We start from the raw sequence: 43898 nt of genomic DNA on the forward strand, positions 1-43898 counted from the left end.
GGCATCATGAAAACCTACGGCCGGTACATTGCCTGCCATTACTACTCCTATTTTTTTGGAAGAAGCGGGCTCGGGATACCTTTCGGCCCACTTCTGCAGCTCGTCTTCGGTCAGATATTGCTCCCCGATAGCCTTCAGCGAATTGAGTACATTTTCAGGAGTAAACCAGTTGTTGGTCAGGTGTGCCCGGAAAGCCCAATCTTCTAATAATAGTTCATTGGCAGGATCCCGGAGGTATTCTCCCAATTGCGCAAACGATTTATATCGTATTGTTCTGGATATCATACTAAATGTTCTTTAAATAATTACAAGGCAAAGCTTTTGCCTATTTTTCTGATTGTTGTGAAACTATAAATAGTTATATTTGTTGATTGAAAATAGTGAATACAGAACAAATATAACCAATCCGACGACCATGGCTATAATGATAACCGATGAATGCATCAACTGTGGTGCTTGTGAGCCAGAATGCCCCAATACCGCAATCTATGAGGGAGGGGTTGAGTGGACCTGGGGAGATGGTACCAGTCTTGATGAAGTAGACTTTGGAGATGGTACTGTGGTAAGTGGTAAAGAAAAGCAATCTCCTATATCCAACGAATTTTATTATATAGTATCAGATAAATGTACAGAGTGCGTAGGTTTCCACGAAGAGCCTCAATGCGCCGCTGTATGTCCGGTTGACTGCTGTGTACCTGATCCGGATCACGAAGAAGAGCAAGAAACCCTTTTAGCTAAGAAAGCCTGGCTGCACGCCGAATAGATATACTTTTACTCCTCCAAAAGCCCGCTTTTCAGCGGGCTTTTTTTTGTGCCTTCCCACAAGCAATCTGCTGTACAAATCTTCTATAAAATGTACTATATACGTTAAGTGATGATTATGGAAAATTCTGTGTAGATGCTGTTGTGCAGAATAAACTAGTTTTTATGAAATTTAGGCAAAACAGCTGAAAAATGGTCTTAAAACATCAAGCTTTTTCACTTTTTTATGAAATTTAGCCAAAAACAACTATTTATTAATGGTACCTATTTGATGATATTCATAAATAGTTAATATTTGTCATCACAAAAGGTACTACCTGAGTTTACCCACCTAACAAAATAAAATTATGAAGAAGATCTATTTTACCGCATTATCTATTATGGTACCTCTTTTGGGTTTTGCTAAGGAGGTCGACAAAAAGGCTGATAAGACCGAAGAGGTAAAAAAAGCCGAAGACACAAAGGCTGACGAAGAGAAAAAAGGTGTTTTTGCTTTCTCTGGCTATCTGGACTCCTACTACGTGGCTAACCTGAACCGTCCTGCTTCACGCTCAAACATGGGAGCGTCCAATGCACGTGTATTCGATCAGAAATCGGGGCAGTTCCAGATCGGTCTGGTGCAGACCAAGATGATGTATACCAATGATAAATCAGAAGCGGTAGTAGATCTTACATTCGGACCCAACGCTGACCTGGGCAACTACGGTAACGCTATTGGTCCACTTGGCAGTACCGGTATGGCACTGGCTATCAAGCAGGCGTATTTTACGTATAACTTCACCGACAAGTTCTCGATGACCGCGGGTCAGTTTGGTACCCATATCGGTTATGAGGTTATTGATGCTCCCGTCAACTTCAACTACTCACTGTCTAACCTGTTCAACAACGGACCTTTCTATCACACCGGACTCAAAGCCACCTACGCTTTCTCTGATAAGGCGTCCCTGATGATGGGCTTTGTCAATAACGTAGACGGACTGGGCGACAACAACCGGAAGAAAGGCTTTATCAGCCAGTTGTTCCTGGCACCCGTTGAAAACTGGAACGTATACCTGAACTACATCGGTAGTAACGAAGCTGCCGAAGATCCGGCTACCGGCAAGACACCTGATGCTTTTTACCGCGTCATTGACCTGACTACCAGCTACCAGATTACTGAGAAGTTTCTGATGGGCCTAAATGCAGCCTACGGTGCTCAGAAAGGCGACTTCCAGGGAGCAGGCGGACCTTCGGCAGTGAAGACCTGGGGAGGAGCGGCTGTATACGCTAACCTGGCTCTGACGGATGTATTTGCCATCGGTGGTCGCTACGAAAACTTCAACAATAAGAGTGGTGTACGGGCCATGGTGGACAGCCAGGGCAATGGTACCTCGGTTAACTCCTTTACCCTGACCGGCAACTTTACCCTGGCCGACGGACATGTGTTGCTGAAACCGGAGGTGCGTCTGGATAGCTACCCCAAAATAGCGGGCCGTAACGAAGTACAGCAGTTTGAGGATGCCGATGGCAAGTTTACCAACAGCAGCCAGACTACCGTCGGGATGGCCTTCATCTACAAGTTCTAGTGAATAACCTATTCTAAAATACAAAGTAAGTACAACCAAAACCATCAAGATTATGCAAAAGCCAAATTACATCCCTCTGATTATTCTGCTGGCAGTGAGCCTGCTGGGAGTATTTCTGCCCTCTGTGCCCGCTCAGATCGTAACCGAAGGACTTGATTCCGGCGATACAGCCTGGATGCTCGTAGCCTCTGCCATGGTACTACTGATGACGCCTGGTCTGGCGTATTTCTACGGCGGTATGGTGAATAACAAAAACGTAATCTCCACCATGCTCCAGAGCTTTATAGCCATGGGAGTCATCAGTGTCCTGTGGGTAGTAGTAGGATTTAGCATGGCTTTCGGTGACTCTATCGGAGGTATGATCGGAAACCCAACCTCGTACTTCATGTTCAACGGAGTACTGGAAGGCAAGCCGTGGTCACTGGCTCCTACCATTCCTCTGGCCTTGTTTGCTTTCTTCCAGTTGAAGTTCGCGGTGATTGCTCCCGCTCTGGTGACTGGCTCAATGGCCGAGCGTATCAACTTCCGCTCGTATGTACTGTTCATGATCCTGTTTAGCCTGTTCGTATACGCTCCGTTGGCCCACTGGACCTGGCATCCCGAAGGTCTGCTTTTCAAGATGGGTGTGCTTGACTTTGCCGGTGGTACTGTAGTACATATGTCAGCGGGCTGGGCTGCTCTGGCGGGTGCCCTGTACCTGAAGCGTCGTAAGTCACACATCGAAGCCAGTGTACTTCCTCCTGCTAACATTCCTTTTGTACTGTTGGGTACCGGTCTGCTGTGGTTTGGCTGGTTTGGATTCAACGCCGGTTCGGCAGTAGGTGCTTCTGCATTGGCGGTATCCGCTTTCGCAACTACCAATACCGCTGCGGGTGCGGCTGGTCTGGCCTGGGTACTTTTTGATGCCGCCAAGGGTAAGAAAGTTTCAGCACTTGGTTTCTGTATCGGTGCCGTAGTAGGTCTGGTGGCCATTACTCCCGCTGCCGGTTTCGTCACTATTCCCGTAGCTATCTTTATCGGTACTATCTCTTCGATCATCAGCAACTACATCGCTCACCTGCGTACCAAGTCGGCCCTTGATGATACACTGGACGTATTCCCCTGCCACGGTGTAGGTGGTATGGTAGGTATGATCATGACGGGCGTATTCGCTACCAGTGGTGTTAACAGCGGCGTAGTAGATCAGGGTCTTGCTTACGGTGAAACTACCCTTTTCATGAACCACATGATTGCTCTGGTACTGGTATCGGCCTTTGCCTTCGCCATGTCATTCGTACTGCTCAAAGTAACGGATATGATCCTGCCGCTTCGCGTAACCGAAGAGGATGAGAAGGTGGGTCTGGATATCAGCCAGCACGATGAGTTCCTGGTTGAAGCCTAACCTAATCGTATGATATAACCAACCTATAAAACGAACAAAACCACAGTGCATCTGTGGTTTTGTTGTACTTCGGGAAGTTGTCTGTCTTTGATGGGCAACTTCTTTTTTATGTTGTAAGCGCAGCGGTTAGTTGTGCGATAGTATCTCGGTTTCTGCTTCTTCCACCTCTACCAGGCTGTTTTCGTTGATACTGGTCAGGATGACCTTCTTGGTTTCGTTGATCAGGAGTGGGTCGTACTTAGCGGTTACGCGTACGTAATTCTCGGTAAAGCCCTGCATCATCCCCCCCTGTACATCATCTTCGAACAGTACGGTAAAGGTACCTCCCAGCTGTTGTTCGTAGAAGCTGCGCTTCTTCTTATCCGACAGGATGTGCAGCATCTTCGAACGATCGGCCCGCTCCCGGTTGGGTACGATCGGGCGTATCGTGAGCGCCGTGGTATTGGGACGCTCAGAGTACGTAAATACGTGCAGGTACGAAATGTCCAGCTCATTCAGGAACTGGTACGTATCCAGGAAGTCGGCGTGTGTTTCGCCGGGATGACCTACTATGACATCTACGCCGATACAGCAGTGCGGCATCAGCGACTTGATCTTATTGACCCGATCCACGTACAACTCACGGCGGTACCGGCGGCGCATGAGTCCCAGCATCTTATTGGAGCCCGATTGGAGGGGGATATGGAAGTGCGGTACGAATCGCTTCGACTGGGCTACAAAGGCGATGATCTCATCCGTGAGCAGGTTGGGCTCAATGGATGAAATCCGGAACCGGTCAATCCCTTCCACTTCATCCAGTGCCTTCACCAGATCCAGAAATGATTCATTGCGCTGGCCGTTCTGAATGCCAAAATCACCAATGTTCACCCCCGTCAGTACGATCTCCTTCACCCCCTTCTGGGCTATTTCGCGGGCTGCCTTCACGACGTTCTCAACGGAGTCGGAGCGGCTCTTGCCACGGGCGAGGGGAATGGTACAGTAGGAGCAGGGGTAGTCACAGCCGTCTTGTACTTTCAGGAACGTACGGGTACGGTCATTGAGTGAGTAGGAAGTATGGTAGTCGATCGCCTCTTCGATGGGCGAAGCCAGTACCTGTCCCGGCTGTCCAGCGGGTACCTTCTCAAACGTATCCAATAGGTCGACGAGCCGGAATTTCTCGGCGGCGCCCAATACTGCATCTACGCCAGGTATCTCGGATATTTCTTTTGGTTTCAGCTGAGCGTAACAACCTATGATGGCCACATAGCCATCCGGGTTGATCTGCTGAGCCTCACGGACTATCTTCCGGCACTTCTTGTCGGCATTGTCCGTAACTGAGCAGGTATTGATGATAAATATATCCGGCTGTTCATTAAACTCTACTTTGTGGTATCCCTTCTGCTCAAACATCCGGGAGATGGATGAGGTCTCGGAGTAGTTGAGTTTACAGCCTAAGGTATAGAAAGCTACTTTCTTCATTTTTACGTTAATATCTCACAAAAGTACAAAAAATAGAACTAACAAACAGCCATTGCCCTATCTGTACATATCCCACTGCATCAGGTGTCTGAACCAGGAGTTATGAATGTCAACGTCGGGTACTACTTCTAAGTTCTTCCTCTTCCGCTCCCAATTCTGTATTTTGTTATATTTGGAAAAAAATATTCATGAGCATATTAGTAGTATTTGAACTAGATTTTGCCAAAATTGCATAGTCATAGTTAAAAATGACTATGTTTTTGAACCTGGAATTAGCAAATTGATAATTTTAAACCTTAAAAGACTATTAAATGACTTTTCGTGCCAAAGCCATTGAGACCTCCCTCGGGCGTAGTCCATTGCCAACCAACCAGCCCAACGAAAAAGTAACCGAACTTTACGCAGTCAATACCTTTAATGAGGATGTCATGCGGGCGCTGCTTTCACCTGAGGCTTATATCAAAATTTCAAATGCTATCAAGTCCGGTTCACATATCGATCGTGAAGTAGCAGAGGAAGTAGCAACCGCCATGAAATCATGGGCTATTTCACGGGGAGCCACCCATTATACCCACTGGTTTCAGCCTCTGACCGGTACTACTGCCGAGAAGCACGATTCTTTCTTTGATCTATCAGGCAATGGCAAGGCCGTTGAGAAATTTAAAGGTAGCGCCCTGGTACAGCAGGAGCCGGATGCTTCATCGTTCCCCAGCGGAGGTTTGCGGGCTACCTTCGAGGCACGTGGGTATACCGGTTGGGACCCCAGTTCACCCGCCTTCCTGATGGACAACGGTGCCGGCGGAAAAACGCTCTGTATCCCTTCAGTATTTATTTCTTATACCGGCGAAGCACTGGATTACAAAGCTCCTTTGCTGCGTGCCATCAATATGCTGGATAAAGCGGCTACGGCCGTATGCCAGTACTTCAACCGTGATGTAACAAAGGTGACTGCTACTTTGGGAGCCGAGCAGGAGTACTTCCTGGTTGATAAAGCCCTGTACTATGCCCGCCCTGACCTGGTGATGGCCGGCCGTACCGTATTTGGTCACAGTCCAGCCCGTGGTCAGCAGCTGGAAGATCACTACTTTGGCTCAATCTCGCCCCGTATCAATGCCTTTATGGTGGACTTCGAATTTGAAGCCCTTAAACTCGGTATTCCGGTTCGTACCCGTCACAATGAGGTAGCACCCGGCCAGTATGAGTGTGCGCCTACCTTTGAAGAGATGAACCTGGCCATCGATCACAATGCCCTGCTGATGGACCTGATGCAGAAGATAGCCGAGAAGCACAACTTCAAGGTACTCTTCCACGAGAAGCCATTTGCCGGTATCAACGGTAGCGGTAAGCACAACAACTGGTCCATGTCAACTGACACGGGTATCAACCTCTTGGCGCCTACTACCAAGCCTAAGGAGAACCTTCGCTTCCTGACCTTCCTGGTCAACGTGATCAAGGCAGTACATGACAATGCGGACCTGCTGCGTGCTTCTATTGCTTCGGCGGGTAACGAGCACCGTCTGGGAGCTAATGAAGCTCCTCCGGCTATTGTATCTATCTTCCTGGGTACAGAGCTGACCAAAATGCTGGAAGATCTGGTAAGCCGTGGTGAGCTCACTATCGAAAAAGGAGAGAACTTTTACTATAAGTTAGGGATCAACCGTATGCCTAACCTGCTCCGCGACAATACGGACCGTAACCGTACTTCGCCTTTTGCCTTTACTGGTAACAAGTTTGAGTATCGTGCCGTAGGTAGTAGCGCCAACAGTGCCTCGGCTATGATTGTACTCAATACTATTGTGGCCCGTCAGTTGATGGAGTTCAAGCGTGAACTGGATGAGCGCCTGAACTCAGGAGAAGAGAAGAAGATAGCCGTTGTAAGTATTCTGAAGAAGTACTATACGGATTCGAAGCGTATTTTATTCGAAGGAAACGGATACTCACAGGAGTGGGTGGAAGAAGCCGAACGTCGTGGTCTTTCGAATGTAGGTTCAACGTATGATGCACTTAAAGAGTACATCAGCGAAAAAACCATTAGCGTGTTTGAGCAGATGGAAGTACTCTCGCACCGTGAGCTGCACGCCCGCTACGAGATCGAGCTTGAAAACTATGTTAAGAAAATCCAGATCGAATCACGTGTGATTGGCGACCTGGCGCTTAACCACGTAGTATCTACCGCAGTGAAGTACCAGTTCAAGCTGGCACAAACGGCTCGGTCTCTGACTGAAATCGATATGCCAGGTGAGGCGGAGCCTATCAAAGAGATCATCAAAGAAATATCTGACCGTGTGAAAGTCATCAAAGGCCTGGTACACGATATGACTGAGAGTCGTAAACGCGCCAATGCGATTGAGGACACCGTAGAGAAAGCACGCTTGTACGGTTCAGAAATCAAAGGTTATTTTGATGAGATCAGATACCATGTTGATAAGCTGGAAGTACTTATCGACGATGAAGACTGGCCACTCGTGAAATACCGCGAAATGCTGTTCATTAAATAAATTAACGATGACAAAAAAGCCCGAAAACTCTCGGGCTTTTTTGTTGTTGTATAGCATACCCACAGGCAAAAAGAATATTCTTATAATTAAGTATTCCGGAAGAGTCCTGGTGTTTTATATGGTACTAGTCATTACCAGATGCGCACCGGATGTTGATTGGAAGGGACATTGCTCAGGGGCAACTTGGACCGGTGGATTTTGCTATTACTTTTGCAAAGAATTAAATTCAACTTGTATAACTAACTATCTATTGTGAAACTATGAATCCCGGATTCGATCCAGAAGAAATTGCCCAGCTAAAACGCGAATGCCGTGCTGAGGGGATGAACTTCGTGTATGTGGAAGATGAGTTTGAAGATGATGAAGAAAATGATGAGCATGCTCACATACAGTTTGTAGGGCAATACCAGGGGCAGGAGTGTATCTATGACGCCCTGATCTACACACTACGACTACATCATTCTACACTCGTATACGATTTGGCCTTGCAGCGGGTACAGAAGCAGATACCCGGCTATATATCACCCGATGAACGCACTATCAATGATAAGGTAGATCCTGAAGTTGATGAGGAAGCTGAACTACTATTGACAGAGTACATTGAGGAGATAGAAGAAAACGAGGAGATAAAAGTAAGCGAACACGTAGAGGTAGATACAAAGTTTGAGTACGGCATTGGTCTTGAAGTTGGATTGAACCGATCGGAGATTTCCGAGAAAGTAATCAATGACTTCATAGCCCAGTATAATGCCGGTCGTCTGCAGCTGGATAGCGCGGTATATTCTTTTTCGAGCGAAGACGAGGAGTAATCACATAGTAAACAGGCTCTTCTACCCGGAAGTGCCTTTAAAAAAAGAAAGCCTCCGACAAGTGTCGGAGGCTTTTCTGTATCAGTATTCCAAATTACACTTTTGCTGTTTTGACAGTCTTGATGATACGAGCTGCTACTTTGTAAGGATCAGCAGCCGAGTTTGGACGACGGTCTTCCAACCAGCCTTTCCAGCCTCTGTCTACGGTAGCGATAGGGATGCGGATTGATGCACCACGATCAGATACTCCGTAGCTGAATTTATCAATTGACTGAGTTTCGTGCTTACCTGTCAGGCGCAGGTGGTTATCAGCACCGTATACTGCGATGTGCTCAGCAACATAAGGAGCGAAGGCCTGGCAGATAGTATCGTATGTTTCTTTGTTGCCGGCAGTTCTCAACGTAGTGTTAGAGAAGTTAGCGTGCATACCTGAACCGTTCCAGTCAGTAGCACCCAGTGGCTTACAGTGCCAGTTGATAGCAACACCGTATTTCTCACCGATTCTTTCGAGCAGGTAGCGAGCAACCCAGATTTGGTCACCGGCCTCAGCGGCACCTTTGGCGAAGATCTGGAATTCCCACTGACCAGCAGCTACCTCAGCGTTGATACCTTCTACATTCAGACCAGCGTCCAGACAGGCATCCAGGTGCTCTTCAACGATCTCACGACCGAAGGCATTCTTTGCACCTACTGAGCAGTAATAAGGTCCCTGGGGAGCGGGGTAGCCGTTAGCAGGGAAGCCAAGCGGACGGTTGGTCTCAGGATCCCACAGGAAGTACTCCTGCTCGAAACCAAACCAGAAGTCATTGTCATCATCTTCGATCGTAGCACGACCATTAGACTCGTGAGGTGTTCCGTCTGAGTTGAGAACCTCACACATAACTAGGTACCCATTCTTGCGCTGTGGATCAGTACAGATGAATACTGGCTTCAATATCAGGTCAGAAGATCCACCCGGAGCTTGCTCGGTAGATGAACCGTCAAATGACCAGTTTTCGCAGTCTTCCAGCTTACCACTGAAATTGTTTTCAATCTTCGTTTTGCTGCGAAGGCTCTGAGTTGGCTTATATCCATCCAGCCAAATGTACTCAAGTTTAGCTTTTGCCATAGTGGTACTAAAAAAGAAGGGATGATAGATGACTTTTAATAACTACATGACAAAAATAGGGGATATAGTTAGTTTTATAAAATATTATTGAAGAAAAAATTAAAAATACTTGCAGAAAGTTGTGTACGTTGTAATATTCAATGTTTTTTATGTGATTTTTCTATTAAAAAGGCCAAGTTTTAGATTGGTCGGTTTGTTTCATAAAAAGTGAGCTTCTTTGAAAATGTAGTATAAATATCATATGCTCCTGGGTGAAAAATAGTAAAAACCACGAAAAATGGTGTAAAAGTGCAAAAGTGAAAATTTTAGGTATTGTGCAGGGTATAACTTAGAAGTGAAGTACCCGTTGCTTTTGATGGGATAGGCCAGAATTAGATAGGATAATCAGAAGAAGTTGACTCTGATTCAACTTATTCCTATATATACTATAGAAGAATCCGGGTTTCCTTTGGTAAAGCACCGCTATTGATAGTAATTTACAGCATTAGCAAATATGTATTGATCTTAAAGTACCGCGTAGAGTAGCATGCATCTATTTTATCAACCCAATGTCCGGCAGCGGCAGCTGGAAGGAGAGGAAGCCCGTCATTGTGCCAAGGTTCTGCGCCTGGGGCCAGCCGATATTATATGGGTAACCGATGGCAAAGGAAAGCTATATAAAGCAAGCCTGACCCAGGTAAAGGAAAAGCTGGTACAGTATACTATTCTGGAAACGTTACCGGTATCGACACGGCCTTATAAGGTAAGCATGGTGATAGCACCTACCCGTAAAGCCGAACGTAATGAGTGGATGGTGGAGAAAATGGTGGAACTGGGTGTGGATGAAATACACTTCGTACTGACCGAGCATACGCACCACGAGAGCGTCAGAAGAGTAGTAAATCAGGAGAGGCTGGAACGCATAGCCGTAGCCGCGATGAAGCAGTCGCAGCAGGTAATGGTGCCTGATATACAGGTATATAATGATTTTGGCAAGTACCTTTCTGCCTGTCAGCAGACTAACCGCTTCATCGCTTACGTTACGGATACGGATATTCCGCCGCATTTGTTAAAACAAATTGATCCCGGAAGAGATATTGTAGTACTGATAGGTCCGGAAGGAGACTTCAGCCAGGAGGAAATAGAGCAGGCTATGGCGGCGGGATTCAGGCCGGTGTCGCTGGGGGAGACCCGCTTACGAACCGAAACAGCCGCGGTGATGGCTTGTCACTCTGCTCACCTGGCTCAGTTGATTTATTAATTGAACAATTGTAGTATAATAGTAGTAATAGCAGTATGAGAAAAACATTTAAATGGCTTAGTGTCAGTTTACTGCTTCTGTTGCTCGTGAGTGTGAGCTACGGACAGTCTTCTTATAAAATTGCCAAACTCAAATACGGTGGCGGTGGCGACTGGTATGCCAACAAGACGGCACTACCCAACCTGATCCGCTTCTGCAACACTCAGCTCAAGATGAATATCTACCCGGAGGAGGATATCGTAGAGGTAGGTAGTCCTGATTTGTACTCTTACCCGTTTGTGTACCTGACGGGACACGGTAATGTGGTGTTTACGGATGCCGAAGCGCGTAACCTCCGCAACTACCTTATGGCGGGAGGTTTTCTGCATATTGATGATAACTACGGCCTGGATAAATTTATCCGCCGCGAGATGAAGAAGGTGTTCCCGGAGCTGTCGTTTGTAGAGTTACCTTACAACCATCCTATCTACAATCTCAAATTTAAGTTTCCGAACGGACTACCTAAGGTACATGAGCACGAAGGCAATTCACCGCAGGGATTTGGATTAATCTATCAGGGACGGCTTGTGTGCTTTTATAGCTATGAGTGTGATCTGGGCAATGGCTGGGAAGACCAGAGTGTCTATAATAATCCGGAAGAGGTTCGTCTGCAAGCACTTCGGATGGGTGCCAACCTGCTCGACTACGCTACTACAGCTTTTTAAGATTAAAGTTGTTTAATAACGCTTTACTGTTAAATTTGTAGGATAAAAGAAAGATTACAAAAACAACTCATTCATGTACGCAGTCATTGCCGCATTTGTAGGACATTGGTATCTGTCTCTATTTTGCCAAACTTTTTTCCTTCATCGCTACTCAGCCCATAAGATGTTCAAGATGAGCAAGTTTTGGGAGCGATTCTTTTACTTGCTGACATACGTTTCGCAGGGATCATCGTACCTGAGCCCCAGGGCCTATGCGATCCTGCACCGGATGCACCACGCGTTTAGCGATACCGACAAAGATCCCCATTCACCCCACCATACCAAGAACGTATTCACGATGATGTGGGAGACTAAGGATATCTATAATGCGGTACTTAATCGTAAAAGAGCAATTGAGTCGCAGTTTGAGCGTAACTACCCCGAGTGGAACCTGATCGAAAAGCTGGGCGACTCCTGGGCATCACGTATCGGCTGGGGCATAGTATATATCTCATTCTATGTACTGGCATATCTGTATCTGGATATGCACTGGGCGTTCTTCTTCCTGTTGCCTATTCACTTCCTAATGGGACCTATCCACGGTGCTATCGTGAACTGGAGCGGACACAAGTACGGTTACCAGAACTTTGACAACAACGACCAGTCAAAGAACTCACTGATCGTAGATTTTCTGATGATGGGCGAGTTGTTCCAGAATAACCACCACAAGCGTCCCAACTCACTGAACTTTGGATCGAAGTGGTATGAGGTGGACCCGACTTATCCGGTTATTAAGATGTTGGATAAATTGAAGATCATCGAAGTACGGAAAAAAGAGAGATAGTAAGCACTTACTACTAAATAACGAAGGCCGAATCCTGTGGATCCGGCCTTCTGCTTTATTGGGGTAGGTACATAAAAACTTTGGCAGGTATGCTCTATACCTGCCAAGTTTGCTTATTAACACCACAAAAAATGAAATACAAAATGGGAAACTTGCCCGATACCGTTAACATGAGCATCCACTTCCTTTATCGGACAATACAAATTAAATCCCGACTCCTTAAAATGGAGTTAAAATGGGCTTAGAATTTCCTTAATGTCTTAAAAAAGTTAGTATGAAGGTGGTACCCACCGGCTCGTTAGGCTGCATACTTATGGTACCATTGTGCAGCTTCATGATGCGGTCTACCAGCGAGAGCCCTATACCGTACCCCTTGACGCTGGCCGTATTGTCCCCGCGGAAGAAAGGCTGGAATATGAGGTTCTGGTCCTGCTCGGGAATACCCTTACCGTGGTCCGAGAATGAGACCTCAATCGCCTCCTCCGTCGCTGCTAAGCTTACAGACACATTGTTGTCGTCCGAAAACTTGCAGGCGTTATCAATCAGGTTCAGGAAGACCGTTTTGAGCAGGGTAGGGTTCCCCGTAACTTCCAGCCAGGTATCGTCTTCGGGAAGTTCGCCGAGGTTAAGCTGGATCCGGTACTGCCGGTTCGTATGGCCAATGCTGGTACGCGCATCCCAGAGGAGCTCATCCACCCGTACCGTTTCGGTGAGTATATCCCGACGGTCTTCACTTACCTTGGCCAGTTCAAGCAGGGTATTCGAGAGCTGTGAAAGCTGCTGAATATCTTCCAGTACAGAATGAATGGTATTCTTGTACTCATCAGCCGAGCGCTCTTTGAGCAGACTTACTTCCAGCTGGGAGCTAATCTTGGTCAGTGGGTTCTTGAGCTCGTGGGATACATTGGCCACAAAGGTCTTCTGCATCCTGAAAGCGGTTTCAATCCGATCAAGGAGCTTGTTGAAGGTAGTAGTCAGGCGACCTATTTCATCCTGCTGGTTAGGTACGTCGAGTCGTGTACTTAGCTTCTGCGGTAGTATACCCTCTACCTCATTCATGACGCGTGATATGGGGAGCAGAGCACGCTGGGAAAACAGCCAGCCGGCAAATGCCACAATGGCTGTAACAAACACAAATATGACCGCCAGCATGGTACGCAGGTTATTAAGGTTAGCCTGCCCGTACAGATCCTGAGCGCCCAGCATTACTACGGCTCTATTGAAAGGGTACTTGTAGTATATACCAACCACCTTATAGTCGCCGTCGGTATACCGGATTTGTTCACTTCTACGAATTTCGTCCAGCCAGTAGTTGGACACATGGATGGAGAGGGAGTCCGTATTGGTATAGATCAATCGATTTTTCTCGTCAAAGATCAGGATGTTTTCGTTGAAGATAAGGTCCCGGTTTGACTTGTCGAAGACTTTGAGCAGGTCCGTATCTACCTGCCGTACTTTCAGGAGTAGCTCGGCCGTAGATACAGCCTTGGACCGGAGGCGGTCATAGAAGTCCTCGATGGTATTGACATAGGTAAAGTAGTAAATAGCCAGAAAGGCAACCAGCATGATGGCACTTACCAACAAGGAGAACTGGACAGTCAGCCGGGTGCGGATCTGCATGGCTATTCTAATTTAAGTACATATCCCATTCCAAACTGCGTATGGATAAGCTTGGTCGGGAAGTCACGGTCTATCTTTTTTCGAAGGTAATTAACGTACACTTCTATAATGTTAGTACCTGAGTCAAAATCAATCTCCCATACCTGTTCGGCAATTTCGGCCTTGGATACAACCCGTCCCTGGTTACGGATCAGGTACACCAGCAGGTTAAACTCCCGGGCAGTCAGGTCTATTTTTATGCCGGACCGCTGTACGGTCTTAGCGTCCAGATTAACTTCCAGGTCAGCGAAGCTAAGGGTCTGGGTGGTCTGAGATACATTACCGGCCCGCTTGGTAAGTGCCCGTACCCGTGCCATCAGTTCTTTGAACTCAAAGGGCTTTACCAGGTAGTCATCGGCACCAGCGTCAAAGCCAGTCACCTTGTCGTCAGTAGTACCCAGTGCCGTCAGCATCAGGATAGGAGTCTGGTTGCCCAGTTTCCGGAGTTCGCGGCAGAGCTCTATACCATTGATGCCCGGTATAATTATGTCGCTGATGATGAGCTGATACGCATTTCGCTTGGCGATCTGCAGACCGATCAGTCCGTCGTAGGCTATATCTACTTCAAACCCATTTTCTTCCAGCCCCTGCTTGAGGGACTGCAGCGTTTTGGGTTCATCCTCTATGAGTAGTAATTTCATTTTTGCGGTAAAAACAGTTCGGCTATTTCATCCCAGTCCTTTACCCGCTTAAACCCTCTGGCCTTCAGATTATGAGGGGCCGAAAATAGGATACCTTCGCTTCTGGAGGCAGATAAGGTAGTGGGCTGGTCGTCTATTAGATAATCCGTGATCAGGATGTTTTTGTTCCCGCAGAAGACCAGATTGGTCCACGGAATAAAGCTGAAATGACGGCGCAGCCAGTTATACTTCTCATGGAATGAATTCGGGAATTCCATAGCCCGGGTAGCTATGAATACCTCGTAGTACTGCATGAGCTTCTGGACTGTTTCTACGGCACCGGCTTTCACCGGCAGATCGGCAAAAAATCCGGGCTGACTGACCATCCGGTACAGTCGGTCGACCTGCTTGGGATGGAGCAGTTCGCGAAAGGGCTTCTGATAAAATACCTCTTCGTCGTGTAAGGGATCAAATTCGTCCATGACGATACTCACCAGCTTTCGGTGAGTATCCGCCAGAACGTCATCCATTCCAAAGGTCAGTCGAAGCATCAGAGTATGGGCCGGTTCAGGTCAAACTGTTCCAGATAATCAGATACCCGTTTTACAAACCGACCTCCCAATGCTCCGTCTACCACGCGGTGGTCGTACGAGTGAGAAATAAACATTTTGTGCCGAATACCGAGCAAGTCTCCCTGCGGAGTCTCTATAACGGCTGGCTTCTTCTCAATAGTACCAAAAGCCATGATAGCCACCTGGGGCTGTACTATGATAGGAGTACCCATGATATTACCAAACGACCCAATGTTGGATACGGTATAGGTACCACCCGTGAGGTCATCGGCGGTCAGTTTGTTCTCGCGGGCACGATACGCCAGATCATTTACTTTCTTGGCCAGTCCTACCAGGTTGTACTGATCGGCGTGGTGAATAACCGGAACGATAAGATTACCATCGGGGAGGGCTACCGCCATACCGATATTGATATCCTTCTTCACGATAATAGTATCGCCCTCCACCGATACATTGATCAGGGGGAAGTCCTTGATAGCCTTTACTACGGCCTCAATAAGGACAGGTGTAAATGTAATGGCCTCGCCGCTTTGTTTTTTGAAGTCATTCTTTACGTTATTACGCCAGAGGACGATGTTGGTCATATCCGTCTCGACGAAGGATGTAACGTGCGCCGATACCTGCAGAGACTCCACCATCCGGGAGGCAATCATCTTGCGCATCCGGTTCATCTCTATGATGTCATCCTGTCCGTTGAGCGATTTAGCCTGCGGAGCGGGAGCCGTTTTGGCGGCAGGCTTAGCCGGCGCTGCTGGTTTGGTAGCGGAGCGTTGCTTGATGAAGTTGATGATATCGTTCTTAGTGACGCGGTTTTCGGCACCGGTACCTGCGATGCCCGCCAACTCTTCCAGACTCACTCCTTCCTCCTTCGCGATACTAAGTACCAGGGGCGAATAGAAACCATTGTTGGTCTCACCGGCAGCGGCTTCGGCGGGGAGCTGCGCCGGAACGGGATCAATGACTCCGGTAGAAGCCGCCTGCATTTTAGCTTCCAGTTGCTGGGCTGCCTGCTCTTCATTAGCTACCTCCTCGGCTACCGCCGCTACCGGGCTGGGTACCTGAGCGGGTGGCGTTTTGGTACTACCATTCTGTATTTCTATACGGGCTACCGGGCTGCCTACGGGCACTACATCTCCTTCTTTTACCAGCCACTCTACCAGTACACCCGTATGGGGGGCAGGTACCTCTGTATCTACTTTATCGGTCGCTACTTCCAGGATCGAATCATCGGCCTCTACGGTTTCGCCCGGCTGCTTGAGCCAGTTCAGTACCGTACATTCCATGATACTTTCGCCCATCTGGGGCATTACCATTTCAATAATTTTCATTCTATTACGAATTTGAACTGTTATTGTTGATGTAATAGGACTGGTTGCTCATCTGTCTTTACCAGCTGCTCGCGTAGTAAGTTCAGCGCGTGGATGGCAGTGAGCTGTATGTTCTGGACACGGCTACCTCCCAGCGTCAGCAATTTGGTGATGGTCTGTGTGGGGGTGGAGCAGGCGATCCAGACGGTGCCTACTGGTTTTTCGTCGGTACCACCGTCCGGACCGGCAATACCGCTGGTAGCTATGCCGTAAGTAGTACCCAGTAGCTCCCTGACCCGCTCAGCCATTTCAGTGACTGTCTGCTCACTGACGGCTCCGTTCTCGCGGATGGTTTCTTCTTTTACTCCCAAGGTACGAATTTTAACGGCATTGTCATAGCTAATGACCGATCCCATAAAGTAGCGGGAGGAACCGGGGATGCTGGTAAGGAGGTGGGCGATGTAGCCACCGCTGCAGCTTTCGGCGGTACTCAGGGTGGCTCCTCTGGATACCAGGAGTTGCCCCACTACCTGCTCGAGTACATCGTTGTCATAGCCAAATACATGGTGGCCGATGATAGGTAGTACCCGCTCTACTTCATGAGCTAGTTCTTTTTCCAGTTGGGAGCGGTCGGTACCCGTAGCGGTAAGGCGCAGCCGTACCTGGCCCAGGTGGGGCAGATACGCCAGCCGGATGTGCGGGGGGAGGGAGTCTTCCCACGACTCTATCCGCTCCGCCAGAAATGACTCACCGATCCCTACCGTATGGATTACCTTATGGAGGATGACCGGCGGATTGAAGTAAGCCTTCAGCCTGGGAAGGACAACGTGCTCCATGAGGTTTTTCATCTCGTAGGGTACCCCTGGCATGGATATATATAGAGTACCTTCTTTTTCAAACCACATGCCGGGAGCCGTACCCCAGCGGTTCTCGAGGTAGGTACAGTTGGCCGGAAGAGCCGCCTGCATCCGGTTCAGTTCGGTCATGGCGCGGCCCCGTTTGGCAAAGAATCCGGTAATGAGCTCGAGCGCATCTTCGTTAATGATCAGCTCGGTATCAAAATACCGGCACAATGTATGCTTGGTAATATCATCTTTGGTAGGACCCAGGCCACCGGTAATCAGTACCAGGTCGGCACGCTGGGAGGCTTCGCGGAGCGCGCTCAGAATATGGTCTGCATTGTCGCCTACGGAGGTTTTTCGGATGGGGCGGATACCGATCGATGTAAGTTCGGAGCCAATCCATTGGGTGTTGGTATCGGTGATCTGACCAAAGAGAATTTCATCTCCGATGGTCATGATTTCAGCCCTGATAGTAGGACGCATACAGGTACAGTTTTGTGTGTAATTGGCTTAATTTTTCAAAAATACGCAATTTTTATTGTTAACAATTACGTTTGTCAGGTAGTAACAACACGATAAACTCATTCACAGATGGAAAGCAAAATTCTTTTAGTAGCAGGTATTTTATTGATTTCGAGCTGCACAAGCCAGGCTCAGATCAATAGAACGAAGTTGGGTAAAGTACTGGAAAAGGTCACTACACCGACGGGAGGTTTGTCAGAATCTGAAATTGCCAATGGCCTCAAGGAAGCCCTCCGGGTCGGCATCAGCAATGGTTCGGCTGAGGCCTCCAAAACGGACGGCTACTTTAAGAATGAATATATCAAGATCCTGTTCCCACCGGATGCCCGGCGGGTGGAGCAGCGGCTCCGGCAGATTGGCCTGGGCAACGAGGTAGACCGCTTTATCCTCTCGCTCAACCGGGCCGCCGAAGATGCCGCCAAAAAGTCAAAGCCAATCTTTATAAGTGCTATCACATCCATGACCATTACGGATGCCGTGGGTATCCTGCGCGGGGCAGATACGTCGGCTACCTCATACCTGCGCCGTACCACCAACGATCAGCTCTATAATGCATTCTTCCCCGTGGTGGATAGTACCCTCAATCTTAACGAAGCTACCCGCTACTACGCTGATCTGGTAAATACGTATAACAGGCTGCCGATGGTGCAGAAGGTCAACCCAGACCTGAAGCAGTATGCCACCCAGAAGGCCATTGATGGACTGTTTGTGCTGATTGCCGAAGAAGAAAAGAAGATACGCCGCGATCCGGCTGCCCGGGTCAATGATATTTTACGGCGGGTTTTTGGGCAGGCCGGTCAGTAGTGTGTACTTTTGTCAAAACTTTATTAATACAACCAATGAAAAAATCTGATATTCATTTCTCAGTAGAACTTGATAATCAAAATATCCCCGATAAGATATTCTGGGAAGCTACCGACAATCCCAACGAAGGGATCAATGATACCCGTGCGATTGCCATTGCGGTATGGGATCATTACCATAAGGGTACCCTCAAAATAGACCTGTGGACCAAGGATATGGAAGTATTCGATATGAAGCGCTTCTACATCGAAATCATGAGCGGTATTGCCGACACGCTCCTTACGGCTACCAACGATAAGAAAATGGCTGACTCTATCGAGGCGCTGTGCCAGACCATGAGCAAGAGCCTGGAAGAGGAAATGAAAGCGGCTCAGTAATTACGTAGCTAACTCATTTTACAATGTTCAAAAAAGTCTCTATCTGCTTGTTTCTGGTGATTGGTACTCTGACTTTGGCTATGGCCCAGGGAGTGCAATTCACCGAGAACAACCTCCGAAATGTATTTAATCAGGCCCGGGTACAGAACAAACTGGTGTTCGTGGAGGTCTACTCCAGTACCTGCCATGTGTGTCAGAGTTTCATTCCTATCTTCAACCAGAAGCAAGTAGGAGATTTTTATAACCAGAGCTTTGCCAACTATAAGATTGAGGTAAACTCACCTGATTTCCAGCAGTTCATCCTGGCTAAGAAGATCTTCGTTCCCTCGCTACCTCTGTTGCTGTACTTTGATGGTAATCAGAACCTGCAGCACCTGGCAGTAATTGAGCCCAGCGCTCAGAACGTCCTCCAGCAGGGGCAGATCGCGCTGAATCCCGGTCAGCGGGCTTCCTCGATGAGGCAGCGCTTTGCGGCCGGGGAGCGGGCCAACCAGTTTCTGATCGACCTGGGTATGTACAGCCGGGTCGTATCGGATACGGCCATGAACCTCAGGGCGATGGATGCATACGCGAAGCAACAGCCACAGAATGCCTACCAGAACGAAACCAATTTTCTGGTACTGCAGCGCCTGGTTATGGATGTTGATAATCCGATGGCTACCTACTTTATCAACCACCTGCCGGAGTACTCTAGAAAGTACGACCCGAAGCTGGTACAGAATACGGCTGAGAACATAATAATGTACTCGCTGTTCAGCAGCCGGGGTAATAAGTACAGTAGCAGTAAGGTACTCCAGATGCGTGAGTACCTAACTAAAGCCGGTATAGGCGCTCAGGTAGCCCGTAACCGTGTCCTGTTGCCGCTGCTCAATGCCTACCTCCGTGAGAAGAAAGCCGCTGAGGCGGTCGCCGTAGTGAATACCCACGCTACGCAGGTACCTATGAAAGCCCCAGACTATATCTACCTGATCCGGTACTTCAACGAGAAGAGCCCCAATGCCAGCTACGTACCTTCTGCCCAGAACTGGTTCAACAACGGCCTGAAAACAGTAGGAGCCAATAGCAAAGAAGCCTCCGACCTGCATTATCAGATGGCGGTGGCGTACAAAAAAGCGGGTAAGAAGGCCGAGGCCACCCGTACCGCTCAGCGTTCGGTAGCCATTGCCAAAGCTGCCAAAGTGGACAGCAGCCAGGCTGAGGCCCTGCTCAGAAGTATATAAGCAATTAAGATACTATTGGAAAGTGTAACGAAAGGATCAGCCCTGAAGCTGGTCCTTTTCTTCTTGTAGGAAGTAGAACTGTCCGTAAAAGGGTGCCTGGGTCAGTAGGTAGCGGGCTTCTTCGTCACCCATCTCAACGGCCCGGTGCAGGTCACGCGCCGACTGGTGGTACTGATGCATCCGCAGGCGGCTAAGCCCACGCATCCGCATGGCATCGGCGTTGGAATTATGAAAGAACCAGACTGCTTTATCGAATTCCCGGAAGGCTTCCTGGTATTCGTTCAGAGCCAGGTGCGCTTTGCCTTTATCCAGGTAGCAGTCGGCCAGGGTATTGTTGTAGCTTAGGGCCTGAGTCAGGTCATAGATGGCCGAGTAGAAGTTTTCGTCGCGCAGGTTGCACTTGCCCCGGAATGCGTAGGCTACTGCTGATTTGGGATTTTGCTTGACCTGCTGATCAAAATACCGGAATGCTTCTTCAAATTGCTGTTTCTGGAAAAGGCCAATCCCCTCCTGATAACGCTTGTACTCTTTTTCGGCAGGCGTCTCGTGATCATGCATATAGTACTTGATGACCAGGTATGGAATCGACAACAGGAGTAACAATGAAATTTCCATAACAGCTCTTAGTTAAGAGAAATCATTCCTTCGGATTGATAGCTAATATAACTACTTTATCAATTCAGTCTGCACTTTTTTTGGTAAAGATTCAACGACTAACTGATACGAATCCAGCACCCATTCACGAAGTAGTTTATCAGGTACGGACCCGTCTGCAACTATGGTATTCCAGTGCTTTTTGTTCATGTGGTAGCCTGGTAGTACGCACGCGTATTGGTCCCGCAGTTCCAGCGCTTTCTCCGGTCTGCATTTTACATTAAAACGGAAGTCAGGGGTATCTAATGAGGTAAGCAGGAATATTTTCCCCCTGACCTTGTATACAAGGGTTTCCTCGCCGAAGGGAAATTCCTCGGTCACTCCCGGAAGTTGTATACAAAGGTCACGGAGGCTTTCTATATTCATCGCATGATGGCTCTGGCGATCATGACAATCAAACAGAAAAGGAACATGATAATCGAGATCCGGTTAATACCGTGCATCATCTTCAGGTTGAAGGAGGTAGGGGCATTGGGATCTGGTTTTCTGAACACGCGAAAGAAGTATTTAAATACATCTCCCAGTTGAAAATAGCTCTTCATATAGTAGTTATAAAAAGTATATCAGTGTAGACTAGCAGTAGGCAATACCTGCTATAAGTAAGACATGTTTAGGAGGCTAAAGGTTCCTCAATAGCTTCTGGTTCTATCCATCTTCCGTCTTCCCGAATCAGCTCGATCAGTTCGTCAACGGCTTTGCTGGCGGTTACTGATCTTTTCACCACCTGCTGACCCCGGTACAGGGCAATTTTGTCCTTACCCATCCCTACGTAGCCATAATCGGCATCGGCCATTTCACCGGGACCGTTCACAATACAGCCCATGATACCAATCTTCACGCCTTTGAGGTGTTCGGTATGCTTGCGGATCATGGCGGTAGTCTCCTGCAGGTCGAACAGGGTACGTCCGCACGACGGGCACGAAATGTACTCCGTCTTGGACATCCTGGTACGGGCAGCCTGGAGGATGCCGAAGCCTACGCTGTTAAAAGTAGAGAGTGACCGCAACTTTTCGGCCCTGTCTGTACCATCAGCAAAGGCAGGAGTAAGAACTACTCCATCACCCAGGCCATCAATGAGTAGTCCGCCTATATCCGTAGCCGAGTAAAGAGGCAGACGGTCAACCAGATCAGTACCATACGTGCGCTGGATGATGACCGGTAGTTTGATACCAAGATCCAGCAAGCGGAAGAACAGCCTCCGCATTTCGGGCATGGCGTGCTTGTTCTCTGAGCGCAGGACTAATACCAGATTAGCAGCGTCTTTTACCTGATTCAGGAAAGATTCATTGAAGCTATGTATATCACCTGCTACGAAATTAAGTACTTCACTTAGCTGATCGGCGTTTGTGTTCTGATATTCCTCGGTAGTCAGCAGCGGGAAGGTATTCACCTTGTCCGGGTGCAGTAGCCACTGAGCGTGGTTAATGATTTCTTTCAGGCCATTAGGTAGCATAAAGGGAGCCGGGGTACTGCCGGTATAGATATAGTCGGCACCCTGGTCGTTCATACGCCACTTGTCAGGTACGGGCAGGAAAAAGTGGCCGATGCTACGCAGGTCCTCATGCTGCTCAATGGAGAGCTGCGAATAATCGGCTATGACCCGGGGTACATTGATACCGCCAATATTCATTACTTCGTGGGTCTCCCGGCGGAAGTACTGGAATGGGTCGATGGGTATATGTTCTACCGGTTCGATGGGAGCATGAGGAGCCCGCACCGTGTACCGCTGGATCAGGTCGCGTGCTACGGGTGCTTCGTTTTCGGGGGCTTCGGTAAGAGATACCCGTACGGTATCGCCCAAGCCATCTTCTAACAGTGTACCAATACCTACCGCCGATTTGATACGGCCATCTTCGGCTTCGCCAGCCTCGGTTACACCCAGGTGCAGGGGGTAGGGCTTCAACCCTTCCTCATTCAGGCGCTGTACCAGCAGGCGGTACGCCTGTACCATCACCTGTGTATTGCTGGACTTCATCGACAGTACGATGTTGTAGTAGTTCATTTCTTCGCAGATACGCAGGAACTCCAGCGCCGACTCCACCATACCCAGCGGGGTATCGCCGTAACGACTCAGGATACGATCCGAAAGGGAGCCGTGGTTGGTACCTATCCGCATGGCGGTGCCGTATTCCTTACAAATCTTGACCAGCGGAATGAACTTCTCCCGGATGCGCTCCAGCTCGGCGGCGTAGGAGGCATCGGTGTAGTCTATTACTTCAAAACGTTTGCGGTCGGCGTAGTTGCCGGGGTTGATCCGTACCTTTTCTACAATACGGGCGGCCAGTTCGGCGGCATTGGGGGTGAAGTGTATATCGGCAATTAGTGGTACTTGAATACCTTGCTGCCGTAAACCTTTCTTGATATTTTCCAGATTCTGAGCTTCCTTAACGCTGGGGGCCGTAATGCGTACATACTCACAACCAGCTTCCACCATCCGGACTACCTGCTCGATAGAGCCCTGGGTGTCCATGGTATCCACAGTAGTCATGGATTGTACCCTGATCGGGTAGTCGGAGCCCAGGTACACATCACCGATGGGAACAGAGATGGTCTGGCGGCGCTTGTACTCAGTCAGTGAGGGGCAATACAGTTTGGGATTTACGTCAGATAGGGCGGCTATCGTAGTCATCTGGTTTGTATTTGTAAGAATATCGAATCTGAAAACGCAAAGGTAAGCTATTCGTTTTCCTTACTATACAAACCAGATGTACAATTTAAATGTTCGGGCGCAGAAACTTTATTTAGGCCTCTGAACGAGTGCCTTCGTCAACGGTAATAATGTAGCTTTTACCACCGGCTTTCTCAATGGCTTCGGCCACTTCTTCGGCCTTTTCGGGGGCGTATACAAACATACAGCCACCTCCTCCGGAGCCGTTGATCTTTCCGCCCAGGGCACCGGCTGTCAGCGCGGCATCCATCATCCGGTCTATTTTGGGCGTAGAGGTACGCTTGTGGTCGCGGAGGTTGAGGTAGTGCTTGTAGAGCAGTTCTCCAAAGCGTACATCGGTATCCGCGTTACCATTTGCTGATTGAGTCTGCGAAAGCAGTTCTTTTCCTTCCAGCAGAATATCCCGGTCTTCCAGATTAGCGATCAGCAGGCTCATCTCATCAGGGGTCAGGAGCTGACCGTACTCGCGCGTTTGCTCGGCGGGGGTAGTGAAGATGGAGAAGGACGAATCATACTGCTGTACCTTCTCAATCACCGCTTCCATCCCGTACCGGCAGCGGGCCAGTATACCCAGTGTATCTTTAGGCTCCAGCGAGTCACCCAGTACGAAGGTACCCAGTCTGGGCGTAAGCGCTTCTACGTGGATGGCCGGTCTGGACTCCAGATAGATAACGTGCCCAATGGCGGTGGAGTAGTGGTCCATCATACCGCCCGGCTCACCAAACTCCAGTACTTCGGCGGCATTGGCTATTTCGCCCAGTTCTTTGGGCGAGTAGTGGGCCGGGTTCTCACTCATTAGATCGAGGAAGTGCGCCCAGCTTACGATGAGGGCTGAAGAACTGGAGGTACCGGAGTTGATGGGGATATTCCCCCGGATGGTACACTCAAACCCACTCGTGAAGCGGTGGCCTCTGCGCTTGAGTACATTGATGGTACTCTTAAAGTAATCACGCGACTTGCCGTACTGCTCCGACTGGGACAGGGAGAACTCCTCCTTCTGACCAATATCCGGCAAATGGAGGATTACCTGATCATCCTGGCGTTTTTCGCCTTCAATCCGGATCCTCCGGGAGATAGCTGCCGCTATCACCGGAAGACCCAGATAGTCCTGATGTTCACCAAAGAAACAAATACGGCCGGGTGTTGATATCTTCATCATTACCAGCTGTGCTTTTTATGACCCGATACCGCATAGTACAGAATAAACAGGTACAGCGGTACCATTACCCAGTAAGCTTGCTGAGTACTGCCAATTGCATCCGCAACATACCCGTATACGATAGGAAGAATAGCTCCTCCTGAGATACCCATGATCAGCAGAGCGGCACCGGTCTTCACGAATTTGCCAAGGCCTTCAATAGCCAGAGGCCAGATGGCTCCCCACATGACAGCGTGAGCCAAACCAAGTATAGCGATGCAAAGTACTGATATAAATCCGGTGGTGGTTGCCGCTATGATAGTTACTACAATACCCAGTATAGCGGAGAAACGGAGCCATACCTGCTGTGAAACGTACTTCGGAATCAGGATGATACCAATGATATATCCAGCCATCATAGCCCATAGCGTATAGGTACCGAACAGACGAGCCTCTTCTTCGGGAAAGCCCAGTGAAACACCGTAAGCAATAATGGTATCACCGGCTATTACTTCAACCCCTACGTAGCAGAAGAGCGTGATAACACCCAGTACCAGATTAGGAAACTGAAACACACTCGTTTTTCTGGTGCTGGCTACGCCAGTTTCTTCGATGGGGCTTTCTTCTTCATCGTCTACTTCGGGAAGACCTTTGGAAAGTTTGATCAGTAGGGCCAGACCTACCAGTACAGCGGTAAGGATCAGGTAAGGACCAACTACTTTATCCAGTTCTTCTTCCTGGCTTGCGGCGGTAGTTCCTGATAGGAGTAAGCCTCCGATCACAACCTGGCTGATGATACCGGCTCCTTTATTAGCCAATCCCATGATACTGATACGCTGAGCGGCACTCTCACGGGGTCCGAGGATAGTCACATACGGGTTGATGGCGGTCTGAAGGATAGTAAGGCCAATACCAATAGAGAAAAGTCCTATCAGGAACATGGGGTACGAGGCCATTTTGGCGGCGGGGGCAAAAATGATCGTACCTACGGCCATTACCAGCAGTCCCACCGACATACCATTCTTAAAGCCTACCTTCTTGAGTACATAGGAAGAAGGAATGGCCATGACGGTATACGAGATAAAAAAGGCAAAGGTCACCAGGTAGGAGCTGGCGTTATCAAGGTTAAAGGCTTTTTGGAAAAAGGCAATAAGGGTACCATTGACCCAGGTCACAAAACCCAGAATAAAGAATAAGATCCCGATGATAAATAGGGGACCCAGGTAGCTGTTTTGTTTGTTCATAGAAGGGCAAGAATTAAAAAATAGAAGTTAATTACGAGCGGATACGAGTGAACCCGGTGTCTGACGAACTTTGTCAGACCCGATTGGGTTTTTAGTATACATACAGGAGATTTAGACGGCTGCCGGGGCGGCAGTCGGGATTGAAGTAAAGAGTGACTACTTGTCATTCGCGTGGTTTAGGATTTAGGAAAGGTGCTGGTTGAATTGTGCAAATTAATAGCATTGGAGCGAATTTTAAATTTTTTTATTAATTTAAAACATCTCCTTTACCCACTGCGGGAATGTGTTTAATTAGCACTTTGGTTGAATAGAGTCTTAATTTAGTATAGCTCGTTTAATATTTTTAAATAAAAGTTAAACAAAGCTGATTAAGGCTTGTTAAGCTAGTGCATTTAACTTCCAGGAACAAGGTACACTGTTCTGAGGCTTTAAGTGTGTTGTACACAAACTTTGTAACGACATTTAAAGCATATTTTTTACTCAAAACTAGATTAAATGACGGCTAACCGAGTGGCAGTGTTCCGCAAAGAAAACTTCAATGCAGCACATCGGCTTCACAATCCGAACTGGTCGGATGAAAAAAATACTCGCGTATATGGTAAGTGCAATAACCCCAACTACCACGGTCACAACTACGATCTGATCGTGCAGGTAACGGGCGAGGTAGATCCCGAAACGGGCTATGTATACGACATGAAGCTTCTGAGCGATCTGATCAAGGAGCACATACTGGATCGATTTGATCATAAAAACCTGAATGAGGATACGCAGGAATTCAAAGATCTGAATCCATCGGCCGAAAACATAGCCATTGTTATTTATACCATACTACGAGATAAGATAGATTCTACTTTTGATTTGAAAATAAGATTATATGAAACAGAACGGAACTTCGTTGAATACCCCGTCGGCTGAAGCCCAGGCTATTGAGGAAATAGGGAACGATCACGTCATGACCTCCTATGACACTCCTCTTCGCGTGGATGCTTTTGATATGGATGATGACCTGAAGATAGAGCTGATTGAGAAGCATTTTCGCCATATCATGGAGATCATGGGGCTGGATATGACGGATGATAGCCTGAAGGGTACTCCCAAGCGGGTGGCCAAGATGTACATCAAGGAGATATTCAGCGGACTCAACCCCGAAAATAAACCCGGTGTCACTCTGTTCGAGAATAAGTACAACTATGACCAGATGCTGGTCGAAAAGGATATAACCGTATTCTCCAACTGTGAGCATCACTTTGTACCTATATACGGCAAGGCGCACGTGGCGTATATCTCGAGTGGTAAGGTGATCGGCCTGTCAAAGCTTAACCGCATCGTGCAGTACTACTCCAAGCGGCCCCAGGTACAGGAAAGGCTTACCGTACAGATTGCCAATGAGCTGAAAGAAGCCCTGCAGACCGAAGATGTAGCGGTAGTGATTGATGCCAAGCACATGTGTGTACATTCGCGCGGTATTCAGGACACGGGGAGTTCGACGATTACAGCCTACTACGGAGGGAAGTTCAAGAACGAAGACACCAAGTCTGAATTTTTAAGACATATAAGCAACTAGCAACAGAAAACCGGAAGTTTCCTTCCGGTTTTTTTATTGCCATACATTCTCCGTATCTGGTAAATGGAATGGTGAATAAACACAAATGGCAGATTATCAAACGATAACCTGCCACCTGGTTGTGATCAGATATTTGATACTGGTTAAGATACCATCTGTCCTACTTTTTCAAGCAGTGCTTTGGTAGCTTTGATACCTTCGTATTCTGGTAAGGTACTTCCTTCGTATTCGATACCGGCGATTCCCTTGAAGCCGCTATCCTTCACGATCTTCATCATCTTTACGTAGTCGATCTCGGTGTCATTACCACTAGCATCGAAGTCGTGCGTTTTGGCACTTACGCCTTTTGCGAAGGGCATCAGCTCCTTCACACCCTGGTAGCGATCGTAGTCGTTGGCACACTCACGTGAGTTAGGCTTGCGGTCGATGCAGAAGTTACCGAAGTCAGGTAGAGTACCTACGTTCTTCATATTGATCTGCTTCATCACCCCGGCCAGCCACGCTCCGTTGGATGAGTATCCACCGTGGTTCTCAACGATCACATTGATGTTTGATTTGGCAGCAAATTCGCCCAGGCGGCCCAATCCGTCTACGGCTGCTTTGGCTACGTCTTCGGCCGAGCCTTTTCCGTAGGCATTAACACGGATGGTTTTACAGCCCAAAAACTTCGCTGCATCAACCCACTTATAGTGGTTTTCTACGGCTTTCTTTCGGGTAGCATCGTCCAGCTCGGCAGTACCGCCTTCGCCGTCAATCATGATCAGGTGGTTGCGTACGCCGTTGTCCTTGCTGCGCTTGAGGAGCTCCTTCAGGTAGGTAGTATCGTTGGCTTTATCTTTGAAGAACTGGTTGACGTACTCTACAATCTCGATACCAAACTCCTTGCGGGCCAGTTCAGGAAAATCAAGGTTCGTGAGTTTTTTGGCGAAAAGCGCTTTGTGCAGTGACCACTCGGCCAGTGATATCTCGTAGAACATCTTTTTGGTAGGTCCTGCCCAGATATCAGTCATTGCGGTAGTGGCCAGCGCTGTAGCCCCAACCTTCTTAAGAAAGTCACGTCTTGAGAAATCCATGGTTAAAGAGATTAGTAGTAAGTAGAATTATGTTCAGGTATTAAAAGTAGCCACTCTCGCTTATTTAATGGTAAGGCTGGTTAAATATTTATTTTAGCTTCGTATACCATGAGGATAAGCAGTGTCCAAAAGTACCACTTTACATGAAATTAAGCAGAGGTTCCTGATCAGGGAAACAGGCAAGTGAGGGAAACGCAGGTAGCATCGTGGCTACAAATGGAGACATAGTCAGGCATTGTTTGCGCTTATTTTGGTTTATTTGCACTACGCAACCGAAAGTTAACGTAAAGAAGTACTGAAAAAAACACGTAATGGAAGCAGAAAACAACTGGAAAACGCTTACCTCAAAAACGGTTTATGAGAACCCGTGGATTGAAATCCAGCACCGCGAGGTTATCAATCCGGCCGGTAATGAGGGTATATATGGTGTGGTGAAGTTTAAAAATAAAGCCATTGGTATAGTACCTCTCGACGCCGATGGCAACATATATATGGTGGGCCAGTACCGGTACCCGCTGCATGAGTACTCCTGGGAAATACCCGAAGGAGGTGGCCCAATGGGTGAGGATACGCTGGATACAGCCAAGCGTGAACTGAAAGAAGAAACCGGACTGGTGGCCGAAACCTGGACCCGCTTTGCGCGCATACATACCTCTAACTCCGCTACGGATGAGGAGGGCTTTTTGTTTCTGGCGGAAGGTCTGAGTCAGTACGAGCAGGAGCCGGAAGATACCGAAGACCTTCGGATCAGGAAGCTCCCCCTGGCCGAGGCGGTGGATATGGTTATGAGATCAGAAATAACCGATGCACTATCGGTCGCGGGTATTCTGATGGTCGCACGATTGAAAGGGGTATAATATGATTGAAGCTATAGGCTACGGCTTTGTAACGGGCGTTTTGCTTTGCTTTACCTTCGGAACGGTATTTTTTTCTCTGGTACAGAACAGCGTTGACAATGGGTACCGCAGCGGGGTGAAGATAGCCTTTGGGGTACTGGTCTGCGACATGATCTTTGTGTTCTTTGCCATATTTGGCACCACACTACTACCCGACATAGAGGGTTTTGAGAAGGCCATGGCCGGTGTGGGAGTCTTCTTCCTGCTGGTACTTGGTCTGGCTAACCTATTCAAGGGTCAACCCAAGATAGCCTATCCCAAGACCCGCTTTGGTAACTTCCTGTACTACTTTACGACGGGCTTCCTGTTGAATGGACTGAACCCGGTTAACTTTATCAGTTGGGTCACCATCGCTACCTACATACGTACTAATCTGGAGTACGACTTTCAGCAGGTAGTGGTGTTCTTTGGGTTTAGCCTGGTAGGTATTTTCCTTACTGAGTCTATGATTGCTGTATTTGCTCATAAGCTCAAAAAGCTCTTTACCCCCCGCACCGTAACCCTATTCAACAAAGTGACCGGAGTGGTCTTTGTACTGATCGCATTCCAGATCCTGTATACCAACTTCCTGAAAGGATAAAGTAGTAATATTGATAATAACTAAGGGCCGGTACGCGCTGAAGTTAGCTTCAAACCGTACCGGCCCTTTGTTGTTCTATGACTCGTTAACTAGGCGTAGTTGTTTTGCTTGAGGAAATTCGCCCAGTCACTGATCATGTTTTTCTTAAGTACCCGGGGGAATTTGTGTTGTCCTCCCATTTTCCCCTTTGAGGCCATCCAGCCATAGAAGGCAGCGTTGGGAAGTACTGTAACAAATATATCTTTTAAAGCATGTTTTCTTTCGACGGCGTAGTCGTCGTTCAGCTCTTTGAGCCTGTTATCAATCTTTGCCTTCAATTCTTCCGCATTAGCCGGATCATCGGTACCTACGTACCAGTGGTGCGCGAAGAGGGATTCGTGTGAGATACCGGCTACCGTGAATTCTTTTACAGTAATCCCCATTTCATCCGATACCAGGTCAATGGCTTTGTTCATGTTGTCGACAGAGAGATGCTCTCCGCATAGGCTCAGGAAATGCTTGGTACGACCGGTAATGACAATTTCTGCTTTGGCCTTGTCCACAAACTTAACGGTATCGCCAATCAGGTAGCGCCAGGCGCCGGAGCAGGTAGATATCAGCAGCGCGTATTCTTTGCCTTCCTCTACTTCGTGAATCATTAGCGTCTCCGGATTCTCAACCAGCCCACCGTCTGAATCAAAGTTCTTTTCGTTGAACGGGACAAATTCAAAGAAGATACCATTGTCCAGTACCAGCTGCATCCCCGGAGCTTCCGGACGCGTCTGGTAGGCAATGAAACCTTCGGATGCCAAGTACGTATCAATATAGATCAGGGGGTGAGCCAGGAGCTTCTCGAATCCCTTGCGGTAGGGCTCAAACGAAACACCACCGTGACCAAATACTTGTAGGTTAGGCCAGATGTCGTGGATGGTCTTGACCTTGTAGTGGTCGATGATCTTCTCCATCAGCAGCTGAATCCAGGCCGGTACTCCTACAATAAAGCCAATATCCCAGTCCTTGGCGGCCAGGGTTATTTCATTCAGCTTCACCGACCAGTCTTTTTCGGCTGCTATTCGCTGACCTGGCTTATAGTACGGCTTAAACCAGAAGGGGATCTGGCTGGCATTGATACCACTCAGGTCACCCTCAAAGTGGTTGTCACGGGCGCTGAGGTTGGTACTTCCGCCCAGCATCAGGAAGCCTTTTTCGTACAGCTTATCGGGCAGATTTTCGTACCGTCCCAGCGACAGGATCTGCCGGATGCTGGTTTTCTGCATGGCCTTGGACATAGCCTTTGTCACAGGTATGTACTTGGAGGCAGCCTCCGAAGTACCTGAGCTCAGCGCAAAGTACTTGACGCGACCCGGCCAGCAGATATTTTTTTCGCCTTTAAGCGTCCGGTGCCACCATTCGTTATGGATCTTATTGTAATCATATACAGGTACCGACTTCTTGTATTTCTCATAGAAGTCGTAGGGCTTTCCAAAAAGTGTACTGCTTAGTACGTCCTCAAACCGGTACCTCTCCCCGAACTCTGTATACCTTGCTTTGGCCAGAAGCTTTGATAGGGTTTTTTTCTGCTGCTTGAAAGGATTGATCTTCTTGCGGCTAGCCACTATGTTGCCGATTCGGATTCCTCTCTTAAGCAGACTTCCTACTATTGCCATATTCAATCAAGTTGTGCACTAAATTGTTGTACGTGTTATACTGATTTATAAATCCCAGGAGCTGATGTTGTTCAGTGTTTCATAGGAGGTAAGGTCGTATTTGCACGGAACTACTGAAACGTAGCCCTGCTTGAGAGCCCATTCGTCAGTGTCCTCCTTATCATGGTCGTAATTAACAAATTCGCCGGCCATCCAGAAGTACCCCCTGCCGTAGGGATCCTTGCGGTAATCAAATTTCTCCTGCCACTTGGCGTTGGCCTGACGGCATACCTTAATACCCTTGATGGGGCCATTATCAATAGAAGGTATGTTTACGTTCAGAGCTACTCCCTTGGGAATGCCATTTTGTAACGCTGCTTTGGTAATGGCTAGTACATATTCGCCTACGTGGCTAAAGTCAGCTTCAAGGCGGTAATCACACAGCGAAAAACCAATGGCGGGTATACCTTCCACAGCGGCTTCGATGGCCGCCGACATGGTACCTGAGTACAGTACACTGATGGAGCTGTTGCTACCGTGATTGATGCCGCTCACTACAAGATCAGGGCTGCGATCTTTCAGGACGTAGCACTTAGCCAGCTTAACGCAGTCGGCTGGCGTGCCCGAGCACTCGTACTCATCGACGCCTTCGAATATTTCGGTAGAATATAAGCGCAGGGGCTCTCCAATGGTAATTGCGTGTCCCATGCCCGACTGAGGGCTATTGGGAGCTACCACCACTACGTCCCCGAGTGTTTGCATGAGTTCAACCAGCGTGCGGATACCTAACGATGTAATACCATCGTCATTACTAACGAGTATTAATGGTCTCTTTGTTGTTGATTCTGAATCTGTTATGCTCATTTCTTAAATTTGGTTCGTATCACTTGTTCCGAATGGCCATATTTGCAGTATGAATGCCAAAATTACGTAATATGACCTCATTCGCAACAAAATCAGCCACAGTTGAAGATATTCCCTTAATAATCAGTATTCAGGAGCGGACCTGGGAGCCTACCTACCGTACTATACTCTCTAAGGAGCAGATAGACTACATGTTCGAAAAAATATATTCTCCTGAATCGCTGCAAAAACAGATGGAAGAGCAGGGGCATCAGTTTATACTCCTTACTGACAATGATCAGTACATCGGCTTCGCTTCTTTTTCGGAGGCAGAGCCGGGTACTTTCAAACTACACAAAATATACGTACTACCCGACCGGCAGGGCAACGGTAGCGGCTCATTTCTGATTAGTGAAGTAGAAAGATATGTAAAGGAGCGGGGGGCACAGCGGCTCATGCTGAACGTAAACCGGCACAACCGGGCCAAAGGCTTCTACGAGAAGAAAGGATTTAAAGTAGTTCGTGAAGAGGATATCCCGATCGGTCCTTACTGGATGAACGACTACCTGCTTGAAAAGAACTATGGGTGAGCCTCGGCTCACCCATAGTTGTATTATGATCAGCTTAGAAGCCTTTTCGTATCGGCTTCGTCTCGCTTCCGGAGGCTCAGAAAACCCTGCAGCGGATTGTAGTGGTTACTGTTGCTGGCGTAATATCCGGTACCATCGTAAGTGCGTTTGGCAGGGTGCGTTTTACATTCTGATGAGCAGGCACCGTCCATTTCTACTCCACAATTCTCGCAGATGGGTACGTGGCGGTTGCACTCCGAGTTGGCGCAGTTCACCATGCGGTCGCATACTTCACCACACACGTAGCAGGTCGATACCACCGTTGGGTTTACCTTATTGACATCGACTACGACCCGGTTATCGAATACGTAGCACTTGCCGTCGAAGTTTTCACCACCTTCCTCGAGGCCGTACCGGATAATGCCCCCGTGCAGCTGGTACACGTCCGTAAAGCCTTTCTCGATCAGGTACGCGCTGGCTTTTTCACACTTGATACCCCCGGTACAGTAGGTGATTACTTTTTTATCTTTCAGATGTTCGATCTCGTGTACGTGTTCGGGTAGCTCGCGCAGGTTTTCCATGTCGAACGTAACGGCGCCTTTGAACTTCCCCACCGAATGCTCGTAGTTGGAGCGCATATCCACCAGTACTACATCCGGGTCATTGAGCAGTTTCTTAAACTCAGCTGGTTCCAGGTGCTTGCCTGTCCGCACCAGTGGGTCTACCGGCAGGTCCGAGTTGACAATCTCTTCCTTTACCCGTACGTGTAGTTTATGGAAGGCGTGCTTATCGTGCTCCTCTATCTTGAACTCTGTGTGAGCAAAGCGGGCATCCGACCGGATGTAGGCTATGTACTTCTCGCAGTCCTCCACGAGTCCTGACACGGTACCGTTCAGGCCCTCTTTGGAAATGATGATGCGTCCAAGCAGGTTATTCTCAATACAAAACAGGTGGTGCTCGTCCCGATAGACTTCAGGATTCTCTATGGGTACGTAATTATAATATAGTAGTACGCGGTATGGCTTCATGGCACTAAAAAAACTAAAACAATTTTTTGTGCTGCAAAGATACAAATATCAGTGATTTAGAGGAAAAGGTATCCGGCCTGATTTTGGTCATGGTTTATTCCGGCTCTGAAATAGAAGAGAAGTAGTGTACTTTTGTCTTTCCAGTTCATAACAATTCATACATCATGCACATCGCCATTACAGGTAACATCGGAGCCGGAAAAACCACGCTTACCCAGATGCTGGGTGAACATTACGGGTGGGAGGCTCTGTTCGAAGCGGTTGAGGGAAACCCTTATCTGGCTGATTTCTACAAAGACATGGAGCGCTGGGCGTTCAACCTGCAGATCTACTTCCTGAACAGCCGGTTTGCGCAGGTGCAGCGGATTCGTTCACTTACCTACTCAACAACCATTCAGGACCGCACCATCTATGAGGATGCCTTCATCTTTGCCAAGAACCTGTACGACTCAGGTATCATGGCAAAGCGTGACTTTGATACGTACCTCATGCTGTTTGATACTATCATCAAAGCTGTACAGCCGCCCGACCTGATGATCTACCTCAAGGCTGATATTCCCAAACTGGTACGTCAGATCAAAAAGAGAGGACGTGACTTTGAGGCCGATATATCAGTTGATTACCTTCAGAACCTCAACAACTACTACGAGCAGTTTGCTGCCAAATACGATCACGGCCGCCTGCTGGTAATAGATGTAAACGATATGGATTTTGCCAACAATCCCGAGGATTTTAACAAGATCATTGGGATGCTCAACAAAGAGCTGTTCTACGTGTAAGGCAGTACCTGATTATAGTGAAAAAAGCCGCTTTAAGCGGCTTTTTTTGTACTTTTCGTATAGGGGTTTGTAAACAAAAAAAAGTTGTAAAAAGTGCCTGTAAGGCAACGGCAGTACAGGCACTTTAAAGTATCTTTGTCACCAAGATAAACAATACCTAATACAAGTAAATATGGACAGGAGCGTGGCATTTTTAGGAACTTTAGTTGATCATGCCAATTATGTACGAAGTATTCGTAAAGTAGAGCAAAAGGCGGTGATACCATCGCTGGTGCAGGATGAGTTAACATTAAGGGGACAAACGATTCAAAAGGTTATTTTCTCCAGAAACTGGCAATCTGCCTACCGGAGTTCGGATAGTATCCTGGAAAGACTCCTGTCTTGTCGGAATCCGGTCGCTCATGATGAAACCTGGCAGAAAATCGAGTCTTACGTTCAATGGAAGCAGAGTGCCGCCAAGGAAGTAGGCGAGTGGAAGCAGGAAGCCCAGAAGTTTAAAGACGAATTGGTTAATATCTAGAATAAGCCGCCCCGGGGCGGCTTATTTTTTTGTACCAAATTGTCTGCTCCCATCGAACCGTCTATAAGTACTAATATGTTATGGATATGAGGAGCTAGCCTGCTCATTAGTGGAGTAAGGATGTAGAGAATCAGACTTAGCAGAACCCTTATATTAATAAACGTATGTACGAATATCCATTTGAAGTATATAAAACAATCGTAGATGGTACTCCGGATAATTACCTGGGCTATCAACTGGCGGTTGCGCTCGAGAAAGAACAATTTGAACTGGCTGCCTATATCCGGGATACGATCAGCCTGAGACAACAGGCTCCCGGAACGCGTGTAGCCTCCTGTGAAGAAGAGGGGGAGCTGGTAAAATAAATGTTGGGTAATAGTAGGATAGCAAGAAATAACTGCTATATTTGGTTAAACCTACCTCTACTCTACCACATAATGAAGTTCCTTACTTTAGCCGGTGAGCTAATCGAAGGCGATACTGCTATCGATGTGCTCGTGCAGATGAGAAAACACACCCTTTGGATCAGGCAAAAGGATATTGGGGAATACCTTGAAGACTTTCTGGCCTATCTCAGCGACTACTACCGCGTCAAGTTCACTACCTGTGACCCTTATCAGGTACTGGAGCAGTTACAGGATGAAGGCTACCTCTTACGAATTTATTGACCTACTTTTAGCTACGAAGCTTCTTTCAGGTAAGGCCTTATAGCATGGGTACGTAGCAGATCCTTGATGTCTTCAAATAAGTTTGTTTTTTCAAAGTACCTAATTACAGCCGGATAGATGGTCATTTTATTGAGCTGCGGCCAATAAGACAGTGACGAAATGATACAGATGCTCGTTTCGGGGATCTGTGGGTAGAACCTCCGTGTATACTCATCCAAAAACTGCCATCCATTCATAACGGGCATATCCAGATCCAGCAGGATCAACTCGGGGGCTGTGGCCAGATGGTTCGTCTCCAGTTGTGTCAGGTACTCCAGCCCCTCCTTACCATTTCTACAGGTAGTTACCCTCTCAGCGATCTCTTTTTTCAGTAGTAGTTGCTTCAGGACGAAGAGGGAATCTTCGTGATCATCAATCAATAGTAGATGTTTAATCATTCAGTAGTAAGGGCTGTATGTGTAGCTTTTTGTCTATTATTTACTAGCAATAATAGAGCCAAAGGTACCAATTGGGCTTAAATAGCTACATCCATTTCTTAGGAGATGAACTCCCGGCAAGTATGTGACTATTTAAAGTATTAATTAACAATTTCTTAAAACATAGTAAGAGATAGGCTGGTTACTTATTCATTTCAGAAGGAGTTGGCCATTAATCATTGTCTCTCATGCTTTATCTCCAGGTTATTCAAGACTTGCCCAGTACCGACAGGCTCTATGTGGTAGTAGGCGTTTTTGCTCTTCTTGTGCTCTTACTTGGTCTGGTGGTTGTGGTTTTGTACGGCAAGTACCTTGACCGCAAGAAACAGCTGACTTCGCTGGAGCAGCTTACCGAGAGCCAGGGGCTTGCGGTTGAACAACTCAACGATCAGCTTAGGCATCTGATGAATCAGCTGAATCAGATGGCGGAGGCTAATCAGATCAGGCTGGAGTGCTTTACGGCCAATAAGAAGAATAAAGAGAGAAAAGAGCAGGAGGCCAGGCTACAACGACTTGCCATGCCTAAGCCAGCTGCTGATATGTATAACAAATAACTCAGGATATCTATCGGCTAGGTACTTTACCAAACCTTATAACCTGGTAGTATAAACAAAGAGCCGCATCCAGACTAGCTGGACGCGGCTCTTTATAGAGTATAGCTAGTGCTATTGGAAGTGGCAGAGAGATGCTACGTGTTCTTTGCTTCCATCAGTCACCCACGAGTCCAGCTGAGCCGGGTCTTTCATCTGCTGTCCGCGGTAGCGGGGTACGGCTATGTACCCACACTGGATATCCGTCAGGGCCGACATATCGCTCCACAGCTTTTCGATCTGAGCCACCGGGTAGATATCTTCCTGCCCGTGTCCCCAGCGGTACTTCACATCCTTAATCGTCACATAGGTAGGTATACGGTGCGCCACCCTTCTTACCGCTTTGGCCAGTTGGGTTTCATCTCCTCGTTGCAGGTCTTCACGGGTCAGACCAAATAGCTGCAGCAGCGGATCAATCTGGATCCAGGTGGTCATGGTGTTGTAGTAGCTGAGGTTCAGCTCGTCTTCCTCCCGCGGCTGCGCCAGCCCTTCCAGCAGGCGGATCTGTCCGTTAACCCGGGCCAATCCACCCCCACGGTCTTCGATACGACGGGGTACTACTTCAAACGTCAGGGCATTGCCCGACTCCAGATGGTAGCCCAGCGCCGCCGGATTGACATCCGCACCTAGTGTATCTATATTATGCAGCATGAGGGTCTGTACCTGAGGCTGCTCGGCCAGGAGCCGCGCCAGTGTACCATTGCGCAGCAGGTTAGATACCTCGTACCAGTGCCCCAGGGGTGAGAAGCGCTGAGCGGCTATGTTATCGACGTAGTCACTGCCTTCGCCCTTGGACTTAGCCCAGCCAATCAGCGTTTGTCGGGATGCCTCCCTTACTTTCTGTTTGTTTTCATCCAGCATTTCCTGCGGCATCTCTTCCCACATAAATCGGAGGTCACGCTCCATCGGCACAAATCGCTGACCGATGGAACGGCCTGGTGATAGCAGTGTGGTACCACCGTAGCCAAAGTTCTGGGTTTGCTCCAATTTCTTGCGGATGGGCTCGTGCGTTAGGTAACTCGTCGCCACCAGGTGTGGTATCATTCCTCCGTAGGTTTCGGCGACTTTACGGGTCTTGGCCAGGTGTATCTCCAGGAAGCTGCGGTGTACGCCTCCCATTTCTACAAACGGGTTAATGGCTTTGATCACGCCGGCTCCTTTGGTCCAACGGCTACCTACACCCGCCGCCAGACTTAATACGCCTACCTTACCGGCCCGGATGGCTTCTTCTCCGGTTTTTGATGAGGTACTTAATTCTTCCAGTTGAGCTATATCTTCCGGCCTTACATCGTCAATGGCACTTTCTGCCGACAAGCGGTTGCGGGATAATCCGATCCGGCCTTTTTGTAGTTCTTCCCGGATCTCTTCGTGCTGTATGTAGTCGAATCCGTTTTCCTTCTTGACCCGATCGGCCTTCTCGTTCTCGACACTCCGGTTGCTTTGGGTAGAAGGGTCTGATACCTTAAATAGGTTACTGACCACCGTCCTGAGCAGAGGGTACGCCAGGTTGTTGCGTTCGCAGTAGGTTGTAAACACATCAATCTCCGCCCGGCGTATGTACGGTATGGTAGTCGGATCTTTCCGTACCAGCTCCGACACATGAATACCGTAGTACTGCTCGGGCATCAGCGCCTCACTGCCTTCGTGCAGCGAAGCCCAGGTACCCCGTGGGTTGATGCTCCAGTTATAGACTACCGGCTCCATCGCAAAGGGTAGAGAGTCCGAGAGTTCGTTCTTGGTTTTGCGGAGAATGTCAAGTACCCGCATCTTGTATTCCTCGTACCGCTCGGGATTTACAAACATGCCCATACCACCACCGGACATACCGCCCAGCATCAGGAAGCCGTAATAGTCATCAGCAAATTCCTTCTTGGCTTTGGCTATGATCTGCTCTGTAAAGTAGGTGGATGCCCAGGGAATGATGGTCTTGATCGGGCCTCCCCAGTTCTGAGCGGTATTAGCTCCCAGTTTCTTTATATCGCCTTCTTTGATGGCGGCTAGTATATTATCAAATATCTGATTAGTCTGCTGGCGGGCGGCCCATTCCTTCTCACCCCGGAGCAGGTACTTCTCAGTAACCATTTCCAGAATGGGTCCTACGTTAGAGGCCATACCCCCGTGCATCAGCACCAGCGAATTCATGATCTTCTCGCCAATCTCGGGATGTATGTCTTCGCCCTGCAGTACCCGGTGACGGGGTAGTAGTGTACCCCGGCTGATACCATGCTCAGGATCACCTTCCTGCGCAAAGGTACCCTGGATGGCCTTGATGCCCGGCCATACTCCACCGGAGTCCTGCCAGCCTCCGCCCGAGCCCCCGATCCATTCACCCAGAATGGCCCGTGAGGCAACCAGTCGACGCTCGCTTTCTTCCAGTCCACCTTCCAGCTTCTGGGTCTGGCAGGTAGCCCGCATCAGCAGGCTTATAATGGAGCCCAGCAGGTTGGTAGATACCGCAAAGCGGGAGCCTTTCGGAATATCATTCACCTTCGTTACCAGTTCGATCCCCATACCGGGAGCCACTATACGACTCAGGATCTCGGGTAGCGACTGATTGGTACCTTCAAAAGAGGGAGGGATCAGTCCGGATGCGATCACACCGGCTTTTACCAAGCTGAGGTAGTCATTGCCAAAGTTGAACAGGTCCGCCAGATCAAGTACATCCTTGGTTGTATTCAGATCCACACTCGTCAGGCGCAGTACCGGCTCCGGTATTACGCGCACGTAACAGTGGAGTGGGGGGCGGATGTCTTTATCCCGTCCGAATACACCCAAATCAATCGATACGTTCACGACCCGTGCCCCCTCCGGATAGTCCATCCCCAGGAAGAAGATATCCGACCAGCCACTGTGGGTTAGGTCCATCCGTACCGAGGTCTGCTCGTGCAGAATGGGGTAGAACAGGGAGTTCTCCTGGCGCTGGAGTAGCTTAGGGTGAATACGGATTGGGTGCTCGGCCTGGTGGCCTACCCGGAACATCCACTGGTTTCCTTTGCTGGACCGCACACTCTTCCGTACCTGATCGGCCAGTATCTGGAACGACAGGTGGTGGTAGCTTTCGGCCAGGGCGCTGAACAGAGCAGCATTGGGCCCCTGCTTATCTATTTCGTGATTTAAGGTACTGATGGCATGTTCAAATCGCCGGGACAGCAAGTCTTCAAAACCGGCATAGGGTACTTTACCTATAGTCGGAGTATCCTTTGACTCCATCAGGAAAAAACGGTAACCCGCGTGCAGAAAGAGGATCGCTCTTACTTTATCATATAGGTTAGGAGTCGTTTCCCGGAAGCGATCCAGCTCCCGCAGGGCACTAAATAGTTCCTTCGTGCTCAGACTACGGCTTATATCAAAAAATGATCTATTGCGTTTTTCTGGATCAGCGGAGGTAATGGATTCTATAAAAACATTCATGTTCAGCAACAGCTTCAGATTAGAGACTCATTAAACCAACTTGGCACTACGGGTATTGGCTTCGGCCAGGAGCTCCACCATGGTAGTCAGGGTTTCGTCATGAGCTTCGCCCGCCAGTCCCAGTGCAATCTGCGCCTGCATCAGGCCGTGCCGTTTGCTGAGGTCGTACCGGTTTCCTTTTACTTCCAGGGCCAGGTACTTTTCAGTCTCGGCTAGTTCCTGTAAGGTAGGTGTGAGTAGTATATTGGAGCCATCCTGATCGATGTACTTCTTCAGGATATCAAATACCACCGGCGTAAAAACGTGCATTCCAAAGAAGCACAGGTAGTACCCGATACGAAGCCCCGGTGTTTGCAGCTCCAGTTCGGCTACGCTAAGCGAAGGTTTCTCGATGATCTTGTTGATCTGGTATACGCCCGGCGTATTAGGTACATGCTTACCGGTGAGGGTACCGTACCGACTGATCTGATGCTCAATGGTAGGGTTAACGGCCGATACCGAGCAGTTTTCCTGAGAGGCCAGTTCGATCAGTTGGGCCGCACACCGCTTTTGCGAAAGGTCAGACACGTAGAGGTAGTCACCCAGCAGCAACAGGAAAGGCTCATCATTGACAAATTCACGGGCGCAGTACACGGCATGTCCGTAGCCGAGGGGCTCGGTTTGTTCAGCAAAACTGATCTGACGGATCAGATGGTCAATCTTGTCCGCTTCAGCTTTGGCCCAGTCTACACCTTTAAACGATTTGATTAGATTATCCCGGAGGGAGGTAAAGGCATTGATATACCGCTCACCGTCACCGGGTGCGCATACCACGCATATTTCTTCAATGCCACTGGCAAAGGCTTCTTCAGCTATGATCTGTATAACTGGTTTGTGTAAGCCATCGGTATCAATAACCGGGAGCATGGCTTTCTGAATGGTATCGGCGACTGGATAAAGTCTTTCACCGCGGGCCGCGGCAGTAATTACAGCTTTTTTAATTCTCATTGGTGAGTGGAATGGTAGTATTATAGTTGATGTACGTCGGGATTGTTTCTGTAGAAAGTTTAATTCGGCGGTGAAAATAAAATTAATTCCTGAAATTCTGGGTAATCATTAGCCCGTGGATGCCTCCATCAAGTACACCTATACCCACCCGGCCAAAGGCCGGACGCATAATATTGGCTCTATGTCCGGGTGAATTCATCAGTCCTGTATGTGCTATCCGTATCGTCTGTGCCAGTGCCAGATTCTCACCTGCTGTTATAAAGCGGACCTTGGCAGCCCGTATCCGGTCAAACGGATCTTTACCATCGGGCGTAACGTGAGCAAAGTACCCCCGCGCAAACATATCACGCGAGTGCAGTCGCGCTACTTCTGCCAGTTCGGGGTCTGCTTTGAGGGGTTTTAGGCCTTCCTTTGCCCGCTCTTCATTAACCAGTTCCAACATACGTGCTTCCAGATCGGGCCGTACCTTCGGATTTTTTACGGTAAAAGGCAAGGTGACCGATTTATCGGAAGAAGGCTCCACGGTCATATTATTCAGCGAGCGCTCCACGGCTTCCTCAAATACCGGCGATAGTTTATTTTCCAGCCATTCCACCGGCTGCGTCAACCTGTTGGACAGGGCACTCTCGCGGCTACTGTCGGTCATTGCGTCAGATAGCGGCAGCGCCATCAGGAAGGCAGCCGCAAACGAAGCATAGATAATACCATTTACGAATCCGGGTGCCATGCCCAGAAAACGATTAATTCCATGCGCGTGAGCTTCAAGAGGTACGTTGCGTAAGGCGCTATTAGTAATAGAAGAAAGTAGTATGCGCGCTAGTATGAGTGTAATGAAGAACGAAACCGGCAGATTCCATACCCCCAGCGAAGGAACGTATTTCTCCAGAAACATCGCCAGGTACTTATAAAGAGAGATAGCGATCAGGAAGCTACCTATAAGAGTAACCAGATTTAAAAGGCCTAAGATGAACCCTCTTTGCCATCCACTCCATACCGATATCAGCACGATAAGGATCAGTATCCAATCCACAAAGGAAAATTCCATAGTGCAGTGAAGTGTTTAGTAGTGTCAAAAGGACAACTGCAACGGGGAAGGAAGGTTTTGGACACTTTTAATTTTACTACCTGAGCCTGCTGCTATAGTATTTAGGTATATAGAGTAATATGGTGTAGAAGTTATCCCTGACTACTCAAGCTCTTTGCGATGATAAATGGCTTAAGTTAAGAGGAACTATGGGATACTTTGCAAGTGTTATCTACTTAGTCCAAGCGGTGAATATTTACCTCTCTTACTCTGGACTAGGTACCTCTTAGAAATTATTACTTATAATAGAGGAACTCTGAGAATATTAGGAAGTGTTGTCTATCTGGTCCTGCTAATAAGCCAAGGCCGTTCCTTTGTCAGGAAAGAACCTCTAAGAAATTTTTCTGTACTTAGGAACTTCACGAAGAGTAACCCTTGTTATACTTCTGGTCCCGCTAACAAGCTGAGGCCTTTTCTCTTTAAGAAGAGAAAGTCCTACAAAAACTTCCTGAGCTCAGGAACTTCAACGGCATCTACCGATGTTCTTTCTTAGGCTCCAATACGGAAGCAGAAGCCTATTAGCCGCTTTACCCTCACCGTGTGAGGCACTTAGCAAACGCTGAAAAAATATCTGCTAAAACACTTGCAGAAGATGTAACAGACCTACTACTTTTGCACTCCCAAACAACGGGAAGCAGGCAGGACAGACGGTCCGGCCGGGGCACAAGAAGCCCCTAGTAGTGAAGCAGAAAGTTCTTCTGAAAAAGTAACAGCAGAAGGAACTAAAAAGACTCCCGGCGCCGTTATGATAAGGCGCCACGAAGGTAAAGCAGCCAGTTCTTCCTGGCTCCACTTCCACGAAGCGATTGAGGTGTCTGAGATAATCCAGCAGGATATACATAAGCCAAAAAGGCTGAGACAGAAAAATCTCAGAAAATATTTTGGCCTCTTGTTTGGAAATAAAAACAGCTTCTACTACTTTTGCACTCCCATTCAGGAAATGAGTGAGAAGTGAGAAACGAAAAGTGAAAAATATCAGGTAAGACAGACGGTCTTGACCAACTAGTTCAGAAGGGAAACCGGATGAGCAACGTTCTTTGGCTTAGTGAGAAAAGAGCAAGTAATGCAAGCAGCGTTGTATGAGACAAGTACAACAACAGCTGATGGTAGTTTAACTACTCATCAGACTGAATACAAATATTTACAATGGAGAGTTTGATCCTGGCTCAGGATGAACGCTAGCGGCAGGCTTAATACATGCAAGGCGAGGGGGCCGCAAGGTCACCGTCG

The 43898-nt window shown here is 48.3% G+C and carries 43 protein-coding genes and 1 rRNA gene (1 of these 44 only partly in view); 22 read left to right on the top strand and 22 right to left on the bottom strand.

Going from position 1 to position 43898, the window contains the following annotated elements; translation table 11 throughout:
• On the bottom strand, positions 1–285 hold the beginning of the coding sequence (locus tag JTN23_RS12455) for an acyl-CoA reductase (protein ID WP_247235160.1). 735 nt of this gene lie to the left of the window's left edge; only the first 285 of its 1020 coding nucleotides appear in the window; the start codon lies at positions 283–285; the stop codon falls past the left edge of the window.
• A 130-nt stretch (positions 286–415) separates the two neighbouring features.
• Here JTN23_RS12455 and JTN23_RS12460 point away from each other — a divergent pair, with 130 nt between their 5' ends.
• The 3 genes from JTN23_RS12460 (at position 416) to JTN23_RS12470 (ending at position 3708) form a co-directional block, all read left to right on the top strand.
• On the top strand, positions 416–763 hold the full coding sequence (locus JTN23_RS12460) for a 4Fe-4S dicluster domain-containing protein (RefSeq protein WP_247235161.1): 348 nt from the start codon (positions 416–418) through the stop codon (positions 761–763).
• Between the two features lie 346 nt (positions 764–1109).
• Entirely contained in the window at positions 1110–2327 is a 1218-nt protein-coding gene (locus tag JTN23_RS12465; protein WP_247235162.1) for a porin, read from the top strand.
• 52 nt (positions 2328–2379) lie between these two features.
• Positions 2380–3708, top strand: a complete 1329-nt coding sequence (locus tag JTN23_RS12470; protein ID WP_247235163.1) for an ammonium transporter — start codon at positions 2380–2382, stop codon at positions 3706–3708.
• A 126-nt stretch (positions 3709–3834) separates the two neighbouring features.
• Here the strand turns inward: JTN23_RS12470 and mtaB are convergent, their stop codons facing one another.
• Positions 3835–5166, bottom strand: a complete 1332-nt coding sequence (gene mtaB, locus JTN23_RS12475) for a tRNA (N(6)-L-threonylcarbamoyladenosine(37)-C(2))-methylthiotransferase MtaB (protein WP_247235164.1) — start codon at positions 5164–5166, stop codon at positions 3835–3837.
• Between the two features lie 311 nt (positions 5167–5477).
• On the opposite strand from mtaB, the gene JTN23_RS12480 reads away from it, so the two are divergent.
• Positions 5478–7664 carry a glutamine synthetase III family protein gene (locus JTN23_RS12480; protein ID WP_247235165.1) on the top strand — a complete coding sequence of 729 codons (2187 nt, stop codon included), beginning with the start codon at positions 5478–5480 and terminating at the stop codon, positions 7662–7664.
• A 260-nt stretch (positions 7665–7924) separates the two neighbouring features.
• Positions 7925–8473: a hypothetical protein gene (locus JTN23_RS12485; protein WP_247235166.1), complete on the top strand. Its 549-nt coding sequence runs from the start codon at positions 7925–7927 to the stop codon at positions 8471–8473.
• A 94-nt stretch (positions 8474–8567) separates the two neighbouring features.
• Here the strand turns inward: JTN23_RS12485 and JTN23_RS12490 are convergent, their stop codons facing one another.
• The gene (locus tag JTN23_RS12490; protein ID WP_247235167.1) at positions 8568–9581 is read right to left on the bottom strand and encodes a glutamine synthetase beta-grasp domain-containing protein; all 1014 of its coding nucleotides are present in this window, start codon (positions 9579–9581) and stop codon (positions 8568–8570) included.
• 526 nt (positions 9582–10107) lie between these two features.
• Here JTN23_RS12490 and JTN23_RS12495 point away from each other — a divergent pair.
• The 3 genes from JTN23_RS12495 to JTN23_RS12505 all read left to right on the top strand — a co-directional run bounded on the left by JTN23_RS12495 (position 10108) and on the right by JTN23_RS12505 (position 12348).
• Complete coding sequence (locus tag JTN23_RS12495; protein ID WP_247235168.1) at positions 10108–10821, top strand: RsmE family RNA methyltransferase; 714 nt, start codon at positions 10108–10110, stop codon at positions 10819–10821.
• A 35-nt stretch (positions 10822–10856) separates the two neighbouring features.
• Positions 10857–11525: a DUF4159 domain-containing protein gene (locus tag JTN23_RS12500; protein WP_247235169.1), complete on the top strand. Its 669-nt coding sequence runs from the start codon at positions 10857–10859 to the stop codon at positions 11523–11525.
• Between the two features lie 73 nt (positions 11526–11598).
• Entirely contained in the window at positions 11599–12348 is a 750-nt protein-coding gene (locus JTN23_RS12505; RefSeq protein WP_247235170.1) for an acyl-CoA desaturase, read from the top strand.
• Positions 12349–12600: 252 nt separating this feature from the next.
• On the opposite strand, the gene JTN23_RS12510 is transcribed toward JTN23_RS12505, so the two are convergent.
• The 5 genes from JTN23_RS12510 to JTN23_RS12530 are packed head-to-tail and all read right to left on the bottom strand — an operon-like array spanning position 12601 to position 17831.
• Positions 12601–13968: a sensor histidine kinase gene (locus JTN23_RS12510; RefSeq protein ID WP_247235171.1), complete on the bottom strand. Its 1368-nt coding sequence runs from the start codon at positions 13966–13968 to the stop codon at positions 12601–12603.
• Positions 13969–13970: 2 nt separating this feature from the next.
• On the bottom strand, positions 13971–14648 hold the full coding sequence (locus JTN23_RS12515; RefSeq protein WP_247235172.1) for a response regulator: 678 nt from the start codon (positions 14646–14648) through the stop codon (positions 13971–13973).
• A complete protein-coding gene (locus JTN23_RS12520; RefSeq protein ID WP_247235173.1) occupies positions 14645–15178 on the bottom strand; it encodes a 5' nucleotidase, NT5C type in 534 nt (177 codons plus the stop codon). Before JTN23_RS12520 ends, JTN23_RS12515 begins: the two co-directional genes overlap by 4 nt.
• The gene (locus JTN23_RS12525; RefSeq protein WP_247235174.1) at positions 15178–16527 is read right to left on the bottom strand and encodes a dihydrolipoamide acetyltransferase family protein; all 1350 of its coding nucleotides are present in this window, start codon (positions 16525–16527) and stop codon (positions 15178–15180) included. The genes JTN23_RS12520 and JTN23_RS12525 overlap by 1 nt, the downstream gene beginning before the upstream one ends.
• A gap of 20 nt (positions 16528–16547) precedes the next feature.
• Positions 16548–17831 carry a competence/damage-inducible protein A gene (locus JTN23_RS12530; protein WP_247235175.1) on the bottom strand — a complete coding sequence of 428 codons (1284 nt, stop codon included), beginning with the start codon at positions 17829–17831 and terminating at the stop codon, positions 16548–16550.
• A gap of 108 nt (positions 17832–17939) precedes the next feature.
• On the opposite strand from JTN23_RS12530, the gene JTN23_RS12535 reads away from it, so the two are divergent.
• The 3 genes from JTN23_RS12535 to JTN23_RS12545 are packed head-to-tail and all read left to right on the top strand — an operon-like array spanning position 17940 to position 20271.
• Positions 17940–18674 (top strand): DUF4197 domain-containing protein, encoded by a 735-nt coding sequence (locus tag JTN23_RS12535; RefSeq protein ID WP_247235176.1) that lies wholly within the window; start codon positions 17940–17942, stop codon positions 18672–18674.
• Between the two features lie 35 nt (positions 18675–18709).
• On the top strand, positions 18710–19051 hold the full coding sequence (gldC, locus tag JTN23_RS12540) for a gliding motility protein GldC (RefSeq protein WP_247235177.1): 342 nt from the start codon (positions 18710–18712) through the stop codon (positions 19049–19051).
• 23 nt (positions 19052–19074) lie between these two features.
• Complete coding sequence (locus JTN23_RS12545; protein ID WP_247235178.1) at positions 19075–20271, top strand: protein disulfide isomerase family protein; 1197 nt, start codon at positions 19075–19077, stop codon at positions 20269–20271.
• Positions 20272–20307: 36 nt separating this feature from the next.
• Here the strand turns inward: JTN23_RS12545 and JTN23_RS12550 are convergent, their stop codons facing one another.
• The 6 genes from JTN23_RS12550 to JTN23_RS12575 form a co-directional block, all read right to left on the bottom strand.
• Entirely contained in the window at positions 20308–20886 is a 579-nt protein-coding gene (locus JTN23_RS12550; protein WP_247235179.1) for a tetratricopeptide repeat protein, read from the bottom strand.
• A gap of 51 nt (positions 20887–20937) precedes the next feature.
• On the bottom strand, positions 20938–21291 hold the full coding sequence (locus JTN23_RS12555; protein WP_247235180.1) for an MmcQ/YjbR family DNA-binding protein: 354 nt from the start codon (positions 21289–21291) through the stop codon (positions 20938–20940).
• Positions 21288–21467, bottom strand: coding sequence for a DUF6728 family protein (locus JTN23_RS12560; protein ID WP_247235181.1), 180 nt, complete (start codon positions 21465–21467; stop codon positions 21288–21290). The genes JTN23_RS12555 and JTN23_RS12560 overlap by 4 nt, the downstream gene beginning before the upstream one ends.
• Positions 21468–21535: 68 nt before the next feature.
• Positions 21536–23554: a (E)-4-hydroxy-3-methylbut-2-enyl-diphosphate synthase gene (gene ispG / locus JTN23_RS12565; RefSeq protein WP_247235182.1), complete on the bottom strand. Its 2019-nt coding sequence runs from the start codon at positions 23552–23554 to the stop codon at positions 21536–21538.
• Positions 23555–23666: 112 nt separating this feature from the next.
• Positions 23667–24749, bottom strand: coding sequence for a mevalonate kinase family protein (locus tag JTN23_RS12570; protein ID WP_247235207.1), 1083 nt, complete (start codon positions 24747–24749; stop codon positions 23667–23669).
• 2 nt (positions 24750–24751) lie between these two features.
• Entirely contained in the window at positions 24752–25975 is a 1224-nt protein-coding gene (locus JTN23_RS12575) for a sugar MFS transporter (RefSeq protein ID WP_247235183.1), read from the bottom strand.
• Between the two features lie 495 nt (positions 25976–26470).
• Between JTN23_RS12575 and JTN23_RS12580 the strand changes: the two genes are divergently transcribed.
• Together JTN23_RS12580 and folE are read left to right on the top strand one after the other, a co-directional pair.
• Complete coding sequence (locus tag JTN23_RS12580) at positions 26471–26890, top strand: 6-pyruvoyl trahydropterin synthase family protein (protein WP_247235184.1); 420 nt, start codon at positions 26471–26473, stop codon at positions 26888–26890.
• Positions 26850–27539 carry a GTP cyclohydrolase I FolE gene (gene folE, locus JTN23_RS12585; protein ID WP_247235185.1) on the top strand — a complete coding sequence of 230 codons (690 nt, stop codon included), beginning with the start codon at positions 26850–26852 and terminating at the stop codon, positions 27537–27539. The genes JTN23_RS12580 and folE overlap by 41 nt, the downstream gene beginning before the upstream one ends.
• 143 nt (positions 27540–27682) lie before the next feature.
• Here folE and JTN23_RS12590 read toward each other — a convergent pair whose 3' ends face one another.
• Positions 27683–28612, bottom strand: a complete 930-nt coding sequence (locus JTN23_RS12590) for a sugar phosphate isomerase/epimerase family protein (protein ID WP_247235186.1) — start codon at positions 28610–28612, stop codon at positions 27683–27685.
• A gap of 311 nt (positions 28613–28923) precedes the next feature.
• Here JTN23_RS12590 and JTN23_RS12595 point away from each other — a divergent pair, with 311 nt between their 5' ends.
• Positions 28924–29469 (top strand): NUDIX domain-containing protein, encoded by a 546-nt coding sequence (locus tag JTN23_RS12595; protein WP_247235187.1) that lies wholly within the window; start codon positions 28924–28926, stop codon positions 29467–29469.
• Between the two features lies 1 nt (position 29470).
• The gene (locus JTN23_RS12600; protein ID WP_247235188.1) at positions 29471–30088 is read left to right on the top strand and encodes a LysE family translocator; all 618 of its coding nucleotides are present in this window, start codon (positions 29471–29473) and stop codon (positions 30086–30088) included.
• A gap of 89 nt (positions 30089–30177) precedes the next feature.
• Here the strand turns inward: JTN23_RS12600 and JTN23_RS12605 are convergent, their stop codons facing one another.
• Both JTN23_RS12605 and surE read right to left on the bottom strand, forming a co-directional pair.
• Positions 30178–31734, bottom strand: a complete 1557-nt coding sequence (locus JTN23_RS12605) for a GH3 family acyl-acid amido synthetase (protein WP_247235189.1) — start codon at positions 31732–31734, stop codon at positions 30178–30180.
• Positions 31735–31779: 45 nt separating this feature from the next.
• On the bottom strand, positions 31780–32577 hold the full coding sequence (gene surE / locus JTN23_RS12610; RefSeq protein WP_247235190.1) for a 5'/3'-nucleotidase SurE: 798 nt from the start codon (positions 32575–32577) through the stop codon (positions 31780–31782).
• A gap of 71 nt (positions 32578–32648) precedes the next feature.
• On the opposite strand from surE, the gene JTN23_RS12615 reads away from it, so the two are divergent.
• Positions 32649–33146: a GNAT family N-acetyltransferase gene (locus tag JTN23_RS12615; protein WP_247235191.1), complete on the top strand. Its 498-nt coding sequence runs from the start codon at positions 32649–32651 to the stop codon at positions 33144–33146.
• Between the two features lie 29 nt (positions 33147–33175).
• Here the strand turns inward: JTN23_RS12615 and trhO are convergent, their stop codons facing one another.
• Complete coding sequence (trhO, locus tag JTN23_RS12620) at positions 33176–34153, bottom strand: oxygen-dependent tRNA uridine(34) hydroxylase TrhO (RefSeq protein WP_247235192.1); 978 nt, start codon at positions 34151–34153, stop codon at positions 33176–33178.
• A 164-nt stretch (positions 34154–34317) separates the two neighbouring features.
• Here trhO and JTN23_RS12625 point away from each other — a divergent pair, with 164 nt between their 5' ends.
• From JTN23_RS12625 to JTN23_RS12640, 4 genes are all read left to right on the top strand, one after another.
• Positions 34318–34932 carry a deoxynucleoside kinase gene (locus JTN23_RS12625; RefSeq protein ID WP_247235193.1) on the top strand — a complete coding sequence of 205 codons (615 nt, stop codon included), beginning with the start codon at positions 34318–34320 and terminating at the stop codon, positions 34930–34932.
• A 184-nt stretch (positions 34933–35116) separates the two neighbouring features.
• Positions 35117–35452: a hypothetical protein gene (locus JTN23_RS12630; protein WP_247235194.1), complete on the top strand. Its 336-nt coding sequence runs from the start codon at positions 35117–35119 to the stop codon at positions 35450–35452.
• A gap of 164 nt (positions 35453–35616) precedes the next feature.
• Positions 35617–35817, top strand: a complete 201-nt coding sequence (locus JTN23_RS12635; RefSeq protein ID WP_247235195.1) for a hypothetical protein — start codon at positions 35617–35619, stop codon at positions 35815–35817.
• Positions 35818–35889: 72 nt separating this feature from the next.
• The gene (locus JTN23_RS12640) at positions 35890–36120 is read left to right on the top strand and encodes a hypothetical protein (RefSeq protein WP_247235196.1); all 231 of its coding nucleotides are present in this window, start codon (positions 35890–35892) and stop codon (positions 36118–36120) included.
• Positions 36121–36131: 11 nt separating this feature from the next.
• Here the strand turns inward: JTN23_RS12640 and JTN23_RS12645 are convergent, their stop codons facing one another.
• Positions 36132–36557 carry a response regulator gene (locus tag JTN23_RS12645; protein ID WP_247235197.1) on the bottom strand — a complete coding sequence of 142 codons (426 nt, stop codon included), beginning with the start codon at positions 36555–36557 and terminating at the stop codon, positions 36132–36134.
• Between the two features lie 227 nt (positions 36558–36784).
• Between JTN23_RS12645 and JTN23_RS12650 the strand changes: the two genes are divergently transcribed.
• Positions 36785–37150, top strand: a complete 366-nt coding sequence (locus JTN23_RS12650) for a hypothetical protein (protein ID WP_247235198.1) — start codon at positions 36785–36787, stop codon at positions 37148–37150.
• A gap of 111 nt (positions 37151–37261) precedes the next feature.
• Here JTN23_RS12650 and JTN23_RS12655 read toward each other — a convergent pair whose 3' ends face one another.
• The 3 genes from JTN23_RS12655 to JTN23_RS12665 form a co-directional block, all read right to left on the bottom strand.
• The gene (locus tag JTN23_RS12655; RefSeq protein WP_247235199.1) at positions 37262–40597 is read right to left on the bottom strand and encodes a UTP--glucose-1-phosphate uridylyltransferase; all 3336 of its coding nucleotides are present in this window, start codon (positions 40595–40597) and stop codon (positions 37262–37264) included.
• A gap of 30 nt (positions 40598–40627) precedes the next feature.
• Entirely contained in the window at positions 40628–41584 is a 957-nt protein-coding gene (locus JTN23_RS12660) for a UTP--glucose-1-phosphate uridylyltransferase (protein WP_247235200.1), read from the bottom strand.
• An 82-nt stretch (positions 41585–41666) separates the two neighbouring features.
• Positions 41667–42629, bottom strand: coding sequence for a CvpA family protein (locus JTN23_RS12665; RefSeq protein WP_247235201.1), 963 nt, complete (start codon positions 42627–42629; stop codon positions 41667–41669).
• 1182 nt (positions 42630–43811) lie between these two features.
• On the opposite strand from JTN23_RS12665, the gene JTN23_RS12670 reads away from it, so the two are divergent.
• Positions 43812–43898 (top strand): 16S ribosomal RNA (locus JTN23_RS12670); the annotation flags it as partial.

Source organism: Telluribacter roseus, assembly GCF_017355915.2.
In the GTDB taxonomy this organism is placed as follows: domain Bacteria; phylum Bacteroidota; class Bacteroidia; order Cytophagales; family Spirosomataceae; genus Telluribacter.

Coding starts and splice junctions, on each gene's coding strand:
- JTN23_RS12660 (WP_247235200.1), bottom strand. CDS start 41,584: ATGAGAATTAAAAAAGCTGTAATTACTGCCGCGGCCCGCGGTGAAAGA.
- JTN23_RS12645 (WP_247235197.1), bottom strand. CDS start 36,557: ATGATTAAACATCTACTATTGATTGATGATCACGAAGATTCCCTCTTC.
- JTN23_RS12535 (WP_247235176.1), top strand. CDS start 17,940: ATGGAAAGCAAAATTCTTTTAGTAGCAGGTATTTTATTGATTTCGAGC.
- JTN23_RS12525 (WP_247235174.1), bottom strand. CDS start 16,527: ATGAAAATTATTGAAATGGTAATGCCCCAGATGGGCGAAAGTATCATG.
- JTN23_RS12555 (WP_247235180.1), bottom strand. CDS start 21,291: ATGAATATAGAAAGCCTCCGTGACCTTTGTATACAACTTCCGGGAGTG.
- JTN23_RS12490 (WP_247235167.1), bottom strand. CDS start 9,581: ATGGCAAAAGCTAAACTTGAGTACATTTGGCTGGATGGATATAAGCCA.
- JTN23_RS12560 (WP_247235181.1), bottom strand. CDS start 21,467: ATGAAGAGCTATTTTCAACTGGGAGATGTATTTAAATACTTCTTTCGC.
- JTN23_RS12640 (WP_247235196.1), top strand. CDS start 35,890: ATGAAGTTCCTTACTTTAGCCGGTGAGCTAATCGAAGGCGATACTGCT.
- JTN23_RS12500 (WP_247235169.1), top strand. CDS start 10,857: ATGAGAAAAACATTTAAATGGCTTAGTGTCAGTTTACTGCTTCTGTTG.
- JTN23_RS12520 (WP_247235173.1), bottom strand. CDS start 15,178: ATGCTTCGACTGACCTTTGGAATGGATGACGTTCTGGCGGATACTCAC.
- JTN23_RS12550 (WP_247235179.1), bottom strand. CDS start 20,886: ATGGAAATTTCATTGTTACTCCTGTTGTCGATTCCATACCTGGTCATC.
- ispG (WP_247235182.1), bottom strand. CDS start 23,554: ATGACTACGATAGCCGCCCTATCTGACGTAAATCCCAAACTGTATTGC.
- JTN23_RS12510 (WP_247235171.1), bottom strand. CDS start 13,968: ATGCAGATCCGCACCCGGCTGACTGTCCAGTTCTCCTTGTTGGTAAGT.
- JTN23_RS12665 (WP_247235201.1), bottom strand. CDS start 42,629: ATGGAATTTTCCTTTGTGGATTGGATACTGATCCTTATCGTGCTGATA.
- JTN23_RS12465 (WP_247235162.1), top strand. CDS start 1,110: ATGAAGAAGATCTATTTTACCGCATTATCTATTATGGTACCTCTTTTG.
- JTN23_RS12485 (WP_247235166.1), top strand. CDS start 7,925: ATGAATCCCGGATTCGATCCAGAAGAAATTGCCCAGCTAAAACGCGAA.
- trhO (WP_247235192.1), bottom strand. CDS start 34,153: ATGAAGCCATACCGCGTACTACTATATTATAATTACGTACCCATAGAG.
- JTN23_RS12515 (WP_247235172.1), bottom strand. CDS start 14,648: ATGAAATTACTACTCATAGAGGATGAACCCAAAACGCTGCAGTCCCTC.
- JTN23_RS12595 (WP_247235187.1), top strand. CDS start 28,924: ATGGAAGCAGAAAACAACTGGAAAACGCTTACCTCAAAAACGGTTTAT.
- JTN23_RS12590 (WP_247235186.1), bottom strand. CDS start 28,612: ATGGATTTCTCAAGACGTGACTTTCTTAAGAAGGTTGGGGCTACAGCG.
- JTN23_RS12655 (WP_247235199.1), bottom strand. CDS start 40,597: ATGAATGTTTTTATAGAATCCATTACCTCCGCTGATCCAGAAAAACGC.
- JTN23_RS12470 (WP_247235163.1), top strand. CDS start 2,380: ATGCAAAAGCCAAATTACATCCCTCTGATTATTCTGCTGGCAGTGAGC.
- JTN23_RS12530 (WP_247235175.1), bottom strand. CDS start 17,831: ATGCGTCCTACTATCAGGGCTGAAATCATGACCATCGGAGATGAAATT.
- surE (WP_247235190.1), bottom strand. CDS start 32,577: ATGAGCATAACAGATTCAGAATCAACAACAAAGAGACCATTAATACTC.
- JTN23_RS12460 (WP_247235161.1), top strand. CDS start 416: ATGGCTATAATGATAACCGATGAATGCATCAACTGTGGTGCTTGTGAG.
- JTN23_RS12575 (WP_247235183.1), bottom strand. CDS start 25,975: ATGAACAAACAAAACAGCTACCTGGGTCCCCTATTTATCATCGGGATC.
- JTN23_RS12545 (WP_247235178.1), top strand. CDS start 19,075: ATGTTCAAAAAAGTCTCTATCTGCTTGTTTCTGGTGATTGGTACTCTG.
- JTN23_RS12480 (WP_247235165.1), top strand. CDS start 5,478: ATGACTTTTCGTGCCAAAGCCATTGAGACCTCCCTCGGGCGTAGTCCA.
- JTN23_RS12650 (WP_247235198.1), top strand. CDS start 36,785: ATGCTTTATCTCCAGGTTATTCAAGACTTGCCCAGTACCGACAGGCTC.
- JTN23_RS12495 (WP_247235168.1), top strand. CDS start 10,108: ATGCATCTATTTTATCAACCCAATGTCCGGCAGCGGCAGCTGGAAGGA.
- JTN23_RS12635 (WP_247235195.1), top strand. CDS start 35,617: ATGTACGAATATCCATTTGAAGTATATAAAACAATCGTAGATGGTACT.
- JTN23_RS12605 (WP_247235189.1), bottom strand. CDS start 31,734: ATGGCAATAGTAGGAAGTCTGCTTAAGAGAGGAATCCGAATCGGCAAC.
- JTN23_RS12580 (WP_247235184.1), top strand. CDS start 26,471: ATGACGGCTAACCGAGTGGCAGTGTTCCGCAAAGAAAACTTCAATGCA.
- folE (WP_247235185.1), top strand. CDS start 26,850: ATGAAACAGAACGGAACTTCGTTGAATACCCCGTCGGCTGAAGCCCAG.
- JTN23_RS12505 (WP_247235170.1), top strand. CDS start 11,599: ATGTACGCAGTCATTGCCGCATTTGTAGGACATTGGTATCTGTCTCTA.
- JTN23_RS12615 (WP_247235191.1), top strand. CDS start 32,649: ATGACCTCATTCGCAACAAAATCAGCCACAGTTGAAGATATTCCCTTA.
- JTN23_RS12570 (WP_247235207.1), bottom strand. CDS start 24,749: ATGAAGATATCAACACCCGGCCGTATTTGTTTCTTTGGTGAACATCAG.
- gldC (WP_247235177.1), top strand. CDS start 18,710: ATGAAAAAATCTGATATTCATTTCTCAGTAGAACTTGATAATCAAAAT.
- JTN23_RS12600 (WP_247235188.1), top strand. CDS start 29,471: ATGATTGAAGCTATAGGCTACGGCTTTGTAACGGGCGTTTTGCTTTGC.
- mtaB (WP_247235164.1), bottom strand. CDS start 5,166: ATGAAGAAAGTAGCTTTCTATACCTTAGGCTGTAAACTCAACTACTCC.
- JTN23_RS12625 (WP_247235193.1), top strand. CDS start 34,318: ATGCACATCGCCATTACAGGTAACATCGGAGCCGGAAAAACCACGCTT.